The organism is Kutzneria viridogrisea DSM 43870, assembly GCF_000525635.1.
Classification (GTDB): Bacteria; Actinomycetota; Actinomycetes; order Mycobacteriales; family Pseudonocardiaceae; genus Kutzneria; species Kutzneria viridogrisea.
The window spans coordinates 4,529,138-4,586,167 of record NZ_CP007155.1 but is presented as its reverse complement, the minus strand read 5'-3'; the positions used below and the strand labels follow the sequence as shown (position 1 = coordinate 4,586,167).

At 69.7% G+C, this 57,030-nt stretch carries 54 protein-coding genes (2 of these 54 only partly in view); 30 read left to right on the top strand and 24 right to left on the bottom strand.

The window, feature by feature from the left end; genetic code table 11:
* The 3 genes from KALB_RS20090 to KALB_RS20080 form a co-directional block, all read left to right on the top strand.
* Positions 1–169, top strand: the 3' end of a protein-coding gene (locus tag KALB_RS20090; protein ID WP_025357508.1) for a YbhB/YbcL family Raf kinase inhibitor-like protein. 845 nt of this gene lie to the left of the window's left edge; the window shows 169 of its 1,014 coding nt (coding positions 846–1,014); its start codon lies off the left edge, out of view; the stop codon is at positions 167–169.
* Between the two features lie 81 nt (positions 170–250).
* Entirely contained in the window at positions 251–763 is a 513-nt protein-coding gene (locus tag KALB_RS20085; RefSeq protein ID WP_025357507.1) for a hypothetical protein, read from the top strand.
* Between the two features lie 149 nt (positions 764–912).
* Positions 913–1,857, top strand: coding sequence for an NAD(P)-dependent alcohol dehydrogenase (locus KALB_RS20080; RefSeq protein ID WP_025357506.1), 945 nt, complete (start codon positions 913–915; stop codon positions 1,855–1,857).
* Positions 1,858–1,915: 58 nt separating this feature from the next.
* Here the strand turns inward: KALB_RS20080 and KALB_RS20075 are convergent, their stop codons facing one another.
* On the bottom strand, positions 1,916–2,653 hold the full coding sequence (locus KALB_RS20075; protein WP_025357505.1) for an SDR family oxidoreductase: 738 nt from the start codon (positions 2,651–2,653) through the stop codon (positions 1,916–1,918).
* A 95-nt stretch (positions 2,654–2,748) separates the two neighbouring features.
* On the opposite strand from KALB_RS20075, the gene KALB_RS20070 reads away from it, so the two are divergent.
* Positions 2,749–3,597: a LysR family transcriptional regulator gene (locus KALB_RS20070; RefSeq protein ID WP_025357504.1), complete on the top strand. Its 849-nt coding sequence runs from the start codon at positions 2,749–2,751 to the stop codon at positions 3,595–3,597.
* Positions 3,598–3,632: 35 nt separating this feature from the next.
* Here KALB_RS20070 and KALB_RS20065 read toward each other — a convergent pair whose 3' ends face one another.
* Positions 3,633–4,430 (bottom strand): alpha/beta fold hydrolase, encoded by a 798-nt coding sequence (locus KALB_RS20065; protein ID WP_025357503.1) that lies wholly within the window; start codon positions 4,428–4,430, stop codon positions 3,633–3,635.
* Between the two features lie 37 nt (positions 4,431–4,467).
* On the opposite strand from KALB_RS20065, the gene KALB_RS20060 reads away from it, so the two are divergent.
* Complete coding sequence (locus KALB_RS20060; RefSeq protein ID WP_025357502.1) at positions 4,468–5,088, top strand: TetR/AcrR family transcriptional regulator; 621 nt, start codon at positions 4,468–4,470, stop codon at positions 5,086–5,088.
* Between the two features lie 16 nt (positions 5,089–5,104).
* Here the strand turns inward: KALB_RS20060 and KALB_RS20055 are convergent, their stop codons facing one another.
* The 5 genes from KALB_RS20055 to KALB_RS20035 all read right to left on the bottom strand — a co-directional run bounded on the left by KALB_RS20055 (position 5,105) and on the right by KALB_RS20035 (position 9,756).
* The gene (locus tag KALB_RS20055; protein WP_025357501.1) at positions 5,105–7,936 is read right to left on the bottom strand and encodes a M56 family metallopeptidase; all 2,832 of its coding nucleotides are present in this window, start codon (positions 7,934–7,936) and stop codon (positions 5,105–5,107) included.
* Positions 7,933–8,415 (bottom strand): hypothetical protein, encoded by a 483-nt coding sequence (locus KALB_RS20050; protein ID WP_042222300.1) that lies wholly within the window; start codon positions 8,413–8,415, stop codon positions 7,933–7,935. Before KALB_RS20050 ends, KALB_RS20055 begins: the two co-directional genes overlap by 4 nt.
* A gap of 143 nt (positions 8,416–8,558) precedes the next feature.
* Positions 8,559–8,852: an SHOCT domain-containing protein gene (locus KALB_RS20045; RefSeq protein WP_201771944.1), complete on the bottom strand. Its 294-nt coding sequence runs from the start codon at positions 8,850–8,852 to the stop codon at positions 8,559–8,561.
* A 98-nt stretch (positions 8,853–8,950) separates the two neighbouring features.
* On the bottom strand, positions 8,951–9,295 hold the full coding sequence (locus KALB_RS20040; RefSeq protein ID WP_025357498.1) for a VOC family protein: 345 nt from the start codon (positions 9,293–9,295) through the stop codon (positions 8,951–8,953).
* A 101-nt stretch (positions 9,296–9,396) separates the two neighbouring features.
* The gene (locus KALB_RS20035) at positions 9,397–9,756 is read right to left on the bottom strand and encodes a DUF488 domain-containing protein (RefSeq protein ID WP_025357497.1); all 360 of its coding nucleotides are present in this window, start codon (positions 9,754–9,756) and stop codon (positions 9,397–9,399) included.
* A gap of 254 nt (positions 9,757–10,010) precedes the next feature.
* Here KALB_RS20035 and hpnC point away from each other — a divergent pair, with 254 nt between their 5' ends.
* The 8 genes from hpnC (at position 10,011) to KALB_RS19995 (ending at position 18,728) form a co-directional block, all read left to right on the top strand.
* Positions 10,011–10,841 carry a squalene synthase HpnC gene (gene hpnC / locus KALB_RS20030; RefSeq protein ID WP_025357496.1) on the top strand — a complete coding sequence of 277 codons (831 nt, stop codon included), beginning with the start codon at positions 10,011–10,013 and terminating at the stop codon, positions 10,839–10,841.
* On the top strand, positions 10,838–11,695 hold the full coding sequence (locus KALB_RS20025; RefSeq protein ID WP_025357495.1) for a phytoene/squalene synthase family protein: 858 nt from the start codon (positions 10,838–10,840) through the stop codon (positions 11,693–11,695). The genes hpnC and KALB_RS20025 overlap by 4 nt, the downstream gene beginning before the upstream one ends.
* Entirely contained in the window at positions 11,692–13,020 is a 1,329-nt protein-coding gene (gene hpnE / locus KALB_RS20020; RefSeq protein WP_025357494.1) for a hydroxysqualene dehydroxylase HpnE, read from the top strand. Before KALB_RS20025 ends, hpnE begins: the two co-directional genes overlap by 4 nt.
* Positions 13,021–13,028: 8 nt before the next feature.
* A complete protein-coding gene (locus tag KALB_RS20015; RefSeq protein ID WP_236650295.1) occupies positions 13,029–14,021 on the top strand; it encodes a polyprenyl synthetase family protein in 993 nt (330 codons plus the stop codon).
* Positions 14,018–15,946, top strand: a complete 1,929-nt coding sequence (gene shc, locus KALB_RS20010; RefSeq protein WP_030111451.1) for a squalene--hopene cyclase — start codon at positions 14,018–14,020, stop codon at positions 15,944–15,946. The genes KALB_RS20015 and shc overlap by 4 nt, the downstream gene beginning before the upstream one ends.
* A complete protein-coding gene (locus KALB_RS44050) occupies positions 15,930–17,009 on the top strand; it encodes a hypothetical protein (RefSeq protein WP_025357491.1) in 1,080 nt (359 codons plus the stop codon). The genes shc and KALB_RS44050 overlap by 17 nt, the downstream gene beginning before the upstream one ends.
* Positions 17,006–18,016, top strand: a complete 1,011-nt coding sequence (hpnH, locus tag KALB_RS20000) for an adenosyl-hopene transferase HpnH (RefSeq protein ID WP_025357490.1) — start codon at positions 17,006–17,008, stop codon at positions 18,014–18,016. Before KALB_RS44050 ends, hpnH begins: the two co-directional genes overlap by 4 nt.
* Before the next feature lie 130 nt (positions 18,017–18,146).
* Positions 18,147–18,728: an inner membrane-spanning protein YciB gene (locus tag KALB_RS19995; protein WP_236650294.1), complete on the top strand. Its 582-nt coding sequence runs from the start codon at positions 18,147–18,149 to the stop codon at positions 18,726–18,728.
* Between the two features lie 9 nt (positions 18,729–18,737).
* On the opposite strand, the gene KALB_RS19990 is transcribed toward KALB_RS19995, so the two are convergent.
* Genes KALB_RS19990 through KALB_RS19980 form a run of 4 tightly spaced genes read right to left on the bottom strand, consistent with a single transcriptional unit; the run spans position 18,738 to position 22,666 of the window.
* On the bottom strand, positions 18,738–19,487 hold the full coding sequence (locus KALB_RS19990; protein WP_025357489.1) for an SDR family NAD(P)-dependent oxidoreductase: 750 nt from the start codon (positions 19,485–19,487) through the stop codon (positions 18,738–18,740).
* A complete protein-coding gene (locus KALB_RS49260) occupies positions 19,484–19,651 on the bottom strand; it encodes a hypothetical protein (RefSeq protein ID WP_236650293.1) in 168 nt (55 codons plus the stop codon). The genes KALB_RS19990 and KALB_RS49260 overlap by 4 nt, the downstream gene beginning before the upstream one ends.
* A gap of 5 nt (positions 19,652–19,656) precedes the next feature.
* Positions 19,657–20,352, bottom strand: a complete 696-nt coding sequence (locus KALB_RS19985; RefSeq protein ID WP_236650292.1) for a DMT family transporter — start codon at positions 20,350–20,352, stop codon at positions 19,657–19,659.
* The gene (locus KALB_RS19980) at positions 20,345–22,666 is read right to left on the bottom strand and encodes a WS/DGAT domain-containing protein (protein WP_158510776.1); all 2,322 of its coding nucleotides are present in this window, start codon (positions 22,664–22,666) and stop codon (positions 20,345–20,347) included. Before KALB_RS19980 ends, KALB_RS19985 begins: the two co-directional genes overlap by 8 nt.
* A gap of 154 nt (positions 22,667–22,820) precedes the next feature.
* On the opposite strand from KALB_RS19980, the gene KALB_RS19975 reads away from it, so the two are divergent.
* The 4 genes from KALB_RS19975 to KALB_RS19960 all read left to right on the top strand — a co-directional run bounded on the left by KALB_RS19975 (position 22,821) and on the right by KALB_RS19960 (position 26,607).
* Positions 22,821–24,656 (top strand): 1-deoxy-D-xylulose-5-phosphate synthase, encoded by a 1,836-nt coding sequence (locus tag KALB_RS19975; RefSeq protein ID WP_025357487.1) that lies wholly within the window; start codon positions 22,821–22,823, stop codon positions 24,654–24,656.
* Between the two features lie 132 nt (positions 24,657–24,788).
* Positions 24,789–25,094, top strand: a complete 306-nt coding sequence (locus KALB_RS19970) for a hypothetical protein (protein WP_025357486.1) — start codon at positions 24,789–24,791, stop codon at positions 25,092–25,094.
* A gap of 15 nt (positions 25,095–25,109) precedes the next feature.
* The gene (locus KALB_RS19965; protein WP_025357485.1) at positions 25,110–25,697 is read left to right on the top strand and encodes an HhH-GDP family DNA glycosylase; all 588 of its coding nucleotides are present in this window, start codon (positions 25,110–25,112) and stop codon (positions 25,695–25,697) included.
* 130 nt (positions 25,698–25,827) lie between these two features.
* Positions 25,828–26,607: a class I SAM-dependent DNA methyltransferase gene (locus tag KALB_RS19960; protein ID WP_025357484.1), complete on the top strand. Its 780-nt coding sequence runs from the start codon at positions 25,828–25,830 to the stop codon at positions 26,605–26,607.
* A 152-nt stretch (positions 26,608–26,759) separates the two neighbouring features.
* Here KALB_RS19960 and KALB_RS19955 read toward each other — a convergent pair whose 3' ends face one another.
* Complete coding sequence (locus tag KALB_RS19955) at positions 26,760–27,617, bottom strand: nucleotidyltransferase family protein (RefSeq protein WP_042220576.1); 858 nt, start codon at positions 27,615–27,617, stop codon at positions 26,760–26,762.
* Positions 27,618–27,994: 377 nt separating this feature from the next.
* Complete coding sequence (locus KALB_RS19950) at positions 27,995–29,503, bottom strand: MFS transporter (RefSeq protein WP_081789414.1); 1,509 nt, start codon at positions 29,501–29,503, stop codon at positions 27,995–27,997.
* A 326-nt stretch (positions 29,504–29,829) separates the two neighbouring features.
* Between KALB_RS19950 and KALB_RS19945 the strand changes: the two genes are divergently transcribed.
* Positions 29,830–30,210 carry a VOC family protein gene (locus KALB_RS19945; RefSeq protein WP_030111089.1) on the top strand — a complete coding sequence of 127 codons (381 nt, stop codon included), beginning with the start codon at positions 29,830–29,832 and terminating at the stop codon, positions 30,208–30,210.
* 3 nt (positions 30,211–30,213) lie between these two features.
* Here the strand turns inward: KALB_RS19945 and KALB_RS19940 are convergent, their stop codons facing one another.
* The 4 genes from KALB_RS19940 to KALB_RS19925 all read right to left on the bottom strand — a co-directional run bounded on the left by KALB_RS19940 (position 30,214) and on the right by KALB_RS19925 (position 32,946).
* Complete coding sequence (locus KALB_RS19940; protein ID WP_025357480.1) at positions 30,214–30,639, bottom strand: hypothetical protein; 426 nt, start codon at positions 30,637–30,639, stop codon at positions 30,214–30,216.
* On the bottom strand, positions 30,639–31,856 hold the full coding sequence (locus KALB_RS45435) for a pre-toxin TG domain-containing protein (RefSeq protein WP_158510775.1): 1,218 nt from the start codon (positions 31,854–31,856) through the stop codon (positions 30,639–30,641). Before KALB_RS45435 ends, KALB_RS19940 begins: the two co-directional genes overlap by 1 nt.
* A 257-nt stretch (positions 31,857–32,113) precedes the next feature.
* Entirely contained in the window at positions 32,114–32,530 is a 417-nt protein-coding gene (locus tag KALB_RS19930) for a VOC family protein (protein WP_025357478.1), read from the bottom strand.
* A gap of 56 nt (positions 32,531–32,586) precedes the next feature.
* Complete coding sequence (locus tag KALB_RS19925) at positions 32,587–32,946, bottom strand: helix-turn-helix domain-containing protein (protein ID WP_042222289.1); 360 nt, start codon at positions 32,944–32,946, stop codon at positions 32,587–32,589.
* Between the two features lie 471 nt (positions 32,947–33,417).
* On the opposite strand from KALB_RS19925, the gene KALB_RS19920 reads away from it, so the two are divergent.
* From KALB_RS19920 to KALB_RS46585, 10 genes are all read left to right on the top strand, one after another.
* Entirely contained in the window at positions 33,418–34,557 is a 1,140-nt protein-coding gene (locus KALB_RS19920) for a hypothetical protein (protein WP_025357476.1), read from the top strand.
* A gap of 10 nt (positions 34,558–34,567) precedes the next feature.
* Positions 34,568–35,419 carry an ACP S-malonyltransferase gene (locus tag KALB_RS19915; RefSeq protein WP_025357475.1) on the top strand — a complete coding sequence of 284 codons (852 nt, stop codon included), beginning with the start codon at positions 34,568–34,570 and terminating at the stop codon, positions 35,417–35,419.
* Positions 35,416–39,012 carry a type I polyketide synthase gene (locus KALB_RS19910; RefSeq protein ID WP_025357474.1) on the top strand — a complete coding sequence of 1,199 codons (3,597 nt, stop codon included), beginning with the start codon at positions 35,416–35,418 and terminating at the stop codon, positions 39,010–39,012. The genes KALB_RS19915 and KALB_RS19910 overlap by 4 nt, the downstream gene beginning before the upstream one ends.
* A 24-nt stretch (positions 39,013–39,036) precedes the next feature.
* Positions 39,037–40,374 (top strand): MATE family efflux transporter, encoded by a 1,338-nt coding sequence (locus KALB_RS19905; protein WP_081789412.1) that lies wholly within the window; start codon positions 39,037–39,039, stop codon positions 40,372–40,374.
* A gap of 31 nt (positions 40,375–40,405) precedes the next feature.
* Positions 40,406–41,839 carry a condensation domain-containing protein gene (locus KALB_RS19900; RefSeq protein WP_025357472.1) on the top strand — a complete coding sequence of 478 codons (1,434 nt, stop codon included), beginning with the start codon at positions 40,406–40,408 and terminating at the stop codon, positions 41,837–41,839.
* Between the two features lie 126 nt (positions 41,840–41,965).
* A complete protein-coding gene (locus KALB_RS19895) occupies positions 41,966–43,207 on the top strand; it encodes an amidase domain-containing protein (protein ID WP_025357471.1) in 1,242 nt (413 codons plus the stop codon).
* Positions 43,204–43,602, top strand: coding sequence for a hypothetical protein (locus KALB_RS19890; RefSeq protein WP_158510774.1), 399 nt, complete (start codon positions 43,204–43,206; stop codon positions 43,600–43,602). The genes KALB_RS19895 and KALB_RS19890 overlap by 4 nt, the downstream gene beginning before the upstream one ends.
* A complete protein-coding gene (locus tag KALB_RS19885) occupies positions 43,587–43,991 on the top strand; it encodes a hypothetical protein (RefSeq protein ID WP_025357469.1) in 405 nt (134 codons plus the stop codon). The genes KALB_RS19890 and KALB_RS19885 overlap by 16 nt, the downstream gene beginning before the upstream one ends.
* Before the next feature lie 17 nt (positions 43,992–44,008).
* Entirely contained in the window at positions 44,009–44,308 is a 300-nt protein-coding gene (locus KALB_RS19880) for a type VII secretion target (RefSeq protein ID WP_025357468.1), read from the top strand.
* A 389-nt stretch (positions 44,309–44,697) separates the two neighbouring features.
* Positions 44,698–45,051, top strand: a complete 354-nt coding sequence (locus KALB_RS46585; RefSeq protein ID WP_148309541.1) for an SH3 domain-containing protein — start codon at positions 44,698–44,700, stop codon at positions 45,049–45,051.
* A 65-nt stretch (positions 45,052–45,116) separates the two neighbouring features.
* On the opposite strand, the gene KALB_RS19870 is transcribed toward KALB_RS46585, so the two are convergent.
* Positions 45,117–46,556: an FAD-dependent monooxygenase gene (locus KALB_RS19870; protein WP_025357466.1), complete on the bottom strand. Its 1,440-nt coding sequence runs from the start codon at positions 46,554–46,556 to the stop codon at positions 45,117–45,119.
* A 115-nt stretch (positions 46,557–46,671) separates the two neighbouring features.
* On the opposite strand from KALB_RS19870, the gene KALB_RS19865 reads away from it, so the two are divergent.
* Positions 46,672–47,637, top strand: a complete 966-nt coding sequence (locus tag KALB_RS19865; RefSeq protein WP_025357465.1) for an Lrp/AsnC family transcriptional regulator — start codon at positions 46,672–46,674, stop codon at positions 47,635–47,637.
* A 79-nt stretch (positions 47,638–47,716) separates the two neighbouring features.
* Here the strand turns inward: KALB_RS19865 and KALB_RS19860 are convergent, their stop codons facing one another.
* Positions 47,717–48,880, bottom strand: coding sequence for an FAD-dependent oxidoreductase (locus tag KALB_RS19860; RefSeq protein WP_025357464.1), 1,164 nt, complete (start codon positions 48,878–48,880; stop codon positions 47,717–47,719).
* Positions 48,881–48,988: 108 nt separating this feature from the next.
* On the opposite strand from KALB_RS19860, the gene KALB_RS19855 reads away from it, so the two are divergent.
* Positions 48,989–49,606: a TetR/AcrR family transcriptional regulator gene (locus tag KALB_RS19855; RefSeq protein ID WP_025357463.1), complete on the top strand. Its 618-nt coding sequence runs from the start codon at positions 48,989–48,991 to the stop codon at positions 49,604–49,606.
* Here the strand turns inward: KALB_RS19855 and KALB_RS19850 are convergent.
* The 5 genes from KALB_RS19850 to KALB_RS19830 form a co-directional block, all read right to left on the bottom strand.
* Positions 49,584–50,729, bottom strand: coding sequence for an RNA polymerase sigma factor (locus KALB_RS19850; RefSeq protein ID WP_025357462.1), 1,146 nt, complete (start codon positions 50,727–50,729; stop codon positions 49,584–49,586). The two genes, KALB_RS19855 and KALB_RS19850, sit on opposite strands and share 23 nt — an antisense overlap.
* Before the next feature lie 8 nt (positions 50,730–50,737).
* Entirely contained in the window at positions 50,738–51,145 is a 408-nt protein-coding gene (locus KALB_RS19845; RefSeq protein WP_025357461.1) for a YciI family protein, read from the bottom strand.
* A gap of 238 nt (positions 51,146–51,383) precedes the next feature.
* A complete protein-coding gene (locus KALB_RS19840) occupies positions 51,384–52,841 on the bottom strand; it encodes a serine protease (RefSeq protein WP_025357460.1) in 1,458 nt (485 codons plus the stop codon).
* A gap of 40 nt (positions 52,842–52,881) precedes the next feature.
* Positions 52,882–54,444 (bottom strand): S8 family peptidase, encoded by a 1,563-nt coding sequence (locus tag KALB_RS19835; protein ID WP_025357459.1) that lies wholly within the window; start codon positions 54,442–54,444, stop codon positions 52,882–52,884.
* 109 nt (positions 54,445–54,553) lie between these two features.
* Positions 54,554–57,030, bottom strand: partial view of an ATP-binding protein gene (locus tag KALB_RS19830; RefSeq protein ID WP_030111109.1) — the 3' portion only. The gene runs 334 nt beyond the window's last position; only the last 2,477 of its 2,811 coding nucleotides appear in the window; the start codon falls outside the window, past its right edge — the gene reads right to left on this strand; the stop codon is at positions 54,554–54,556.

Below are 57,030 nucleotides of genomic sequence, written 5' to 3'. Positions count from 1 at the left end.
CCGGCTGGAGCCCGCCGAGGGCGGCACCCTCGTCACGTCCTACTACGACTGGTCGGAGATCGACGAGGAGTGGAAGGAGCGCATCGTCTTCCCGGTGGTTCCCGAGTCCGCTCTCAAGGCCACCCTCGGGATCCTCGAGCGCACCGTCCGCCGGAGGTCCGCCACCTGAGCTGCAAGGTCGTGGTGCGGTGGTTCGATGGAAAGCCAACGGGTGTAACGGTTTTGGCGCCCGGACAGACAACACCCCATCATGTGGACCACCGTGCTGCCCGCCCTGATCGCGGCTGTCGCCGCTCTTGGCGGCGTGACCACCGGCGCCCTCGTCGAACCGTTGAAGCTGCGCGCCGCCCGGCATGTCCGGATCCGTCAGGAACATGCCGAGCGGTGCGCGCGCCTGGTCGAGGCAGCGACCGCCGCGCGATGCGGCGTGATGCGGCTGAACATCGCCCATCGCCGCGCGGTACTGGGCGGCGAGCAGGTGAGCGAGGAGGAGGTGCTGGCACTGGAAACCGCCTATTGGACGGCGCGTACCGAGTTGCGCCAGCTTGCCGGTCTCATCGACCTGTTCGGCCCGGACGAGCTCGCGCAACAGGCCTATGCCGTTCGCGACGCCGACCGGCACTTCCGCGCCAAGCAGTGGATCACGGAGTCCTCGGGCACGCTGGATCGAAACGACCTGCCTCCGCCCGTTCGTCAGGCCGCCGACGACATGGAGACGCAGATCCGCAGATTCACCGCCCTGGCACGGGAGTCGACCTGCTGACGGACCTGCTGTCCCGCCGCTGATCGGAAATGAGGATCTTGGTCCGGTTGGCGGGTGCGTCCGTGCGCAAGTGAGGCGATGTTGTCGGCGCCTCTCTCACTTCAACGGAAGTGGACGACCCCGTCTGGTTCCGCCGCTAGAAATGGAGCATGGTTTCCACTTCGATGCGGCTTGCGGCCTACGACCGGTACGGACCTCCTGAGGTTCTGTCGGTGACCACCGGGCCCGTTCCGCGACCGCGCCCCGGCGAGGTCCTGGTCCGGGTCCGGGCGGTGTCGGTCAACGGCGGCGAGCTGGCGATGCGGACCGGGCGGCTGCGCCCGTTCAGCGGCAGGCGGTTCCCGAAGCGGGTGGGGATCGATCTGGTCGGCGAGGTCGTCGTTGGGACCGGCAGGTTCGCGGCCGGGGAGCTGGTCTGGGGCGGGACGGGGCGGCGGATGGGATCGGCCGCGGAGTACGTCGCGGTACGTGCCGAACACCTTGATCACGTCCCCGCCGGGCTCGACCCGGTGCGGGCCGCCGCGCTGCCCGCCGGAACCACCGCCATCACCGCGCTGCGTGACAAGGCCACGCTCGCACCCGGCGAGCGGCTGCTCGTTCGGGGAGCCACCGGCGGCGTCGGGTACGTTGCCGTACAGCTTGGCAAGGCGATGGGAGCGCACGTCACCGGGTTGGCGAGCGCGGCCAATCTGGACCTGGTGACCGAACTCGGTGCGGACGAGGCGATCGATTACCGCGCGCCTGGGGACCTGGGCCGCTTCGACGTCATCCTCGACACGGTCGGCACCGACCTGCCCGCCTTCCGCCGCTTGCTCGCCCCGCGCGGACGGATGGTCGCGATCGCGTTCGACCTCGAGCGTCCGGTCCGCTCGCTGGGTTACCTCGCGGCGCACGCGATGCACCGCACCCGGTGGATCCGCTTCTTCAGCGGCAACCCGACCGCGCCGCTGTTCGCCGAACTCGGCCGCTGGGTCGCGGCCGGGGTGATCCGCCCGCAGGTCGACCGGGTGTTTCCCCTGGCCGACATCGCCGCCGCGCATCGCGCGCTGGAACAGGGCGGTGTGCGGGGCAAGATAGTCGTTGAGCTGCCCTGAACGAGCGACAACGCGCGCCCCTACTGATCGCCGACAACTTTCATGGCCACAGAAGGCGTTACCAGGGGATGACACCGGCGTCCTCGAAGAACGAGCCGGTCGGGCCGCCGTCAGGCAGCGTGGCGAGCCGGATCGCGGTGGCAGCGCCCTGCTCGGGGGTGCGGGGCCCTTGGCGGCCGGTGAAGTCGGTCGCGACCAGGCCCGGGCAGGCGGCGTTGATCAGGATGTTCGTGCCGGCGAAGTGCCGGGAGTACTGGACGGTGACGGCGTTGAGGAACGTCTTCGTCGGCGCGTAGGCCGCCATGATCGGGCCGACATCGACGTTCGGATCCGCCTGCCGGGTAAGGGATCCGACGCTACTGGAGATGTTGACGATCCGGGGCGACGCCGAACGCCGCAGCAACGGCAGCAGCGCATTGGTCACCCGGACGACACCGATGACGTTGGTCTCCACGACCGTGCGGACGACGCCGAGGTCGAGCGTGGTCGGGTCCTGCAGCCACCCCGGCCCAAACTCTCCCGAGATGCCGGCGTTGTTGACCAGGGCGTCCAAGCGTCCGGCCTGCTGTTCGAGCAGTTCCGCAGCCGCACTGACGCTCTGGTCATCGGTCACGTCCAGCGGCACGCCGAACGCGTCCACCCCAGCGGCGCGCAACTTCTCCACGGCGGCCTCGCGCCGGGACTCGTCGCGGGCTCCCACCCCCACGCGGTAGCCGAGAGCGCCCAGTCCGGCCGCGATCCCGTACCCGATTCCCTTGTTCGCGCCGGTCACCAGCGCGATCTTCTGCTCACTCACGCCGTCGATCCTGTCCCGTCGGCGAGCGGGTTATCCAACACCGATACGGTGCGCTGTGATACTCACCAGGTATCACAGCGCATTACCCTGGAGCGGTGGACCTTCTGGAGACCCGCGAGCTGAGGTACTTCGTGACCGTCGCCGAGGAGCTGCACTTCGGCCGTGCCGCCGAGCGCCTCGGTATGGCCCAACCGCCGCTGTCGCGGGCGATCCAACAGCTCGAGCGGCGCCTCGGCGTCCCCCTGCTGGAACGCAACCGCCGCGGTGTCACCCTCACCCGTGCCGGGGAGGTGCTGCTGCACGAGGGCCGCGCGACCCTTGACGCGGCCACCGCCGCCGCCCGCCGCACCCGCCGCGCCGCGTCCCCCGGCAACCGCCTGGTGCTGGCGGTGAAAAGCGGCGCGGACCACGAACTGCTGCGGAAACTTCTCGACGCCCACGCCGCCGAACCCGATGCGGCCGAGGTCGAGGTGCTGCTGTGTGGGATCGGTGAGCAGGAACGGCTCCTGCGCGACGGCCGTGCCGACGCCGCGCTGGTGCACCTGCCCTTCGACTGCCTAGCCGGGTTCGACAGCGAGGAGTTGCTGATCGAGGAGCAGGTCGCCATCCTGCCCGCCGAGCATCCCCTCGCCGCGCGCACGTCCCTGTCCGTGGCCGAGGTCAGCGAGGTCCCCGATCTGCCGCTGGCCCGCTGGCCCCGCCACGACGGCACCTATCCACCCGGCCCAGGCCCCGAGATCCACGACCAGTCGCAACTGGCCCAGCTGATCGCCCTTGGGCGCACCATGGTCGTCATCCCAGCCTCCGGCCGCGCCTGGCTGTGGACCGACCACGTCGCCGTTCCCGTGACCGACGCGCCGCTGGTCACCACTCTCATCGCCTGGCCCCCGCACAGCCGCTCCCCCGCCCTCGCCAGGCTCATCCGCACGGCCGCGCGACTGTGAAAAGCCGGCAAGCCCTGCCGGACGCCGACCGCGTGTTACCCAGCGGCGAGGTCGTTGAGAAGGCGGCCAAGCTCTGCTGGCGCATGGATGTGGCCCAGGTGTCCCTGGTTGGGCAGTTCGTGGACTCTGGCGTGGGCAATGCGCTGCCGGACATCCTCAAACGAGGTGCCGTACGGCGCCGCGCCGCGGTTGTGCTGGCCGATGACCAGGTCGACCCGGTCCGCCTGTCGTGCCAACGCGTCCGGTACCGGCGCCGTGTTGATCACGGCCGTTTCGGCGTACAGCGGCTCACTCAGACGACACAAGGTCGCCCACCCGTCGTGGTCGGCCCGCAGCGCCTCGACGTGCGCCGCGGACAAGCCGACGATCTGTCGGTTCACGATCTCGACGCAGCGGCCCCAGTCCGCCTTCTCCGCGGCGACCTTCAAGTCCGGTAGCGCGTGGCCGCCGAACGGTCGCATCACCGGCTCGTAGGCGATCACCTGGCGCATCGGACGGTCGTTGGTGGCCAGCAACGCGATCAAGGCACCGTAGCTCCAGCCGAAGAGGGTCTTCACACTGCCGAGTTCGTCGAGGACCACGCCGAGGTCCTCAACCTCGCTCCGCATCGAGTACCTGTCGGTCAACGGCCCGGAGGGAGCGCGGCCCCTGCGGTTCACGACCGCCACCGACGGCCAGGCGTCGACAGCGCGCGCGACGTGGCGCCAGGCGTGCGCATCGCTCATCGCGCCAGGGACGACCACGAGGCCCGGAGCGTCCGGATCCCCGTACACGTCAACGGCGACCCAACTGTTCTCGCCGACCGACAGCTTCTTCTGGATCGATTGCTCCATAAATGAATTATGGAGCAAGTGCTCTACAATGTGCAACGTGCTCGAGCGACACCGTGGACGACCACGCGCTTTCGACCGCGACGACGCGGTCCTCGCGGCTGCCCGACTGTTCTGGCGACACGGGTACTCCGGCACGTCGACCCGAGCCCTGACCACGGCACTTGGCCTGTCCACGTCCAGCCTCTACGCCGCCTTCGGCAGCAAGGCCGGACTGTTCGAGGAAGCGGTGCGGACCTACACCGAGCGGTACCGGGAGATCTACCAGCGGGCCGTCGCCGAGAAGGACATCCCGTCCGTCGTCAAGCGCCTGCTCACCTGCTCCGTCCACGAGTTCACGCAACCGAGCGACACGCATCCCGGATGCCTCACCAGCAGCGCGGTGATGACCGACAGCACGAGCACGCTCGACATCAGCGCCTACTTCGCCGAACTCGAGGACTTCAACGAACAGGCCCTCCGCGCGCGCATCGAACGAGCGATCCAGGACGGGGAACTGGCCGCCGGGCCCAGTGCGGCGGTACTGGCCAAGCTCATCCAGTCCCTCTGGCACGGGCTGTCAGTCCAGGCCAACCTCGGCGCGGACCGCGAGGACCTCCTCGCGGCGGCGCACCTCGCGCACAAGTTGATCTGCCAACAGACCACATCACCAACGTCCTGACGGGAGGATCGTCGAATCAGCCGCCGCCACGTACCACCGTGTCGATCCGGTGGGCGGCGGTGGTGAGCATCTGCCCCGCCTGGGCGATCCCGCCGATCGCGGTCAGGACGGCGTCGCCGTTGCGCTGCTCGATGGAGTGCTGGCAGTCCTGGCTGGCCTTGCTCGCCTGCGCGACGAAGGTCTGCCAGAGCGACTGGGCCTGTGGCTCGGGGACCGGGAGGTAGCGGTTGGCGTCCCGGGTGAGCTGGTCGATGTCGGCGCAGGGCGGCTGGATGAGGTTCTCGTCGATCTGACGGCCGCCTGCCTTCCCCGCTTCCCGCAGCGCCGCACCGAGTCGGAGGATGTCGGCGTTGAAGCGGTTCATCAGCGCGAGCCCGCCGTTGCTCCGCCAGGCGTCCACCTGCTTCGCCATGGCCTCACGGGACACCGGGGACGGGGTGGTCGGTGCCGCCGGCTGCGTGGACGTGGGCTGACGCGCCTGCGGGCGGGTCCCCAGTGAGTGGATCTCCACGACCACGGTGATCCCCACGGCCGCGACGCACAACACGCCCGCACCGAGTCGGCGGGCGACCAGCGCGCCCCGCCCGGTCCCGGCAGTCCGCACGGGGGTCGGGCGACCCGCCCCGGGCCGCCACATCCTCCGCAACGCCGCCCCGGCCGCGGCCGCGACCACAGCGGCGATCGCGGTGAACACGACGGTCTCACCCAGGACGAACTGGAAGGCCGTCCAGATGATCACGGCGGGCATCCACTGACAGGTGGACTGGACCGTGTTCAGCGGCTCGACGCACCCGTCCGTCGAGGCGAGCACGAACAGCCCGGCGAAGCCCACCAGCACCGTGGCCTGGGCCGCGATGAGCGCCATGATCAGCCGAAGACGCCCGGCCAGCGCGCTGAGGACGAAGGCCGTCACCGCGGCGACCACCACGAGGGCCGTGCACACCGCCGACTGGTAGGTCAGCACGTAGAAGCCCACTCGCTGGCTGGGCGGCGGCTGCCGCGTGTGCAGAGCGGCCATCACGCCCGCGACGGCGAGCCAGCACCCGATCCCGCCGAACACCGCGGCCAGCAGCACCCGGCGTAGCGGGGGCAACGCCGCCCCGCGCGGCGCGAGCTCCCCGGTGGCCGGGCGGATCATCCAGGCCAGCAGCGGAACCACCCACAGCACCGCGACCGCGGGCAGGGTCAGCGGCTCGACGACCACGGAGCTCATCCCCGACCACGCCACGGTGAGCGTGGTCAGCAGCTCGGGTTGCTGCGCGAGCGCGCCGTGCCCGTACGACTGTTCCAGCATCTCGCGTGCCACGCCGTCAAAGGGCACCCCCAGGCTGAGGAACACGCCGATGTCCCCCCACCAGGAGAACCACGCGGACAGCCCCAGGCAGGCAGCCAGCAGACCGGCCAGCAGCACCGGACGGATCGTGCGGCCCCGCCACGAACCCAGCCACAGGTGGGCGCATTGGGTGACCCACCAGGCGAACGCCGCTCCCACAAGCACTTCCAGCACCAGCAACCCGGGCACGGAGGGCAACCACTGGAGCAGGACGACCCGATTCGTGACCAGCTCGCCCGCGGCCATCCCGGCGCCCAGCCACAACCCTGTCCGCACCCCGGAGGGCACCCGGCGCGAGCTGAGGACGGCGTGGGTCACCGCCCGCCACAGCGCGATCCCCACCACCCCGGTGACCAGCCCGGCCGCGGCCACCGCCAGGGACAGCCGCAACCACTGGTCGAACAGCTTGTACGTCGCCAGTACCTCGGACACCTGGGAGCTGATCAGCGTGGCGGCGGCCCCGGCCAGGAACATCGGCAGCGCCGACACGGTGAACAGCGCCTCGGGATCGGTCAGTGCCGCGCGGCGCAGGTCCCACCTCGGGTGGGTGCGCCACAACTCGACGAAGGAGTCGAGCGCCCGCCGCAGTGCGCCCCTGGCAGGCGGCGGCGCCGTTGTGACGGCCCAGCCGTGCGGGGCCGCGCCCCAGCGCGCCGCGGCCAGGTCGGCGTAGACCTCCCGGCTGCGCAACACATCCGAACGCGCGAGGTACACCAACCCGACGAGGACGACCATGAGCATGAGGTTGCGGATCACGGCCGGGGCGTTGCTGGACCAGAGCGGCCACAGAATCCCGTTGGCGAACCTGACGAGGTACCAGGCCAGGTAGGGCAGGAGCACCAGGGCGAGGAAGACCCGCCATGCGGCGACGGTGACATAGGTGATGGTGACGTCACCGTTGCGGATGTGGGCCAGTTCGTGCAGCAGCACCGCCTGGAAGCCCTCGGGATCGGTGTGCCTGCGGGCGAGCAGGCCACCGTGCAGGCACACCGTCGGCCGGCGGTTGCGGCCGAAGACCACCGCGCCGGTCGAGGCCGCCGCCGGGTCGACCACGACACGCGGCGCGCGGGAGAGTTCCGCTCTCCGCACCAGGTCAGCCAGTTCGGCCCGGATCTTGTCCTCGTGGTCGACCGCCGCCAGCGGGACGACCCGGCCGCGGCGCGCCCGCCAGGCGGGCAGGGCCGCGAACAGGACGCAGGTCGCGACCAACAGCAGGAGCAGCCAGGCGGCCAGCACCCACCACGGTGGCGGCGGCGCGATGCGGTCCACGCAGGCCTGAACCGCATCGGGGTAGGGGTTCGTCCTGAAAAGGGACGAGTCGCTGCCACTGTCGAAGTCGACTCCGGCGGCGAGGAAGCACCCCCGCACACTGGAGTTCGTGAGCCCGTTGACCAGGTCCAGCGTCATCGAGGCGGCGGTCGCCAGCATCAGCGCCACCAGCAGCACGAAGCGCACGGTCGTGCCCGCGCCCACCACCCGCTCGTCGAACCGGGGCTGGGCGGGCTCCGGGGTCACCCCGCCTCACCCTCGGGCCGGGGTGGCTCGGCGAGCACCAGCCTGGCCACCACCACGTCGGCGATCGTCTCCGCGCGCTCGGCCGGCAGGCCCCGTTGCGCGGCGGTCTCCAGGATCCGCTGCCGTACTTCGGCGAGCTGCTCACGAGTCAGCGCGGGCATGACAGCCGGTGCGGTTCGCCTGCGGAATACCTTGCGCAGCAGGGCTTTCGTCCCCTTGGTCGCGCCATCCACCGCCGAACCGGCCACCTTCTTGGCCGTCTGGTCCAGCACCAGCCAGACCACCGGGGTCACCAGCACCGCGACATCGCCCAAGCCGAAACCCAGGGGCTCCCGCCGCCCGCCGTGCCGACTCAGCCGCCGTATGACTGTGGCTTCGTCGAACCCGGCCAGCCCCGTCACGAGGGGCAGTTCCTCTCTGGCGACCTCGGCCACCACGTCGTGGACTGCGTCGTAGACCGTGGTCGCGTCAGAACCCATTTCGCCGGTGTACACCAGGCTGGGCCGGTGCGAGGCTGAACCGGTGAGCACCGCCCAGACGGCGCAACAGGGTGTGGTAGTGCTGCGGGGCCCGGTGGTAACGGCGTTACTCACCTGGGTGAACCGCAGGAGGGCTGTGCTGCCTAGGGGAAGGTGACCGGTGCCCGGTTGATGCCAGGACCCGACGGGGGAATCAGGTCGGTCGTCCTGTTCATCATCGGCAGGAAGACGGTGAACAGGAAGACCAGGAAGACGATCAGTCCGATGACGCCAACGATCATCTGAAAGCTGACGTAGCGGTTCGCGGCACGGCCGATCGTGTTGTCCTCGGCCGGGGCCCCTGGTTCCAGCACGCGTCGCTTCGCCGCTTCGAACTCGGCATTCGACAAGGCACCCGACTGGCGCAATCGCTCGAGCTTCCCCAGCTCGTCAGCCATGCTCATGGCTCCTGCCCCCCTCAGTCGCAGTGTGCCTGGATCGTAGCCACCCAGGGGCTTGGCGGGGTCAAGATCAGCAAGATCCGTAAGCCCGTGGTCTACCGAGCGGGCGCCTCGGCCAGCGACAGGCTGTTCCCGTCCGGGTCCAGCACGACGACGTGTCGCACGCCGTTGCTGTAGGTCTCCACCGGATCGTGGCCGATGCCGTGGGCGGCGAGGCGAGTCAGAATGTCGTCCAGGTCGGTCACGCCGAGCGTGATCATGGCGCCGCCCACCCGATCGGCCCGCACGTCGCGATCATCGACGACGACCCACGCGCTCTTGCCGACCTGCCACAGGTACTCCTCGCCAATGATCTCGTCCGCCGGGCGCCCGAAGAACGCGCCGAACCACTCCAGTGCCGTGGCCCGGTCACTCACCGGCACGATGCTGTACAAGTCCACGCGAACCACTCCTCGTTGTCGCTTCGGACGTGAGACCACTCCCGTAACCGAAACTCATCGATCGCGGTGAGCCGGTCGCCGCCTTGCCGGTGGCCGATCGATCAGCGCTGGAGCAGGTCGGCAAGCACGGCCGCGTGACTGTGCTCGACGTCCTTGGTCGCGGTCAACAGCACCAACACCCCGTCCCGGGCTTGGTCAAGCAACCTTTCCAGCGCCTGCCGTGCATTGGGCTCCCGCAATTCAGCGTGGTAGCGCCGACGGAATTCAGCGAACTTGCCCGGGTCGTGGCCGTACCACTTCCGCAGTCCGCTGGACGGGGCGACATCGGAGTTCCAGTCGTCCAGGTGCAGATCCTTCTTGCTGATGCCGCGGGGCCAGACGCGGTCCACCAGCACCCGGGCTCCCCCGTCCGCCCGCCGGGTGTCGTACACACGCTGGACCCTGACCTGTGTGCTGGTCATGGTGCTGGGTACCCGGGCGATGATCGGTCAACCACGTACCCACCACGCGGGCAGTTGTCAGGTTTTCCCGGCTTCTCGCCATGGCCTCCGGCGTGGCAGCGCCCCTGGTTCGCGCGAGGTCTGTGCGCGACACGAGGCCGTGACCAACAAGCGACGAAGGCACGGTTCTGCCAACGAGTCGTCAGGAACGCTGCGGTTACCACAGTTCTTGCTGGGTACGCGCAGACCGACCTGGGACCGACGAGGAGGCTGCGATGACCGAGGCCGCACTACGGGCGAGCGCGCGCAAGGAGAACTTTCCCGTGGCAATGGCAGTACTGGCACGTCGACATCGCCGCCACCTGACAGCGCTCTACCGGTTCGCCCGCACAGTTGACGAAATCGGTGACACTTCCTCCGGAGACCGATCGCGGGCATTGGCAGCGGTGGCAGCCGATCTGGACCGGCTCTACCGCGGCGAGCCCCCGCAGACCGCGGCGTGTCAGCACCTGACGGACACCATCGTCGAGTGCGCACTGCCCAAGACGCCGTTCGAGGACTTGGTCGCGGCCAACCTCCAGGACCAGCGCGTCCACCGCTACCGGACCTTCGCCGAGTTGCTCGACTACTGCCGCCTGTCGGCGAACCCCGTAGGTCACCTCGTGCTGCGCGTCTTCGGCTCGTACACCACGCAGCGGGCGAGGTGGTCGGACTCGATCTGCACGGCACTACAGGTGCTGGAACACTGCCAGGACGTCCGAGAGGACCTGGAGCGAGACCGCGTCTACCTGCCGGCCGAGGACCTCGCACGGTTCGGGGTGACCGAGTGCGAGCTGCGCGCACCGTCGGCCACCCGGGCGACACGAGCGTTGCTCGGCTTCCAGGTCCAGCGTGCGGTGCGCATGTTGGAGGACGGTCGCTCGCTGGTCGACCAGCTGCGGGGCGCCGCCCGCATCGCCGTCGCCGGGTACGTGGCTGGCGGGCTGGCAACCGCGGCGGCCCTGGCACGACGGCACTTCGACGTCCTCAACGCCGAGATCGCCCCCAGCGTCGTGGGCACAGTCGGCAACTGCGTGCACCTGCTCACCGGAGGAACCCGGCGATGAACCTGCAGGACGCCTACAACCAGTGCGAGCGGATCACCGAGCAGCAAGCCAGGAACTTCTCCTACGGCATCAAGCTCCTTCCGCGAGGGAAACGGCAAGCGCTGAGCGCGGTCTACGCGTTCGCCCGCCGAGTGGACGACATCGGCGACGGCCAACTGGCAGGCCGGGACAAGCTGGCCGAGTTGGCCGCTGTCCACGATCAACTGCACGACCTGCCGCACTATGCTGATGATCCGGTGCTGTTGGCGCTGGACGACGCCGTGCACCGCCATGGACTGCCCCTGTCGGCGTTCGACGACCTGATCGAGGGCTGCCGGGCCGATGTGCTCGGCGCCACCTACCGCACCTTCGACCAGTTGCGCCGGTACTGCGGCCTCGTCGCCGGTTCCATCGGCAGGCTCTGTCTGGCGGTGTTCTCCCCCGATCGGCAGCGGCGACACGAGGAACTGGCCGACGCCCTCGGCGTGGCCTTGCAGCTGACCAACATCCTGCGCGACCTCCTGGAAGACCGCCGCATGGGACGCATCTACCTGCCGACCGAGGACCTCGATCGCTTCGGATGCACGCTCGAACTCGACCAGGACAGGCAGTTCACCGATGGCGAGGACGCACTCGCCGCTCTCGTGGAGTACCAGGCGGCACGGGCCGAGGAGTGGTACGCGATCGGCCTCCGCCTGCTGCCGGAACTGGACGGTCGCAGCCGAGCCTGTTGTGCGGCGATGGCCGGCATCTATCACCGGCTGCTGCGTCGCATCGCCCTGCGCCCGTGGCAGGTGGTTCACGAACGCGTGCGTCTACCACCTGTCGAGAAGGCCACGGTAGCCGCGCTGGCACTGACCGGAGGAGACGCATGACCGGGCACGTCGCGGTCATCGGCGGCGGGCTGGCCGGTCTCACGGCCGCCTGCGACCTCGCCGACGAGGGGCTGCGCGTGACCGTGCTCGAGGCGCGCCGCCGTCTCGGCGGAGCCACCTTCACCTTCCACCTGGACGGCCTGGAGATCGACAACGGCCAGCACGTGGTGCTCCGCTGCTACACCCAGTACCTGAACCTGCTCCGCCGGTTGGGATCGGCACACGCCCTGGAGGTCCAGAGACAGTTCGACGTGCCCGTGCTCCGACCAGGCGTGGGGCGCACCCGGTTGCGCCGAGCCCGAGTGCCGGCCCCGCTGCACCTGCTCACCGCGCTGGCCCGGTACCGCGCCCTGTCAGTGCCGCAACGGCTGCGCGCGGTCCGCGCCGCCGCGGCGCTGCGAGGGCTGGATCCCGCCGAGCCCGCCCTCGACGAGATCAGCTTTGGGCGGTGGTTGGACGATCACGGACAGGGCGGTGCACCTCGTGCCGCTCTGTGGGACCTGATCTCGGTGGCGGCGCTGAACTGCCCTTCCGAGCACGCCTCACTCGGCCTGGCGGCGATGGTGTTCCGCACCGCACTGCTCGACCACGCCGCAGCCGCCGACATCGGCGTGCCCACCGTCCCGCTGGACCAGGTTCACGTCCTGCCCGCGGAACGGTACGTGACCGCCAGGGGTGGCGCGGTGCACACCAACTGCCCGGTGCGGGCGGTCCGGGTCGATCGCCGCGGCTTCCACCTGTTCCTCGACCAGCGACGCCTGCTCGTCGACGCGGTCGTGGTGGCCACGACGCCGATCGCCGCGGCGGCGGTCTGCCCGTCCGAGGCCAACCTGATCCCGGCCGACCTGCACCGACTCGGCTCGTCGCCCATCGTCAACGTGCACGTCGTGTTCAGCGAGCCGGTCACCGATCTGCGGTTCGCCGCGGCCGTGTCCTCACCGGTGCAGTGGCTGTTCGACCGCAGTGGACCAGCCGGTCTGGAGCACGGCCAGTACCTGGCTGTCTCGCTGTCGGCGGCCCAGCGGTGGATCAGCGCTCCGGTCAGCCGACTGCGTGAGGTGTTCCTGCCCGCACTGGGGACGCTGCTCCCCGCGGCAGCCAGGACCTCGGTCACCCGGTTCTTCGTCACCAGGCACCGACGCGCCACCTTTCAGCAGCGGCCGGGCACCGCACGGCTACGCCCCGAACCGGCCACCTCGGTGCCCGGACTGGTGCTGGCGGGCGCGTGGACCGCGACCGGGTGGCCGGACACGATGGAGGGCGCCGTACGCAGCGGGCACGAGGCGGCGGGGTTGGTCAGGCGACACCTGGGCGGCGACCGGTGACCGCGACGATGCCCCAACCGATCGCAGCGGCCAACCGACTCGTCACCCCCGCACTGCGTCAGGCGGTCGACGAACTGGACCCCGCGATCGGTGCCGTGATCGGCTACCACCTCGGCTGGAACGACGCCCAAGGCAGGCCGATCCAACCGCAGGGCGGCAAGGCAGTGCGGCCCAGTCTCGCCTTGCTCAGCGCGGAGGCGGTCGGCGCGCGGCCACAGGTCGCGCTGCCCGGCGCCGTGGCCGTCGAACTGGTGCACAACTTCTCGCTGCTGCACGACGACGTGATGGACGGCGACGAGCAGCGCCGGAACCGCCCTACGGTGTGGCGGCAGTTCGGAGTTCCTGCCGCGATCCTCGCCGGGGATGCCCTGCTCGTCCTCGCGATGGACGTGCTGGGCCGCGCTGGCGTGCCAGCCGCGTCCCGATGCCTGGCCGAGGCCGTGCAGTCGCTCATCTCCGGGCAGTGCCTGGACCTGGCGTTCCCGCGACGCCAGACGGTCGCCGTCGAGGAGTGCATGACAATGGCCGCGCGCAAGACCGGGGCACTGATCAGATGCGCCGCGCGTCTGGGCGGCCTGCTCGGGCACGCCCGACCGGCCCAGGTCGAGCTGCTCGGCAGGTACGGCGCGCACCTGGGACTGGCCTTCCAACTGGTCGATGACCTGTTGGGCATCAGGGGTGAGCCGGCGGTCACCGGCAAGCCGGTCATGGCGGATCTCCGTGAACGCAAGAAGTCGGTTCCGGTCACCGTGGCGCTCAACTCCGGCAAGGACGCAGGTCGCGCGTTGGCGCGCCTGTACGCGGAAGACGACGACTCCGAGGAGTGCCTGCGTGCCATGGCAGCACTGATCGACGTCACCGGGGCGCTCGCGTGGACCGAGCGGCAGGCGCGACACCACGTGCGCAGCGCCGAGCACTGTCTGGGGCGATTGGCCCCCGCGCCGCAGGCGCACGCGGCCCTCTACCAACTGGCGCACTTCGTGACAGGACGGAACCGATGAGCGAACTGGAGGAACTCGGCGACCCGGCCGCCGAGCCGTTGAGCAGGTCCACCCGCGTGCTCGAAGCGGTCCACCGAGCTCGGAACCGCCTGCTGTCGCTGCAAACGCCGCTGGGCTGGTGGAAGGGAGAACTGCAGACCAACGTCACCATGGATGCCGAGGACCTGTTGCTGCGCCAGTTCCTGGGCATCAGAGACGAGCAGGTCACCACGGAGTCGGCGCGCTGGATCCGTTCCCAGCAACGGGAGGATGGCACCTGGGCGACATTCCACGATGGTCCCGGCGACCTGTCCACCACTGCGGAGGCGTACACGGCTCTGAAGCTGGCCGGGGACCCCGCGGATGCCCGGCACATGCGCCAGGCCCGGCAGTTCGTGCTCGACAGTGGCGGCCTGGAGCGCAGCCGCGTGTTCACCCGCATCTGGTTGGCGTTGTTCGGCGAGTGGTCCTGGAACCGGCTGCCCGTGCTGCCGCCGGAGATGATACTGCTGCCGTCGTGGTGTCCGCTCAACATCCATGACTGGGGCTGCTGGGCGCGCCAGACCGCGGTCCCGTTGACCGTCGTCTCCGCCACCCGCCCGTGCCGTGACCTCGGCGTCAGCGTGCGGGAACTGCGCAGCGGTTCACCCGCACCGCAGGCCGAGCGGCTACCGAGCTGGGTTGGCGCGTTCCACCACCTCGATCGGGTACTGCACGCGTACGAACGGCTGCCCGCCAAACCGCTGCGGCGACTGTCCCTGCGCAAGGCCGAACAGTGGATCCTCGACCGCCAGGAGGCCGATGGCAGCTGGGGCGGGATCCAGCCGCCATGGGTCTACTCGGTGCTCGCGCTGCACCTGCTCGGCTACTCGCCGCACCACCAGGTCCTGCAACGCGCGCTGTCCGGCCTGGAGGGTTTCGTCATCCGGGAGCGCGGTGACCAGGGCTGGGTGCGTCGGCTGGAGGCCTGCCAGTCCCCGGTGTGGGACACCGCGTTGGCGCTCACGGCCCTGCTGGACACCGGTACTCCCCCGGACGCGCCGGAGGTACTTCGCGCGGTGGACTGGTTGCTGTCCCAGGAGGTCCGCAAGTCCGGAGACTGGACCGTACGGCGCCCCGGCCTACGCCCGTCGGGCTGGGCGTTCGAGTTCGCCAACGACACCTACCCGGACATCGACGACACCGCCGAGGTGGTGTTGGCGCTGCGTCGAGTACGGCATCCGGACCCCAGCGAGGTGGCGCAGGCGATCCACCGCGCGAGCCGCTGGGTCCAGGGCATGCAGTGCATCGACGGCGGCTGGGCCGCGTTCGACGCCGACAACACCAGGACACTGTGCGAGAAGCTGCCGTTCTGCGACTTCGGAGCCGTGATCGATCCGCCCTCCGCCGACGTCACCGCACACGTGCTGGAGATGCTGGCCATGCTCGGTGACACCGGCTCCGCCCAGGTCAGACAGGCAGTGCGCTGGCTGCTCGAGCACCAGGAGCCCGCCGGTTCGTGGTTTGGGCGATGGGGCGCCAACCACGTCTACGGAATCGGCGCGGTCGTCCCCGCCCTGGTGGCCGCCGGGCTACCGACCTCGCACGAAGCGCTGCGAGCCGCGGTGCGCTGGTTGGGCGAGCACCAGAACCCCGACGGCGGCTGGGGCGAGGACTTGCGCTCCTACCGCGATCCGGACTGGATCGGCCGAGGCGAGTCGACGGCCTCGCAGACAGCGTGGGCGCTGCTGGCACTGCTGGCCACCGGCGAGCGCGGGCAGCCGCTGCTGCGCGGAGTCGACTGGCTGGTGGCCACCCAGCGTGCGGACGGCAGCTGGGACGAACCGCAGTTCACCGGCACGGGATTCCCCGGCGACTTCTACATCAACTACCACCTGTACCGGCTGGTGTTCCCCATCAGCGCGCTGGCCCGATTCCTGGAGGCGAACGATGCCCAGCAGCCCTGAACCGCCGTTGCTGATCGCCGTGGCGCTGAGCATCGAGTCCTGCGCGATCGCGCGCACGCTGCGAGCTCGCCTGGTGCACGTGGGAATGCGGGCCCGACACGCTGACCGACTGGACGCGGCGCTGCTGGCCGAACCCGACAGCGCGGTCGCCGTCGCTGGCGTCGCTGGCGCGCTCAGCGACCGCCTTCGCCCCGGCCAGGTCGTGGTGGCCGACGAGGTGCGCTCGACCGAAGGAGTACGTCGCTGCCCCTCTGCGCCGCTCCTCGCGTCCGCGCTGCGCGACACGGGCCTCACAGTCCATGTGGGACCCGTACTCGAAGCAAGTCGAGCTATGCTCACCTCTCGTCGAACGGCGGTCGACGGCGCACTGGCGGTGGACCTGGAATCGGCCACCCTGCTCGCCCGTACCGAAGGTCACCCCACCGCCGTGGTCCGCGTCATCTCCGACACCCCACGTCACCAGTTGGTCCACCCGGGAACCCTGGCCACCGGCTTCACCGCCCTGCGCACGCTGAGCCGTGTCGGAGATCCGCTGCGCCGCTGGGCGGCGGCGACCGGTGACCGCACCCTCCTGCTCGCCTCGCCCCGCTCCCGCCGCACCAAGGCACGCCCCTGCACCCGGCGCGGCAAGCGCGGCGGCGCGCTCGCCCACGGTCAGGATCGGCCAGTACTGGTGAGCAGCGCCGAGGAGGCCGCCCGGCTGGTGGTACCCAAGGCGAGCGGGATCTCCGCCCGCACCCAGATGACGCTGGCCCTCGCCCAACGGGCCGACGTGGTGCTGGTTGCCGGGACTGCCGACTCCACGTACACCCGGTGCCTGGTCGAGCTCGCCCGCAGAACCGGCACACCGGTGCACCTGGTGACCGAGGTCAGTGACATCGACCTCGACTGGCTGACCGGAGCGTGGACGGTCGGCGTGTCCGCCGGGGCCGCGGCGCGGGCCGAACTGGTCGTGGAGATCGTCGATGCCCTGTGCGGGCTGGGACCGGTCGCCGTACGGGAGATCACCACGGCGCCAGCCGACGATCACCGCTTCGTGTGCGAGGAGGTCAACCCGACATGAGCATGCCACTGCACCAGAGCCTGCGCATGGCTCGCTACCTGCTGGGGCAGAAACTACGGGGGCGCCAGAAGTTCCCGCTGATCGTCGAGCTGGAACCACTGTTCGCCTGCAACCTGGCGTGCGGGGGGTGCGGCAAGATCCAGCAGCCCGCGCACGTGCTCAGGCAGCGCATGCCGGTGGACCAGGCCGTTGCCGCGGTCGAGGAGTGCGGGGCGCCGATGGTGTCCATCGCCGGCGGGGAACCGCTGATGCACCCGGAGATCGACCGGATGGTCGCCGAACTGGTCGCCCGCAGGAAGTACGTGTTCCTGTGCACCAACGCCGTGCTGCTGAGGTCCCGGTGGCAACGCTTCGACTTCACCCCGTCCAAGTACTTCGCCTTCGCCGTGCACGTGGACGGCCTTCGCGAACGGCACGACAGGTCCGTCGCCAAGGACGGAGTGTTCGACGAGGTCGTACAGGCAGTGGCGGAACTGCGCCAGAGGGGATTCCGCGTCACCACGAACACCACGGTCTTCAGCGACGACACCCCGCACAGCGTCATCGAGTTGCTCAACTTCCTCAACGACGACCTGGGGGTCGACCAGATGATGATCTCGCCCGCCTACGCCTACGACAGGGCACCCGACCAGGAGCACTTCCCGGGCGTCACGCAGACCAGGGAACTGTTCGGCAAGGCCTTCGGTGCGGGCAACCGCAGGCGCTGGCGGCTCAACCACTCCCCGTTGTTCCTGGACTTCCTGGAGGGCAAGGTCGACTTCGGCTGCACCGCCTGGGGCGTGCCGTCCTACTCGCTGCACGGCTGGCAGCGCCCCTGCTACCTGATGGCGGACGGCTATGCCAAGTCCTACCGAGAACTGGTCGAGACCACGGACTGGGACTCCTACGGGCGGGGTCGCGATCCCCGCTGTGCCAACTGCATGGCGCACTGTGGGTACGAGCCGACAGCCGTGCTGGCCACCATGGGATCACTGCGGGAGTCCCTGCGGGCAGTACGCGGCGGCTGACCGGCACGCGCGCCAGGTTATTCTCGCTGAGGGGCCCAGCTACCGAGCAAAGGGTGTCCACGAGGTGACCCACCACAGCACAGTCCATCTGCCCGCGCCGTGGCCGCTGCTGCGGCGAGCTGGCACACATGTGTTGGAAGCCGCAGTGGTACCGCTCGGGGTGTTCACCGCGGTGTTCGCCCTGGCTGGCTTGGACGGCGGCCTGCTGGCCGCACTGGGGTGGTCGCTCGCGGCGATCAGTGCGCGACTCGTGCGGCGTCGCCCGGTACCGGCAGTGCTCTGGCTGACCAGTGCACTGCTCGTGGTGCGAACCGCGGTCGGGCTGGCCACAGGTGACCTGGTCCTGTATTTCCTACAGCCGACGGCCCAGAACTTCGTCATCGCGACGGTCCTGCTGGTCTCCGCCTGGCTGCGACGGCCGATGCTCGGGAAGCTGGCGGCCGAGTTCTGCGGGCTGCCCGCTGTGCTCACCGGACGGCCCAGGGTCAGGCTGTTCTTCGGCCGGGCTTCGGTGCTCTGGGCGCTGATCTTCCTGACCAACGGCGCGGTGACACTGTGGGTGCTCGCGACGGCGCCGATCGGACAGTTCCTCGCTGTCAGCACGGCGGGCTCCTACAGCCTGGTGCTCGCAGGCGCCGCGTTCTCCCTGTTGTGGTTCCGCCGGGTGCTGCGCCGCGACGGCGTCCGGGTGCGGCTGGGCAGCGCGGATTAGCCCAGCGGATTAGCCCAGTCGCCGCTGGAGCACGTCGACGGCCCTGGGTACCGCGCCGCGCAGCCGGGCCGGCAGTCGCAGCCAGCGGGGCACGAACACCTCGGCCGTGTCGCGTTGCACGGCGTGCAGCACCTCGCGCGCCACCGCGTCTGCCGAGGCCATGCGCGGAAGTCGCCGCGAGTAGGGCTGGCCCCTGCGGCGGAAGAAGTTCGTGTCGACAGCTCCCGGAACGATCAGGCTCACCCCGATCCCCCGGTCGGCCGCCTCCAGGCGGAGGCTGTCGGCGAAAGCCCGGAGTCCGGCCTTGGTCGCCGCGTACACCGCCTCGCCAGCCACGCCCATGTAGCCCGCGATGGATGAGACCAGGACGAGGTGCCCGTCGCCGCGCGCCAGCATGCGGGGCAGTACCGCCCGGGTCAGCCGCAGCGGCGCCACCAGGTTGATCTCCACCAGGGAGCCCAGTTGGTCAGCGGGCATCGCCTCCAGCGGCCCTGCCCAGCCCACTCCCGCGTTGTTCACCAGGAGGTCGACCTGGCCGCCCGCCGCCCGCACCACCGTGTCGGCCGCGTCGGGGGAGGTCAGGTCCACCAGGCACTCCACCCCACCGGTCTGCCGGGCCGCTCGCCGCAGGGCTACCTGGTCACGCCCTACGAGCACCACTCGACAGCCGTGGTCGGCCAGCAGCCGCGAGGTCGCCAGGCCGATGCCCGAGGTGGCGCCGGTGACCACCGCGGTGGCGCCGTCGAGTCGGCGCCTCATCGCTGCTCCCGGGCGGCGTGCGGAGCCCGCACGCTGAGAACAGCCACCCCTACGACGAGTACCGCCAACGCGAGGACCTGCCCGATGATCGGCCAGGGACCGGTACGCAGCTGTTCGCCCAGCCACAACGCACCGATACCGATGCCGACCAGCGGATCGAGCACCACGATCACCGCCAGCGCGGGGCCAGGGCCACCCCGACCCGGAACGCGTTCTGGTTGAGCACGAACCCGACCAGCCCGCAGACCACGACCAGGTACAACGGCCAGTTCGTGAGCGCGGCCCAGAGCCCGCGCCGCAGGTCGTCGGTGGCCAGCTTGGCCAGTCCGGCCGTCACGCCGTACAACAGGCCGGTGGCGGTCGCCAGGGCCAGTGCCCTGGTCCGTCCCGGTCGGTGGAAGGCGACGGCCAGGCACAGCACCAGCAACACGCACAGTCCACCAGCCAGCGGCCACACCTCATCCGCGCTCATCCGGTCCTGGCCGGCCTGGGGACTGGCGATCAGCAGGAACCCGGCCAGCCCGGCCACGCACAGTCCAGCGCCCAGCAACACCACGCGGTCCGGCCGCTGTTTGCCGAGTGCGGCGCTGAACAGCACCGCGAACACCAGCCCGGTGACCAGCAACGGCTGCACCAGGATGAGTGGGCCGGTGGCCAGTGCCAGCCACTGCAAGGCGATGCCGAGCCCGTTGGCCACCAGCGAACCCAGCCAGACCGGCTGCCGCAGCAACTCCCCCACCAGGCCGATCCGGATCGTGCCCTGCTCACCGGTTCGACGCGCCGCCCGATGTTGCAGCGCGCCGGTGAGACCGAAGCAGGCCGCGGCGGCCACCGCCGCGGGTACCGAGATCAGCAGGTCACCCATACCGACCCACTGATTGGTCGATCAAGTCCTGAGCGGCGGTCCGCACCGCCTGTGCGAGCCGGGGCCCGTCCACACCGGGTGCGGTGGTGAAGCAGAAGTGCAGCTGATCTCCCCAGCACAGGGCGCCCCAGGACAGACCGCTGCCCGGGGCCAGCGGGAGCACGGGGTGGGCCTGGCCGATCCTGCTGCCATTGAGACGGATCTCGTGTCGCGGACCGGGCAGCACGGTACCGATGGCGTTGAACCAGGGCGGCCGGTACATCGCCCTGGCGAGGGCACGATGAGCCAGCGGCGGCAGCCAGCCCACCGCGTGCAGCACGGCACGAGCCACCTCGGCCAGGTCGGTGCTTTTGGCCTCGCGCAACGCCTCGGCCACCGCGTGCAGCCGGGTGGCCACGTCCATCGGCCCAATCGGAAGATCGACCGGGACGGCACCCGTCCAGTTGCCGGCGGCGCGCATTGACGTCGGTTGGCGCAGTGACACAGGCATCACCATGCGGATGGCCGAGGTGCCGTGCCCCGCGTCTGGCAGCGCGCGGTGCAGCGCCTCGGCGACCACGGTGTACACGGCATCGGCAAGTCCGCACCCGGCACTGCGAGCCGCGGCCCGCAGCCGGTCGCCCGGGATCGTCACGAACTCGTGGCGTCGCGGGGTCCCGGCGCGGTCGAGGGCACTGGCCGGGGCGCGTCCGCCAGCCGCCAGCCGGCGCAGGCCGCGAGCCAGCCGGGACAGCGAGGGCAGCGCGGCGGTGCCCATGCGGGCGGTCGGCGGCGCCGCCCAGGCGCGGGTCGCAGTGCCGGTCGCCGACAGCAGCGCCTGCAACACCATCACTCCGTCGCCCAGCGCGTGATGTGCCTTGATCAGTACGGCCATCCGGTCCGGGTCAGCTCGCGGCTCGACCAAAGCCGCCGCGACGGGCCGGTCTAGGTCCAGCGGCGCGCTGAAGAACTCGTCGGCGATCGTCCGCCAGTCACCCGCCCGGCGAACGACCAGGTCAGCTGGATCCACCGCGTGGTCCCGCACCCATCTGCCGCGACGCAGGGCGGTCGGCGGGACGAGCCGCCCGAACACACCGGGCACGGTCGACACCAAGCGGACCACCTCCTCCCAGGTGGGCCCTGTGTCCTCGAAGATCAGTACGGCGCCGACCTGCTGGGGCGCGTCCGCCGTCTGGGCGTGCAGGAACAGCGCATCAGCGGCGGGCAGGACCCGACCGACCGGGTAGCTCGGACCGGCGGCGACCAGGTGGCGCAGCCCGTCCTCGATCCTGTGGTCGGCCGTGTAGCGCAACGCCCGCTCCTCCTGCTCCCGCAGTCGATCCGGATCCGCGCGCACGGCGTGCAGCCACGCCGTCAGCTCACCGGGCTGGTCGCACACCGTCGCCAACCCGGCGTCGGCCATCAGCGCCGCGTTCGCGCGGCCGTGCCCGGCGATGGGCTCGTGCAGGACCACGGCACGACCGCAGGCCAGCGCTTCCAGACCAGTGGCGCCACCGGCGTTGGTCACCACCACGTCGGCGGCCACCATCAGCGAGGCCATGTCCGTTACCCAGCCGAGCACCACCACCCTGTTGTCGGCGAACCGCGCGGTGAGTTCCCGCCGCAGTTGGTCGTTGCGGCCGGCCACGACGAGCACGACACCCTGGCTGTCACCCGCCAACAGTTCGGTCACCGTACGGCCGGTGCTGCCGAATCCCAGCGATCCACAGGACACCAGCGCCACGAACCGGTCGGTGGGCAGACCGAGCCGCCTCCGTGCCCGCTCGCGGTCTCCTGGGACGAACCGCTCAGCCACCGGCGGCGCGGACACCTCGACCACCGCGCCTGGTTCGTCTCGCGTGGCCACCTCGGCGGCCACGGGGTGCATCACCAGGTTCAGATCGACTCCGGTGTGCACCCAGGACGGATGCGGAGCGAAGTCGGACACCCAGGCGCCGACCGGCGTGGTCAGCCCACGATGGTGCCGAAGCCACTCCAGCCCGGTGCTGGCCATCGGGTAGGTCGACAGCACCAGGTCCGGGCCGATCCGGTCCAGCACCGACGCCAGCTTCCGTCCCGCCCACGCGCCGATGACCCGCTTGGCGGATCTGGCGAACCAGCGGTGACGCCACACCGCGCCGTAGAACACCTCGTAGAGCCACGGCAGGCGCTGCACGCTGGTGCGGTACACGCGCCGGAAGAATGGCCCGACCCCAGCGCCCATCTCGGTGAGCACGTCCGACCAGTGCACCTGGGCGTGCGGCCACAACCGGTTGACGGCCGCGTGCAGGGCACGTCCGGTCGCGTTGTGCCCCTCCCCCATGTCCGCGGACACGATGAGTACTCGCTTTGGCGGGTTCGAGGCCATGCCCTCCTGTACCCACCATCGCGCACGGAAACCCTGTTCCGCAGAAAGGGGCACAGCACAGCGTTTCACGCGTCGGTTGTCGGCAACCCCGCAGGAACGCCCCGGACGCAGTGGAGTCTTCATGGCCTTGCTCGACCAGATCACCGGACCGGCCGACGTACGTGACCTGCCTGCCGACCAACTTCCCGCACTCGCCAACGAGATCCGGCAGTTCCTGGTGCTCACGGTGCGGGCGACGGGAGGCCATCTGGGGCCGAATCTCGGGGTCGTGGAACTGACCATCGCACTGCACCGGGTCTTCGACTCGCCGCACGACCCGATCATCTGGGACACCGGCCACCAGGCGTACGTGCACAAGCTGCTCACCGGCCGGGGGAAGGACTTCCCCACGCTGCGCCAGCGCAACGGACTGTCAGGCTATCCGTGTCGCGCCGAGTCCCCACACGACCTGGTGGAGAACTCGCATGCCTCCACCGCGCTGTCCCACGCCGACGGACTGTCCAAGGCGGCGGCCTTGACCTGCCGCCAAGCGAACACAGTGGTGGCCGTGGTTGGCGACGGAGCGATGACGGGCGGGATGTGCTGGGAGGCCCTGCAGAACCTGGGCGCGCGGCGGAACGCTCCTGTCGTGATCGTCCTCAACGACAACGGCCGCTCCTACTCCCCCACCTGTGGCGGATTCGCTCGTCACCTGGCCCGCCTGCGTGCGGGCGAGTCTCCCGGCGAGTCGCTGTTCGAACTGCTGGGGCTGGACTACCTCGGTCCGGTGGACGGCCACGACGTGGAGGCGGTGCAGACAGCACTGGAGAAGGCACGCCGCTGCCGGTCACCGGTGGTCGTGCACTGCGTGACCGACAAGGGACACGGCTACCCGCCCGCGGAGCAGGACGAGGCCGACCACCTGCACGCCATCGCACCCGCGGCCCCGCCGAGCCATTCGGGCCAGCCGACCCCACCGAGCTGGACGTCGATCTTCGGGCGGCAACTCTGCCAACTGGCCGCACGACGACCGGACCTGGTCGCGGTGACCGCGGCGATGCCCGGGCCCACCGGTCTGGCAGCACTGTCCCAGCGATACCCGGACCGGGTCTTCGACGTCGGCATCGCAGAACAGCACGCGGTGACCTCGGCGGCGGGCCTGGCGCTGGGCGGCATGCACCCCGTTGTAGCGGTGTACTCGACCTTCCTGTGTCGCGCGTTCGACCAGGCACTCATGGACGTCGCGCTGCACCGGCTTCCGGTGACCTTCGTGCTCGACCGGGCGGGTGTCACCGGTCCCGACGGATCCAGCCACCACGGCGTGTGGGACCTCGCGCTGCTGCGCGTCGTGCCGGGCATCAGGATCGCCGCCCCGCGCGACGGCACAACCCTGGTGGACACGCTCACCACCGCAGTCGAGACCGACACGGGCCCGACGGTGGTCCGGTTCCCCAAGGGGACGCCGGGGACGGACCTGGTCCCGGCATGTCGGCGGCCAGGGTTCGACCTGCTGCGAGAAGGCGAGGACGTGCTGATCGTGTCCGTGGGCCCAATGGCACGGCGTGCCCTCGCCGCGGCTGAGGAACTCCAGGCCCACCAGCTCGCCGTGGCGGTCGTAGACCCGGTGTGGGTGCTACCGGTGTGCCGTGAGGTCCTCGCCCTGGCACGGCGCTATCCACTGGTCGTGGTGGTGGAGGACGGGAATCGGGCCAGCGGGGTTGGTAGCGCACTGGCCGAGGCACTCGGCGTCGGCACAGGGGTGAGAGTCCTGTTACTCGGTGTCCCTGGCGAGTTCGCGCCAGCTGGCGCTCGCGAGCAGGTGCTGGACGGGTTCGGGCTGTCCCCGCACAGCATCGCCACCACGGTACTGGCCTCGTTGGCGTCGATCGGATCGTCTGGGCCCTGCCTTAACACCGCCAGGGCCGGACGAACTGGTGCAGCGTCTGCCTGGCAACTGGGGCGAGGATCTGTTCGTTGACGGGGCCGCAGCGGAAGTCCCCACCCACGCCCTGGATGCACTGCAAACCGATGTGGGCACGTCACAGCCACACCTCCCGTGTTTTCCCTCGTGTCATGGGTAACCAAGTGGTCCGCACGAGAGGAGAACCTCATGTTGCTCATCACCCCGGACGCCGGGCTGGCCATCCAGGCGCTGACCGAACAGGCCGGTGTCGCCGTGGATGGCGGCCTGCGCATCGACACGCTGTCGGCCAACGGCAGCGTTCCGAATTTCGCGCTGTCGATCGCGGCCCTGCCCGACGAGGCCGACCAGGTCGTCACCGAGGAGACCACCGGCTCACGGGTACTGCTCGACTCACTGACCGCGAGCTACCTGGCGGACCAGGAACTGGACGTGAGCAGCGACGCGGAAGGAGCCTTCCGGTTCCGCTTCACCCCCACCGCGCAAGCGGACTGACTCCGCGGAGGCAGGATGTCCGTCGAGGAACTGCTTGACCAGTACGGCACGACCTACGCCGAGCAAGCCGGTATCCGGTTGCGGGACAAGCCTGCCCCGCTCTACCAACTGCTCGTGCTGAGCACCCTGCTCTCCGCGCCGATCCGCGCGGAGACCGCCACCAAGGCCGCCCGGGAACTGTTCCACGCCGGGTACCGGACTCCCGCGCACATGAAGGACGCCACCTGGCAGCAGCGCGTCGACGCCCTCGGTCGCGGCGGCTACGTCCGGTACGACGAGACCACCGCGACCCGACTCGGTGACGGCGCCGAACTGCTGCTCACGCGGTGGAGCGGGGACCTGCGCCGGATCCGCGACAACAAGAGTCGCGTGCGCGCCCACCTACAGGAGTTCCCCGGCATCGGCGAGGTGGGTGCCGACATCTTCTGCCGCGAGGCCCAGGCCGTGTGGCCGGAGCTGCGCCCCTGCTTCGACAAGCGGGCACTCGACAGCGCCCGCCAGCGAGGTTTGCCCCACAACGCAGACGAACTCGCCGGGCTCGTGCGCGACGACCGCGTCGCAGTGCTCGCCGCCGCACTGATCCGCGCCGATCTGGACGAGTAGACCAGGTGCCAGGGCAACGAAGTCGGGCACATTCCACCGACCTGCGGTAGCACGAGAACGTTGTGGACATCGGCATCCACCACGAAAATGGGGTGAGGAGCGGACGGTCGCGGGCGTAGCGTCGGCGGCCGTGATCGGTGAGACGAAAGCGGGGGATGACCCGGCGGACGGCTGGTTCCCCGAGAGCGTGGCCGCGGGCTACGACGCCCCGGGCGGCGCGAACTTGCCCGAGGTGGTCACGCCCGCGGTGGACGTCCTCGAAGACCTGGCGGACGGCCCGGTACTCGAGTTCGCCGTCGGGACCGGGCGGATCGCCGTGCCGCTGGCCGCTCGCGGCGTGCCGGTGAGCGGCATCGAGCTGAGCCGGGCGATGGCGGCGCGGATCGCGAGCAAGCCAGGCGGCGACGCGGTCGAAGTCACGATCGGCGATATGACGAGGACGCGGGTGGTCGGTCAGTTCTCGATGGTCTATCTGGTGTTCAACACGATCAGCAACGTGACCACACAGGACGGGCAGGTCGACGTCTTCCGCAATGCGGCCGCGCACCTGCGGCCGGGCGGGTTGTTCCTCGTCGAGGTGGGCCTGCCGGGCCTGCGTCGCCTACCACCCGGGCAGGACATCGTCCCGTTCGCGGTAGCGCCCGGCGCCAACGGCGGCGGCTATGTCGGATTCGACCAGTACGACGTCGTCACGCAGAAGTTCACGTCGAACCACGTCACCGTGTCACCGGACGGGACGGGGCAGTTCCGCCGTATTCCCTTCCGGTATGCCTGGCCGGCCGAGATGGACCTCATGGCGCGCATCGCCGGGATGCGCCTGAAGTACCGCTGGGCGGACTGGGACCGCTCGGAGTTCACTGCTGAGAGCACCAAACACGTGTCGATCTGGGAGAGGGACCCGAGCACGTGATGCTGCGCCACAGCCAACCTGGCCCGACCTCTGGATGCGGTTGTTGGGCCGGTGGCTGGGAGTCGACCTCCTGATCGGGGGCGAGGACGCGCGACCGGAGGCAGCTGAGCACGTTCGCCTGCCCATGCAGACTGGTCCGGGGCGTCCTGCGGTCAGGATGCGGCCGGCAGCGCGAGCGCGGCATCGATCGTGGTGTCCAGGAAGGCGAGGGTGTCGCGGCGACGGGCCAGCGGGTTGCGGTAACCCCGGCGGCCTTCGGCGCCCTCGGTGCGCAGGCTCAGGCTTTCTGCGATGATGCGCTGCCAGCGCGGGTCGAACTCTTTCTGGGCGTACCGGCCGGCACCGCATTTGGAGGTCATCGTTCCGGTGGCGAGCAGGTGGTGCAGCCGGCTCACACCGAGAACTGCCCACACGGGGAACCACGCACTGAGCCCGATGGCGAGGGACAGAGCACTGCGCTGTCGTTTCTGCTGCCACCACGGCCGCCAGTAGGTGCGGAGGTTGTCGACGGTGAACGCGCGCAAGGCATCCTGGTCGGCCCACAGGTCCACCTCGGCCGGGTGCGGCCCGCGCACCGCGATCCCGTGCCAGGCCAGCTCGCAGAACATCACAGGGTTGACGCCGGACCGTCCGGCCTGTGTGAACCGGCTCTCCTGCGCACAGGGAACGTCGGGACAACCATCCGGCCCGGCGGCAAGGTCGCTCCAGGTAAGCACAGCACCATCAAAGTGTGGCCGGGGGAAGCGGGCCACGGTGTGGGCGTGCGCCTTGGCCAACGCTGCCATCTCTGGAGACTCGGGCTCCAGGCGGTGGTCGGTCACCGCGACGAAGTCGATGTCGCTGGCTGTGCTGAGCCGACCGCGACCAGCGCCGCGGGGATGAAAATCGCCCAAGGCTACCGATCCAACCAGGTAGAAGCCGGTGACCAAACCCGGCGCCACCCTGTCCATGGCCGTCAGGAAGAGGTCCACACTCCGACCGACCTCGCCCGGAAGATCGTTGCTAGGCATGCCAGGCAACCTAGCGGCTCACCTCGGAACCTTGACCGTGCCTCGCCGGCGACCACCGGGTCACGCCCGCCGGCGCGGGCCGTGTCATGAAAGTGCCGTTCAGGACATCCGGTGTCCCAAACGGCACTTTCATGACACCGCAGCCTCGGCCCGGACCGGATACCAGGTCAACGATGCGCGACGCGCCACTAATAGCGGATCGCGTCGATCACTACCCGGCGGCGGTGCTTCTCCGGCCGCCCGCCCCGCCCCGCGCGGCCACCACACCAGTCCGCACGACGCTGCGACACCCACGACAGGCACGCTGACCGGCAAGGAACACTGGACCCGGGCTCCTGCTGCGAGAGAACTGGCTTCAGCAACCGCAACTGTTGCGTCTATGCGGCTGTCGCATCGGGCGTGGACGGTGCGGGTGTGTCGTTCTTGGGATGAGGGCCGCGGACAATGCCCCATCCCACAAGGGTCGCGGACAACAGGGTGAGGGCGAGGCCGGCGTAGGTGATGGCCTCTCGGAACTCGGCGGTCTGCTGCGCACTCCAGGTGGCTGTCGTCAGCGCGTTGGGCAAGAGCGTCGCCAGGATGGTGCCGCTGAGGGCGATGCCGATCCCGGTGGTGACTTCGCTGGCGGTATCGATGAGCGCGGCCCCGATGGTGGTGCGGTTGTCTGGCAGGCCGCGCATCACGTTGTTGCCGGCCACGACACCGACCACGCGCATGCCCGTCGCGACGAGGACGAGAGCAAGGGCGATCCAGACGTAGCCGAATCCGCCGAGTGCGGTGTAGACGGCGAGTCCGCACACGACTGTGCTGGCGCTGAGCCGGGCGGCCGTGGTGAGGCCGACACGTGTGATCAGCGGGCTGATGAGAGCACCGCCGGCGATCAGGACGATGACCTGGGGCAGCATCCCGATGGCCGCTTGGGCGGGTGTCCATCCCAGATCGAGCTGGAGTTGCAGTGTCACGAGGTAGCTGAGCCCGGCGGTTGCCAGTCCTGTCGCGGCTTTGAGCGCCAGGCCGCTGGACACGAGGGGGCGGGCGATGAGTGTCAGGTCGAGCAGTGGGTGCCGGGCGGTCTTCTCGCGGATGACGAAGCAGGTTCCGAGGATGAGGGCTGCCGCGGTGGCGACCCAGGGCAGAGCCGAGGCGGTGCCTGCTTCGATGAACAGCGTGGGGGCGAGAAGCGCGAGGACGATCGTCGTGGTTCCCAGGACAGCGCCCGCGAGGTCGATCGGATCGTGGTGCAGGTCGGCGGGGTCATCGGCGGGGATGCCGGCTCGGATGCCGATGAACGCGAGCGCGGCGACCGGCACGTTCACCAGCAGCAGTGCCTGCCACGGCGCGAAGGTGAGCACGAGCCCTCCGACGGTGGGGCCGATGGCGAGGCCGACCAAGCCCACTGTCGAGATCAGCGTGGTCGCGCGCACACGCAGCCCGTCGTTGGTGAACAGACGGAACGTGAGGGCGAGCGACCCCGGTGTCGTCATCGCAGCCGCGACACCCATGACAGCCCGGACGGCGATGAGCTGCCACGCGACAGTGACGAACATCGTGGCCAAGCTCGCCACGCCGAGCAGCACGAGCCCGAGGAGCATGATCTTGCGTCGACCAGCACGGTCGGCCAACGCCCCGAGCGCCAGCATCAGCCCGCCGAACACGACGGAATACGCCCCAGTCACCCATTGCAGGGTGGTCGTCGAGGCGGAGAGCTCGCGGCCGATGGTCGGCAACGCGACAGTGAGGATCGAGTTGTCGAGCATCTCGAACAGGAACACGGCCGAGAGCCCGGCCAGAGCCGGCCACACCTCAACCAGCGACCGAGGGGGCTGGGACGGACTGGGCCTCGTGCGAGGACTCGCGCCAGATCGGCTGTGAACGCGGGCAGGCATTGCAGACTCCTTCGAGGTGAAGGAGTGACGGATCGTCCGATACCGCGTACACGCGCGCTCCCGTCCTGACTGAACGCAGAGCACGTTTCTACCCCGATACCTCGACTTTACAACTTCTCGGCGTTCATTGCTACTTCAGGTTCAGGAGCAACCTCTGACACAGGGCCAACGGCCTTGCCCGGCTGCCTGGACAGGGTCGGCCCTGAATTCGTTTCGCCCGTGCTCGCCTCGTCCGGTACGGTCGCGGGACTGTTTTCACTGCTGGCAGCCCACGAGGTTCGCGTGTGGCCTCCCCAGCAGTTCCCAGGCTGAGAGCAGGTTTCGTCATGGCATGTCGTATCGGTGAGCTCGTGCTCGGTTGCCGCGAGCCTGAGGTGCTGGCGCGGTTCTGGTGCGAGGTCCTGGACTTCGTCGTGCTCGGTCGTGAGGAGGACGGCTCGATGGAGATCGGGCCGCGCGAAGGGTTCGGCGGCCCGCAGCCGACGCTCTTCCTCAGTCGCCGGGATGAGCCGGAGAAGGGGAAATCCCGGCTGCACATCGACGTCAACGCCACCGACCGCGATCAGGACGCCGAGCTCGAACGCCTTCTCAAGCTCGGTGCGCGCCCGGCCGACATCGGCCAGACAGGGCAGGAGCAGTGGCATGTCCTGGCGGACCCCGAAGGCAATGAGTTCTGCCTGCTCAAGGCCCGCCTCAACCCACTCTGATGCTCATCGGTCACGCCTGGGACGGGATCGGGTTACTGGTTGCCGGGTCGTCCTGGCGACCTGTTCGCGGAACAGCTGCTGGTCCGCGTCGCGTTCCTCGTTGAGGCCCTGGTGGTGCTGTTCGTCCTCGGCCAGCGCGGGATAGCCCATGACGGCCTCCCAGCCGTGCGGGCCGTCGCCGCGCAGGGCGAACTTCCAGTCCGCGGCCAGGCTGCCGTCGACTACCTCGAAGAAGTCCATCGAGCACCACAACGGTTCCGCGTCGTCATCGGCGACAAGGGCGACCACACCGCCGTTGAAGTACCCGACGCCCTGGGCCGGGTAGTCCCTGCCTGGCGTGAGCTGGAAGACGGTGTGCTCGGAGTAGTGGAGCCCCCGGTAGTCCTCGGGCAGGGTGCTGCCCCGATTCGTGCGGCAACGCAGGATCATCAGCCTTGCTCATCCTTGAACTTGAAGTCGTCGACCTCGCCGGTCCGGGTGTTGCGCACGTAGTGCACATCGACCTTGCGGCCCGACGCGCCCTTGAGCTGCTGGCTCATCTTGACCCAGCCGTCCTCGGCGGGCCACCGGGCGTCGTTCATCTTGATTGGCAGAACCTTACCCGCCTCCGGGTGGGCCAGAGCCTGGTCCATGGCAAGCTGCTCGTGCAGGTTGTCAGCCCTGGTCCGGCCGGTCGAGCCCCGGCCAAGCGGGGTCGCCTTCGCCGTCTTGGCTGCCTCCTCAGCGCCGGTGACCAGCTTCTTCAGCGGGCCGCCGACCACGGGGACGGCGGCCAGGCCACGCAGGGACCGGTCGAACCCATCCAGCTCGCCCTGGGTGAACACGTCCTTGCCGATCACCGCCTCGACCAGGTTCTTCGCCGTGCCGACCCCCGGCACGAAGTCGGTCAGTACCGACAGTGACTTGGCCAGGTCGGGGTCCATCGTGTTGGGGTTGGTGGAGATCGGCTGGCCGAACGCGCGGTCGAAGTCGAAGTGGATGCCCTTGAGGCTCAGGTCACCGACGCGGAACCACGGCGAGTTCTGGAACACGCGCATCGACTCCCGCAACTCGGCCAGGGAGCCGTTCATCGCGGCCATGGTCGCCGGAACCTGGTCCAGGCTGGCGTTCATCCGCGCGAAGGAAGCGTTGGCCTGCTCGAACGCTTCGTCCATGCCCGCGAAGGACACCGACAGCCTGCCCAGTGACGCGGCCATCTCGCGGTTGTTGGCCTCCAACGCGGCGACGTCGACGTGGATGTCCAGGTCGGGAATTGCCTTCACCTGGTCCACGAACCGCTTAACGCTGTCGGTCACCACGGGCAGTGCCCCGCGGAGTACATCGACCACGATCTTGAGCTTGTCGAGCGTGTCCGCAGCGTGCTTGAGGCGCTCGACGAGCTGGGCGACCCGCGCGGCATCCTGCGCGGCTGGCGTGGTCCGCACCAGCTCGGCGATCTCGGCCGCGTCCCGCAACTCGGCGTCCACGACGGCGAGCACGCCCTCGCGCAGGTGGGCGGAAACCAATCCGCTCAGCAGTGCGCGAGCTCCCATGCGCGCCCGTTGCAGGGCGGCCACTGGGTCCTCTTTGACCTTGTCGACGACCTTGCACAACTCCAGTTCGGGGTGCCGGTCGCACAACAGCGCCTGTGCCGCCGGAGCGGGCACCACCAGAAGAGTCGCGACAATCGCGGCGACGAAACCCGCCACGCCCAGCCGTCTTACTGCTCGAAGTCGAGCAAACATCACTTTATCCCCCTCTTCGGGCACACAACCTAACCGAGAGGGAAGGACAAAGAAGAACTGCCAGATCCAGATGCGGCATACATCACAGAGCGTAACCATCGAGTGTGGACTGCTCGGTGACGCGCTGCTGGGTCGCCGCGAACGGCGGGTGGCGCCCGGTGTGGGCGCCACCCTGGCCGTCAGGCGCCGGACAGCGGCTGGCTGAACCGGATGCTGTTGCCGAAGGGGTCACGCAGGCCGCAGTCGATTCCGTACGGGCGTTCGGTGGGCTCGTCGGTGAACTCGACCCCCTTGGCCAGCAGCGTCTCGTATGTCTTGCGGCAGTCGTCCGTGGTGAGGAACAGCGAGCCGCCCATCGCGCCCTTGGTCAGCAGGTCCCGGACCTGCTCCGCCGTTGCCTCGTCCATCCTGGGCGGCCCCGGCTTCTCCAGCAGGATCTCGCGGTCGGCCTGACCGGGCACGTTGATCGTCAGCCACCGCATGAAGCCGAGGTCGGCGTCGGTGTTGACCTCCAGGCCGAGCTTGCCGACGTAGAAGTCGAGCGCCTCGTCCTGGTCGAGCACGAAGATCTGGGAAATCTTGATGGCGTTGAACACGTGACCGACGATAGTGCCGGCCCCACCGCGACGCTTATCCAAAACTGCTGTGCTGATCAGCCGCGGGGGCGCATCCAGGCCATCGCGAAGCAGGTCGGCACGTCGGCCAGCGGCCCACGCCGCCGGTACGCCGACGGCGACTCGCCGACGATGTCCCGGAACGTCCGGCTGAAGGTCCCGAGGCTGGTGAAGCCGACCTCCATGCAGATGTCGGTGACGTCCCGGTCGCACGAGCGCAGCAGGAACATGGCCCGCTCCACCCGACGGCGTTGCAGGTAGCGGTGCGGTGTCTCACCGAAGGTGGCGCGGAAGGTCCGACTGAAGTGCGCCGGCGAGACGTGCGCGACCCGGGCCAGCGTGGGCACGTCCAACGGCTTGGCGTAGTCCCGGTCCATGGTGTCGCGGGCCCGCAACATGCGGCGGTTGATCTCCTCCACGACACGGCTCACGTCCAGATGACATCACACGATGCGAAGGGCCGCGGCCACCACCGTGCCACCGGCCACTCCCCCTGCCGAGCACCCGGCGACTCGGGGCGCTGGGTGCGCGGACAGGCACAGTCGGTGACAACACGGCATTTCGACCGTCATCCCACACCGAAATCATTCCGTCTTTCGCAGCAACGAACGGGCCAAACCTTCAACTGTCAACTGTGAACTAATTTTTTTGACGACCCCCGCCGCTAGTCTGAAAATTGTTCGCACAGACACTTTTGACCGACTCTCACACAAGGGGCGCCCTGCGATGGGGGATTTTCGCATGCGGTCGATCGACGACCTATCGGCTCCGGCCACACGACTGTGCCCCTCCTGACCTTGACAACCACCTACCCCAGGTGAGCGCTATACCGATGACCCGGCGCAGCGGCGCGCCAGGCGCAGGTCACCGTGAACAACCATGGAAAGTTCTTCGAGGTCTTGATGCGCACCCTTTTACTTTTCGACGGTCTTGGCGGGAGCAACGACACCGTGGTCGCCGCACTCCGCACGCTTTACGCGAGACCTGAGAACCACGCCTACTTCGAGCGCGTTTTCGCCGTTGTCGACGAGGTCCTGACTTATATCGGCACCGAGGCCCGCAATGCCCTGCTGCCCGCCGGGCTCGCAATGAAGCGATGGCTGGAGCCGTCCGCTGATTCACCGCCGGGCCCGCTGGACAACTCGATCGTGGCCGGTGTGTGCGTCCACGCGTACCAGGTCTGCCACCTCCAGCCGACCGGGAACAGTGCGGACGGTGCGGTGGCGGCTCTCGGGCACAGCATCGGCTTGCAAGCGGCGGTCGTCGCCGGGATGCGACTGCGCCGGATGGACGAGTTCCTCGCGCTGGCAGCCAGTTCGCTCAAGCTGGTCGCCGTGAGCCTGGTCCGCGCCCAGCAACTGGCCGCAGGCAACGGCGCCGACCCCGACCTGGTGCGGCGCTACCTGGCGCTGGGCCGCCGGAACCGGCCGCCCAGCCCAATGGCCTCGCTGTCCGGGATGTCCCGCCACGAACTGCACGGCGCCGTACACCGCTACAACCAGGACGGTGGACGAACGCTGTCGCTGGGCCTGGTCAACTCCCCCACCACCCAGGTGCTCAGCGGATCCACCGAGGACCTGCTCGGCTTCTACTTCGCCAACGAGTCCCGCTTCGTGCAGTCCCAGGCGAGCTGGGCGTTCCTGCCCGGCACCATCCCGTTCCACAGTGCCCAGCTCGCACCGGCGGCGCAGCGGGTCCGCGAGGACCTCGGGTTCATCGGGCCGCTGCCCCGTGCCGACCAGCTGGAGCTCCCGGTGTACGCCACCGACGGGCCCCGCAACCTCCAGCGGGCGACCGACCTGGTGGACGAGTTCCTGAACCAGGTGCTGGTGCGGCCGATCGAGTGGGAGCTCGCGGCCGGGCACGCGGTCAGCGACGCACGGGTCGAACGCGTGGTGGACTGCGGCCCCGGCCCCGGCGCGCGCCGGTTCACCCGCGAATGCCTCGGTGCTGGCGCCCAGGCCGTGCGCTTCGAGTCGGTCCATCAATCCCCGCGCCGAGCTCGGTAGGAGAACAGCCATGCATTGTTTACTTTTCCCTGGTCAAGGTGTGCAGCGCAGAGGGATGGGCGCGGAACTGTTCGGCCGCTTCCCCGAGGCCACGGCACTGGCCGACGAGGTCCTCGGCTACTCGATCGAGCAGCTGTGCACCCGCGACCCGGACCGGCGCCTGCGCGACACCCGGCACGCCCAACCGGCCGTGTTCTTCGTCAACGCGCTGCTGGGCCAGCAACAGCTCACCGAGCACCCCGGCCGCTACCGGTACTTCGCCGGGCACAGCCTCGGTGAGTACAACGCGCTGGTCGCCGGTGGCGTGCTCGACCTGGCCACGGGGCTGCGGCTGGTCAAGCGGCGCGCGGAGCTGATGGCCGAGATCACCGGCGGCGGCATGTCGGCCGTGCAGGGCGTGCCCGCGGCCTTCGTCCGGCGCGCGCTGGCCGAGACGGGGCTGGGCAAGGTGTTCGTGGCCAACCTCAACGCCGACACCCAGACCACCATCGCCGGTGACCGCGCGGAGATCGCCGTGGCCGCCAAGGCGATCGGCGCCCTGCCCGGCGCCCGGGTGACCCCGATCAACGTCAGCGGCCCGTTCCACACCCCGCTGATGGACCCGGCCGCGCAGCGGTTCCGGGCCGTGCTGGCCGAGTACCGGTTCGCGGAGCCCCACACGCCGGTGGTCTCCAGCATCACCGGTGAGCTGTTCGACCCCGCCAGCGGCCCGGACCTGCTGGCACGCCAACTGTCCGCGCCCGTGGAGTGGACGCGCGCCGTCTTGGCACTGCGCGCCGCGGGCGTCACCGATTTCGACGAGGTCAACGGCCAGACCTTGAGTTCGCTCGTACGCGGGATCACTGGGAGATGGGTTAGATGAGCAAGGACATCGCGATCGTCGGTCTGTCTGTGGACGTCCCCGGGGCCCGCGACCTGGACGCTTTCTGGCAGATCATCAGCACGGGCACCAGCGTGCACCGGCCGTTCCCGCAGGACCGTCGGCACAAGCTCGACGAGTACATCCGCTACCTGCGCGCCACCAGCGTCGAGCCGGTGCCCGACCCCGACATCGACTACCACAACGGCTGCTTCCTCGACACCGTCGACACCTTCGACTACGCCGCCTTCGGGATGAACCCGCGGCAGGCCACGCTGACGGACCCGCACCACCGGATGGTCCTGCGCGCCATGGTGCTGGCCTTCGAGGACGCGGGCTACTCCGCCGACCGCTTGCGCGGCAGCAGGACCGGCGTGTTCGTCGGCTTCGCGGTCAACCCGGGGTCGACCTACCTGGACTACCTCTGCCGGATCGACCCGACCATCAGCCAGCAGGCGATCACCGGGAACATCCCGACGATGCTGGCCAACCGGATCTCGCACCTGATGGACCTGCGCGGCCCGAGCCTGGTCGTGGACTCGGCCTGCTCGGCGACCCTGGTCGCGGTGCACCAGGCCAAGAACGCCCTGCTGGCAGGCGACTGCGAGATGGCCGTGGTGGGTGGTGCCCGCATCGTGTTCGCCCCGGTCAAGCACCCGCACTCCGCCATCGGCATCGAGTCCTCCGACGGGGTCACCCGGACCTTCGACGAGGCCGCCGACGGCACCGGATTCGGCGAGGGCTCCGGCGCGGTCGTGCTCAAGCGGCTGGAGCGGGCGGTGGCCGACGGCGACCAGGTCTACGCGGTGATCAAGGGCAGTGCGGTCAACCACGACGGCAACACCGAGGGCATCACCACCCCGGACTCCGACTCGCAGTCCGAGCTGCTGCTGTCGGCCTGGCGCAACGCGGACATCGACCCCCGCACCCTCGGCTACCTGGAGGCGCACGGCACGGCGACCCGGGTGGGCGACCCGATCGAGCACGAGGGCATCAAGCGCGCCTTCGCCCAGCACACCTCGGACAAGGGCTTCTGCGCCGTGGGCACGGTCAAGGCCAACGTCGGGCACCTGTTCGAGGGCTCCGGGGTGATCGGGCTGATCAAGGCGGTCGCGGTGCTGCGCAACCGGATGATCCCGCCGCAGGCGAACTTCACCAACCCCAACCCGAAGCTCGACTTCGCCTCGGGACCGTTGTACGTCTCCACCAGCCTGAGCCCGTGGGACTCGCCTGAGGGCCCCCGCCGCTGCGGTGTGAGCGCGTTCGGCCTCGGCGGCACGAACGCGCACGTCGTGGTGGAGGAGTACACCGACACGACGGTGCGCCCCCGCGCACCGCAGGGCGAGTTCCTGTTCACCCTGAGCGCGGCCACCCCGCGCTCGCTGACGTGGCTGGTCGAGCGGTACATCCGCTTCATCGACGGCGCCGGCCTGGAGGGTGCCGACATCGCCGACGTCTGCTACACCAGCCAGGTCTCGCGCAGTTCGCACCGGCACCGGATCGCCTTGGTGGTCACCGACGTGGCCGACCTGCGCGGGCAGTTGGCCGACCTCCTGACGACCGAGCCCGCGCCACTCGGTGACGGTCCGCTGGCGGTCGAGGCCAAGTCCTACCTGCGCGGCTCCCCCGTGGACTGGGAGCGGCTGGCGGGCGATCACCGGCCCCGCGTGGTCCGGCTGCCCGGCTACGCCTTCGACGAGACGCTCGCGTGGATGCAGTTCCCCGAGACCTGGCGGTCGCAGATGTCCCTAACGACCGTCGACGAGCGCCACCCGGTGACCCACGACGTCGAGTTCCAGCCCACCGCGGCGCTCCCCGAAACCGAGATTCCCGTTGGTGCGAGCGTGGTGGCCCTGGTCGACCCGGACACCGAGGCCGAGGCGTTCCTGGCGGCCGCCGAACTGGGCGAGGTGCGGGTCCTGCGCCTGGGCGAGCCGATCGAGCCCGGCGGTGACCCCTTCACCGCCGACAGCACCGCTTCGTTCGAGCACATCGCCCGGTTGGCCGGTGAGGGCGGCGTCACGCACATCGTGCACGCCCTCGCCTTCGAGCAGGCCCCGGCCACCGATGTCGACGAGGTCGAGCGGCGGACGGGCAAGAACCTGCACAGCCTGTTCCTGTTGTCCAAGGCCCTCATGGCGGCCGGGGCCAAGGTGGACCTGACGGTGCTGACCCGCACCGCGCTCAGCGTCGAGGAGGGGGACGGCACCGTCGTCACCGAGAACTCCGCACTGGTCGGCTTCGGCAAGGTGATCGGCCGGGAGTACCCGTACATCAAGGTCAAGCACGTGGACGTGGACCTGGCGGCGGCGTCGGCCCTGCGGGCGGAGGTCTTCTCCGACCAGCACGGGCTGTTCCTGCTGCGGGGTGAGCAGCGGATGCGCGAGGTGTTCGTGGAGGTCACCGAGGTCGCCGCCGACGGCCCGCAGACCTACCTCAAGCCCGGTGGGACCTACCTGATCACCGGCGGCACCGGAGCGCTCGGCCTGGCGGTGGCCAAGTCGTTCGCCACCAAACAACCCGACATCACCCTGGTGCTGCTCAGCCGCTCCGGTGTGCCGCCGCGCGAGCAGTGGGACGAACTGCTCGCCACACCAACGGATTCGGCCGCGGCCGTCCGGATCCGGGCGGTCAGGGAGCTGGAGGAGCTGGGCGCCGCGGTCGTGGTCAGCAAGGCCGATGCCGGGGACCCGGCCTCGCTCACCGAGGCGGTCACCGCAATCCAGCGCGAGCACGGGCGGATCGACGGCATCGTGCACGCCGCGGGCCTGCCCGGTGGCAGCACGGTGATGTTCCGCGAACTGGACGAGTTCGACGCGGTGGTCCGGGTGAAGCTGCACGCGGCGTTCCTGCTCGACCAGCTCACCGCGGCCGACCGGCCCGACTTCCTCGTGCACTTCTCCTCGGTGGCCTCGGTCTTCCCGGCCCCCGGCCAGGCCGACTACGCGGCGGGCAACTACTACCTGGACAACCTCGCCCGGTCCCAGGCGGGCGGCCCGTGCCACGTGATCGCGCTGGACTGGGTCGCCTGGAAGGAGATCGGGATGGCCGTGGACCACGGGACCAACGGGGACACCATGTTCAAGGCACTGCCGACGGCGGCGGCACTGGACGTGCTGGATGCGGGCCTGCGGTCGCGGCGGTCCCGGTTGTTCGCCGGTGAGCTGCACTACCGCGGCGAGCTGATCCACCTGCTGCGCTCCTACGACGTCACCCTCTCGCCCGAGATCGGGACCAAGGTCGAGCACGAGATGCAGGCGCTGGAGGCCCGGCTGCTCAAGGAGCAGGAGAAGACCAAGGTCACCATCGCCGCGGTGCAGGTCGAGTTGACGGGCCGCGCGGACGGTGAGTACAGCGAGGTCGAGCGGTCGGTCGCGCAGTGCCTGGCGCTGGCCTTCGGCTACCCCGCACTGGACGTGGAGGCCGACTTCTTCGACCTGGGTGGCGACTCGATCATGGCCGCCTCGGTGGCCGGCAACATCGCGGTCTACCACGACGTGCAGTACGACGTCGCGGACCTGCTCGCCGACCGGACGATCGCCGAGATCGCCTACCACGTCGAGGACCTGGCCGAGTTCGCGGCGGACGCCGCCTGAGCCGCGAACGGATCGGGAAACGGCATGACGGACATGACCACCGGGCCCGCGCTGCGCCGCATCGTGGGTTTCGCACTGCCCCTCACCGCGGCCAACCTGCTCCAGCAGGGCTACCTGCTGGTCGACAGCGTCGTCGTCGGGCACTACCTCGGCGTGGAGGGGCTGGCCGTGGTGGGGACCTGCGGGCCGCTGTTCTACCTGTTGAACTCGATGTTCATCGGGCTGGGCACGGCGTTCACCATCCGGCTGGCCCACCTGCGGGGCGCCGGGCAGGAAGGGCAGCGGCGCGGCGTGGTGCTCTCGCTGGCCCTGCTGGCGGCCGTCTGGTCGGCGGGCTGCGTTCTGCTGGCCACCACGCTGGCTGGTCCCGCCTTCGCCCTGATGGGGATCCACGGTCCGCTTGCGGTCTCCTGCGCCCAGTTCTTCGCGACGTTGTCGATCGGCTTCCCGGGCATGTTCGGCACGGCCGCCGTCAGCGCCTACCTGCGCGGCCTGGGCAACTCACGGTCGGCGATGTGGGTGCAGGCGGTGGGCAGCGTGGCCAACATCGCTCTGGTCTGGCTGTTCGTGGCGGTGCTGGACGGAGGGGTCCGCGGTGCGGCGCTGGCCACGGTGGTGTCCAGCACCGCGGCGCTGGTCGTGGGCTTGGTCTACTCGGCCAAGGTCTACCCAGTGCCGCGGACCGGGTCCGCACCGGCAGTGCGGCGTGAGCTCGTCGACGCCATACGACTGGGATTCCCCCTGGCCAGTCAGCACATCATCCTCTCGGTGGGGATCATGGTGCTGGTCTGGATCATCCAGTCCTACGGCGCGGTGGTGCTCGCCGCCTTCACGGTCGCCTCCCGGCTGGAACTGTTCACCTGCATGCTGTTCCTGGACTTCTCCGGTGGCGTGACCACGTTCGCGGCCCAGAACCTGGGCACCGGGGACAGTGCGCGGGCCAGGCGGGGCCTGCTGCACACGATCGCGCTGACCATCGGGTTGTCGGCACTGGTCGCCGGGGTGGTGCTGCTGGCGCGCTCACCCATCGCCGGGCTGTTCACCGACGACCTGGCCACGCAGGCGCTCACCGAGCACTACATCCTGATCGTCTACCCGTTCCTGGTGCTCTACACCGTGATGGTGGTCGCCCACGGCTACCTCAACGGTGCGCGCCGCACCACCGCGCCGTTGATCTGCACGATCATCGCCTTCGTGCTGGTGCAGATCCCGTTCGCCTACCTGCTGCACGGGCCCGTTGGCGTCGACGCCGTCATGTGGGCGGTGGTCGCGGGCTGGTCGGCGGGGCTGACCTACAGCCTGTTCTGCCTGCGCCGCGTGCTGTTCGCGCGCCCGGAACCGGTGCTGAGCACAGCGCCGTGACCGGCGAGTTACTGGACATGAAGGGTTCATCGTGATCACCAAGAGCACAGCCACGGCCGAGTTCCACGGCGGGCGGTCCCGGGTCGCCGCCCTGGCCTGGGGGCAGCAGGCCACCTGGGACGTCATGCGGGGCTGGCCGCACGAGGACCGGTCGTTCTTCACCCTCACCCGGTGGCTGCCGGTTCCGCTGCTGCTCGGGCTGGGCGAGGTACTGGAGCAGATCAGCGAGCTGGTGCGGCGCCACGAGTCGCTGCGCACCCTGTACCACCCGACCCACCGGGGTGAGGCGACCCAGGAGGTGCTGGCCTCGGGCGCGGTCACCGTCGAGGTCTTCGACAGGCCCGCCGAGGACCCGGTGGACTTTGCCACCATCGTCAACGACTGCATCGCGCGCATGAAGGCAACGGGGTTCGACCACGACAAGGAGCTCCCCGTCCGGTTCTCCGTCGCCACCCACGAGGGGATCCCCGTACTGCTGATGTTCGGGGTCTCCCACCTGTCCGCCGACCACATGAGCACGGACCTGCTCTCGGCCGAGCTCACCGCTCTCCTGAAGGCCCGCGCGGACGGCACGGCCGCACCGGCGGCCAGGCAGGCCCTGCAACCGGTGGACCTGGCCACGATGGAACACTCGCCGGAGGGACAGCTGTGCAACGTCGAGGCGATGCGCTACCTGCGGCAGCAACTGGATCGGCTGGCGCCCGGCCTGGTGCCCGTGCGGGCGGTCCCCTCCTCGCCGCGCTTCTTCCGAGCCGAACTCGAATCCGACGCCATCCCGGTGGCCGTGCGCGCGGCGGCCCGCCGGTACCGCAGCACCACCTCCGTCGTGCTGCTGTCGATCACCACCGCACTGGTCCGCTGCTTCTGCCCGGGACCGGTGTACCCGCTGGACATCATGCAGAGCAACCGGGTCGCGCCCGAGCTGTTCGCCACCGTGTCGAGCTTGAACCAGGCCGTTCGCACGGCGGTGGACCTGGCCGCGGGGTCCTTCGGCGAGGTGCTGTGCCAGTCCGAGTCGGTGATGGCCGCGGCCCGACGCCACTCCAGGTACGACGGCCGCGCCGCGAAGGAGGTGGTCCGCACCGTCGCCAGCTCGCGCGGCACCGAATTCGAACCCGGTTTCCAGTTCAACGACATGTGGTCGACAGTGGCGAAGTCGGCGGCCGGGCCCGCCGGGGGCTTGGCCGAACTGGACCGGCTGACCGAGACCACGACCTTCGACTGGCCGCAGAAGACGGACTCCGAGGGCATGGCGATCTTCCTGGACACCCGTGGCACGCCCGAGCGGATCAACCTGTCACTGATGGCCGACACCGCGTTGCTGCCACCCGAGGACATCCGCGCGTTCCTCTTCGCGTTCGAGCGGATCGCGATCGTGCTGGCCACCAGCGACATCACGTTCACCCAGATCGAGGAGTTGTTCGCCGAACACCGGACCCACGCGGGGAACCGCAGCGGGAGTTGACGGCCCGAGGTTCACCGCCCCGGTCATATCACCCGAACGCGACATTACTTTCCGCGATTTTCGGTATACGGTAAGTCAACATGGTGGTTAGGTTCGGCTCTCGACTGCGGCGAGCCGAGGACAGCCATGGTGACGATGGCGCAACTGCGGGACGTCAACCTTACATCGTGGCGCGACGCCGCCCGAGGATGGCTCACCTTGTCCCAGCACACGAGACAGGCCGCACTCGACATCCGCGACCAGGGAGCCGGGCCGGTCTCCGACGCATGGCGCGACGAGGTCGGCCAAACCGCCTACGAGGTGCTGAACAAACTCGCCATCGAGTACGACATGGCCGCTGACGTCGTCAAGGGCGCCCAACTCGTCCTCGACGGCCTGGCCGACGCCGTCGAGATCGCCCAGAGGGAACTGACCTCCGCGCTCTCGCTGGTCGCGCGGCCGATCTCCGTGACCGAGGACGGCACCGTGCACGTCGACCTCGCCATGACGCTCGCCCCCGCGGAAGTCGAGCAGGTCACCAAGCGAGCCGCCACGATCGAGAAGATGATCTGTGACGCCGTCGAAGCCGCCAGCCAAGCCGACCAGACCGCCGCCCAGGCTCTGGACAAACTGCGACATGGCACCGAGCTAGCGATCACCGGAGACCGCGACCACGACATCGACCAAGCCCTGGCACTGCAAGAAGACGCCTCCCTGGCCCAGGTCAACGCCCTGCACTTCACGCTGCCCCACGGGCAGGGCCCCGACGTGGTCGCCGCGTGGTGGAACGGCCTGACCGAGCGCGAACGCCAGGAACTCCAGCTCGCGCTGCCCACCGAACTGTGCGACCTGGACGGCATCCCCGACACGGTGAAAGCCGACCTGCGCGGTCACGACGGCTACGACCGCATGGCCGTGGTGAAGTACGCCCTCGACCACGTCGAGGACACCAGCATCGACAAGTGGCCGTCCAACTGCACCCAGTTCGTCTCCACCGCCCTGTCCGCCGGAGGCATTCCCGCAGCCGGGCCCTATCCCCTGCTCGGACCGCAGTGGCACGACGGCGGCGACTGGCCGTTCACCAACCCCTCCCGCGCCTGGGTCAACTCCCAGGCCTCCCACGACTTCATGCTCGACCACGGCGGCACCGAAGTCCCCCGCGGTGAGGCGAAACCCGGGGACGTCATCTACTTCCGCAACGGCAAGGGCGAGGTCTACCACGCCGCGATGGTCACCGCGGTCACCCCCGACGGCGACATCAAGTACACCCAACACACACCCGGCCGCACCGACAGCACCCTCGACGGCCGAGCCAGCTCCATCCGCGACGACCAAGGCTCCAACGACATCGCCATCGTCCGCGTCAAACCAGATTGGGCGGCATCGTGAGCCGAACGCGAGGATGGATCCTGGCCGTCGTGGCCGTGACCGCGTTGGCGTCGGTGGCCATGGCGGTGATCACCGACATCCGGGCGCTGCACGCCGACATCGACTTCCTCGGCCCCCAGGGCCCCAGCTGCACGACGATCCGCGCCACGAACTGCCTGCCCTGCGAGCTGTCCACCCAGGCCACCGTCTGGGCGGTCGCCGCACTGGTACTCACCTGCGTCACCGTGGCGCTGGCCTGGCCGCGTCGCCGCACCCGCGCCGCGATCGCTGTGCTGGTGGCTCCCGTGCTGCTGCTCGGGCCGCTCGCGGTCACCGCGACCGCGACCGCCGCCGCCGATCTGTCCGCCTACACCACGCAGATCACCGACCTGGGGGCCCTGTGCCAGCACCGGTAGACACCCAGCCCGCGCTGCGCCACCCGACGACCTGGCCCGCATCGCGGCTGCTCGCCGCGGCGCTCATCGGCGACGCCATCACGATCGGCCTGGTCCAGGCAGCCATGCCCGCCTACCAGCAGTGGGTACACCAGATCGCCACCAACTGCGCCCGCTGGGCGTTCGCGACCGTGCCGACCGAGGTGTACCTCGCCTACTGGATCGCCCTGCTGGTCGCCGGCGGGACGGCGTGGTTGACCTGGCTCGCCCTCACCACGCCCGGCCACCCAGCCGTCCGGATCTGCGCGGTCGTCCAGGCGGTCCTCGTCGTCCTGCTGCTCAGCCAAGTCGCGCTGCTGGCCTACGACCTGCACACGGGGTCGCTGCCGCTGTACAAGCACTGCAACTGACCCGTGGGAAGGGAACCGTGGCCATCGACATGCAACCCGGTGAGGTCAAGCGCATCGCCGGCACGCTTCACAATGCCACCGACCAGGCCGACCGTGGCGTCACCACCTCACTCGCCCCCAGCCTCACCACGGCCACCGCCACCGCCCCCTGGCAGAGCGCGTCGGCACTGCGCGACTGTGCCACCGCCTGGCAGAACCACCTGAGCGAGCTCATCGGCCGCACCCACCAAGCCGCCGACCGGCTGCGCACCACCAGCGACCACTACGCGCAGGTCGACCAGCGCCTCACCAAGGTCTTCACCGACCTGCACCCCTGACCCCGAGCCTCCTGTGCCGCCCCGATCCGTTGGCCAGCAACGATTTCAGGAACTCCGAACACCACAGCGTGCCCTGACGAGACCGATCAACGACCATCGCTCGTCGGAGCACAGCCGAAACCGCGCGATGCTGCGGCCCGCGCTGGGGTGCTGGTATTGCTGTCGCGTGCCGACCCGTTGTTCAGGTCGCGTTGTTCAGTTCGGCTCGATCGACACTGAACAAGCCTGTGCGGTGTAAGCCAGTACCTGGGCGGTGATCGCGAGCCTGACCACGTCGCAGACGGCCAACCGAGGTCGACATCGCCCACCACGAGCCATCGACGCAACCGCACATCGGTACAGCCGCGAACAGACACAGCGTACCGAGGCAGTGAACAGGGGGAATCGCTATGCGCGCAACGATCGCCACCGCCGTCGTTCTGGCGGCCACAGCGCTGACAGTGGCGGGCGGCCAAGCGCTCGCCGCCGCCAAGCCCACGGCCGTCGCCAGTCCAGCCAACTGCGGATGGCAGCCTGCGAACAACGACAACAACACCTCTGGCCGATTCGCCGATGATGGCGTGAACATCCGCAGCGGCGACTCGACCTCTTGTGCCGTTCTGGGGCTCGGGTACAAGAGCCACACGATTACCCTGCGCTGCTTCTGGAATGGGTTTGTCTACCTCACCGATAACACCACTGGCGTGACGGGCTGGAGCGCTGTCGACTACGTGAACTGGCCTGGTGGCCTCAACGACTGCTGACTCGGTGACGGGTGTCGCTGGCCGACTGGTGGTGCCGCGGCCAGCGGTACGGCCCGTACCCGCTATCAGCGGGGCTCACCGAGCCAGCGGCCGAGCGCAGGTTCCAGGTCATCCGCGCTGCCGGCCCAGCACACGTAGCCGTCCGGCCGGATGAGCATCGGCTCGGTGTCGGCGCCCTGACCCGCGCGGTCCACCCTGTCCGACCAGAGGTCGGCGACCTTGGCGAACGTGTCGGCCGGGTCGAGCAGGACACTTCGCCCGGACCGCAGCAGTTCGTGCACCCGGACCGCGCCAAGGTCCAGATCCGGCGAAGGACGGCCGACGAGCGGATGGGCCTCGGCACCCGGCATCGGGTAGCGGATGGCCATCCCGGACAACATGTCGGCGAGATGGTGCTGGACCTCCGGCAGCTGCGTCATGGCCGTGAAGATCTCCCTGGTAGCCGCCACGTCCGGGTTGCGGGTGCCCTCCCAGTCCATCAGCAGGCTCTGCGCCTGGACGTTGCGCAGCACGGCGGCCCCGACCGGGTGGCGTTCCGTGTGATACGTGTCGAGCAGGTTCTCCGGTGCCCAGCCGTGCACGGCGGCGCCAAGCTTCCACCCGAGATTGAGCGCGTCCTGCATCCCGGTGTTCATGCCCTGCGCGCCGAGCGGAAGGTGCACGTGGGCGGCATCGCCAGCCAGGAACACCCGCCCGTGCCGGTACCGCGTGACCTGCCGGGCCGCGTTGGTGATGCGGCGGGCGTAGCGCAGTTCGAGCAGTCGCACCCGCGCTCCGAACACGGTGCGCAGGCCGTCGCGGATCTCGTCCTCGGTGACCGGGACCTCCCTGGGCAGCGACCGGTCCGGCCCGCCCAGGACGAGCCTGCGCAGCTCCCTGCCCTGCGGATCGGTGCCGAGCGGGAACAGTGCGGCGAAGTGCCCGTCGTCGTTCCAGGTGTGCGACATCAACTGATCAATGCCGCTCAACCGCACGTCGGAGGCGATCATGGTCGAGGTGCCCGGCCGACCGGGGAACTCGGCCCGCAGCAACGAACGCACCATGCTGTGGGCACCGTCGGCGGCGACGAGGTACCGGGAACGGACGGTGACCCCGTTGGCGAAGGTCGCGGTGACCCGATCCCCGTCCTGGACGAGGCCGACCAGTTCGTGGTCGCGCCGAATGTGAATGCCTTGTGCGGCAAGGTGTTGCTCGAAGAACCCCTCGATCACCACCTGGGGCACGAACCGCCACGGCAGGCGGTGCCGAACGAGGTTGGGCGGCAGCGCGATACCGGCGAAGTGGCCGGTGCCGATCGGGTGGTTTCCGGTGGCCAGCAACGGTTCCAGCAAGCCGCGCTGGTCGAGTGCCTCCAGCGTGCGGGACTGCACGCCGCCTGCCTTGGACAGGTCGCTGCGCTGGGACAGCTTGTCGACCACCACGGTCGACACCCCCGCCACCAGCAGTTCGTTGGCCAGTGTCATACCGGTCGGGCCCGCGCCGACGATGAGCACCTCGGTGTCCATGGATTCTCCCCTGGTTGTGTCGATCAGGACAGGGGCAACGCTCCGCCCGCCAGCACGCCTGGGCCAGAAACCGGCTTGATTGCGTTGGTATCCGTCGCTGATTACCCTCAGATCGGTGGAATCCGACTACGATGAGCTGGATCGTCGGCTCGTGCACGCCCTGCAGATCGACGGTCGGGCCGCGTTCAGCACTATCGCCGAGGTTCTTGGCGTGTCGGATCGCACCATCGCCCGCCGCTACGCCAGATTGCGGTCGGCCGGAGCGGTGCGAGTGGTCGGCGGAGTCGACCCGACCGCGTTGGGCGCGGTGCTGTGGTTCCTGCGGGTGCGATGCGCGCCCGCCGTATCGGTCCCGGTCGCCGAGGCGCTGGCCAGACGCCCGGACACGTCCTGGGTGAGCCTCACCTCCGGCGGCACCGAGATCACCTGCACGGTCCGCACCGAGAGTGAGGCCGACAGCGAGACGCTGCTGCTGGCCAAGCTCCCCCGCACCCAACGCGTGGAGGGGGTGACCGCGCACTCCGTGCTGCACGCCTTCTACGGCGGCCCGGACAACCTGATCGCCAAGCTCGGCTCACTGGACGACAAGGCGATCGAGCGACTGCGCCCACCCCCGGTGCCGCACCGACCGGGACCGGTGCGGCTCGATGACAGCGACCGGAAGCTACTCGCCACGCTCGCCACCGACGGTCGGACCGGGTTGGAGCAGTTGGCCGCGGTGACCGGCTGGTCACCGACGACGGTCCGGCGCCGGATGCGGGAACTGCGCGAACGCGGGGTGCTGTACCTGGACATCGACGTCGACCCGCGCCTGTTCGCCCTCGGTACCCGAACCCTGCTCTGGCTCTCGGTCGCACCCACGTATCTGGCGGAGGCCGGTGCGGCGCTGGCCGAGCATCCCGAGGTCGCGTTCGCCGCCGCCACGACCGGGCCGACGAACCTGTGCGCGAGCGTGGTGTGCGCGGACCAGCGCGAGCTGTACCGGTACCTGACCACCCGGGTGGCCGCGCTGCCAGCCATCACGCACGTCGAGACGGCACCAGTGATCAGGACCGTCAAGCGGGCCGCGAACGAACCGTGACGACCGGGCAACCTGTGGATGCAGTGGTCATCTTCGGGCGTGCGGTGAACAGCCCTGCTCCGCCCCCCAGCGAGGCGGATCAGGCAGTCCCCGGGTTGAGCAGACGTTCGTTGAGGAACTGCCGCGCGGTGCTGACGTTGTGGACCGGGTCCTCGTCCATCAGCGCGGACACCTCAGAGTCGGCGTGGGCGGCGGCGGTCGAGCGCGGCAGCATGACGTTCTCGTAGGCGCGGGCGGCCTCATCAAGATCGGCGTGGGTGGCGACGGCCGTGGCCAGATCGCTGCCGTCGATCAGGGCGAGGTTGGCGCCAATGCCGTGGGGCGGCAGGAGGTGGGCGGCGTCGCCGAGCAGCGTGACGCCGGGGACGTGGTCCCAGGTGTGGCCCACCGGCAGCACGTGGATGGGGCGGTTGACGAATCCGCCGTCGCTGCGGCGGATGAGGTCGAGCAGGCTGTCGTGCCAACCGTCGAACCGGGCCAGGAGGTGTTCGCGCACGGCCTCGGTGTCGGCGAGGTCGATGCCAGCGGTCACATGCCAGTCGATGGGGATGTCCTCGAAGGAGGCGTACACGCGGACGTGCCCGCCGCTGTTGCGCTGGGCGCCCAGCATCGAGGGACCCGCTCCTGCGACCATGCTGCCGGAGCCGATCAGGTTCGCGAGCGCGGGGTGGCGGGTGTCGACGTCATCGAGGAACGTTTCCACCAGAGTGTTGCCCGTGTAGGTAGGAGTGGCGGCGGACACGGCCGGGCGGGTGCGCGACCAAGCGCCGTCAGCGCCGACCACGAGATCGAAGACTTCCGTTGTGCCGTCACCGAAATGCACGCGGGCGGTGCCGTCGTCCTGTGCGGTGACCCCGTCAACCGAGTGTCCCCAGTGGACAGTTCCGGGGGTGAGGGAATCCAGTAGCAGCTCGCGTAGTTGGCCGCGATCGACCTCGGGTGCGAAGTACTCGTCCTCGGCGGGTTGCTCGTGGTGCACCATCGCGGCGGTGACCGGGTCCAGCATGCGCAGTTCCTGCGCTTCGGGGCGGGCCACCACGCGGAACTGCTCGGACAGGCCGACGGCGCGCAGCGCGGCCTGACCGGTCGGGGCGTGCAGGTCGAGCATGCCGCCCTGCCAGCGGACGGCCGCGGAGGCCTCCCGCTCGAACACGGTCACCGGGTGGCCGTGGACTTGAAGGCCGCGAGCGCAGGCCAGGCCGCCGACACCAGCGCCGATGACCGCGATGCGGGGCGAGCTCATGGATGGGTCCTTCCAGATCGAGGTTCCCCGCCAGAAAAGCACAGCAACTACAAACGTGCAACGACTTAACTATTTGAGTACTACACCTTTGTTGGGTACCGTGCCGAGGTGGACGAACAGCTCGGGCGCCGTGAGCGCAAGAAGGCACAGACCCGCAAGGCGCTGGCCGATGCCGCGCTGGACCTGTTCCTCGCCCGCGGCTACGACCAGGTGGGGGTCAAGGAGGTGGCCGACGCGGCGGACGTGTCGGTGACCACGTTGTTCAAGTACTTCCCCAGCAAGGAAACCCTGGTCTTCGACCTCGACGAGGACGTCGAGACGGCGCTGGTGGCCGCGGTGCGCGACCGTGCCGCCGGCCAGTCCATCCCGCAGGCCCTCCGCGAGCACCTCGCGACGCGGCTGGCCGACCGCCCCGACTACCCGCACATCGAGGCGTTCCGACGCTTGGTCGAGCAGACCCCGGCACTGCGCGACTACGCCAGCCGTATGTGGCTACGCCACGAAACCGCGCTGGCACAGGCAATTGCCGCAGAGGTCGGCGTTCAGGAGGACGACGTCAAGTGCGCCGCCCTCGCCCGGTTCGCCCTCGAAGCGGTCCAGCTGGCGCGCAGGTACGCCGATGCACCCCAGATGATCGACCCGATCTTCGATCTGCTCGAACGCGGCTGGTCGGCCACCCACAAGTGCCGCGTGGCTCGAATCGTCAGCGACACCGCCGGGCGTTGAGCCGGGCGGCCTGGCGGGTCAGGTGGTCGCGCTCGGCGAGGTTGGGGGCCTTGTGGGCCGCCTCGGCGTACAGCCGCGCCGCCGTCGCCAGGTCCCCGTCGCGCTCGTGGAGGTACGCCGCCACCGCGGTATGGCGGGGCAGTGAGTCGTCCAGCGCCGCGAGTGCCGCCAGACCGGCGCGCGGTCCATCGGCCTCGCCGACCGCCACCGCGCGGTTGAGCCGGACGACCGGGCTGTCGGTCAGGCGCGCGAGCTCGTCGTACCACTCGACGATCTGCACCCAGTCGGTCTCCTCGGCGGTGGGCGCGTCAGCGTGCAGTGCCGCGATGGCGGCCTGGGCCTGGAACTCGCCCAGCCGGTCGCGGGCGAGGGCCGCCTGCAGGATCTGGACGCCCTCGGCGATCGACTCGGTGTCCCACCGGCCGCGGTCCTGCTCGGCGAGCGGCACCAGGCTGCCGTCGGGCGCGGTCCGGGCGGCGCGCCGGGCGTGGTGGAGCAGCATGAGGGCGAGCAGCCCCGCCACCTCGGGGTGGTCGATCGCGGCCGCGAGCTGCCGGGTGAGCCGGATGGCCTCGGCGGCGAGGTCGAGGTCACCGGAGTAGCCCTCGTTGAAGACCAGGTAGAGGACGCGCAGCACGGTTGCGACCTCGCCGGGCTGGTCGAACCGCACGCCGGAGACGGTGCGCTTGGCCCGGCTGATGCGCTGCGCCATGGTCGCCTCGGGCACCAAATAGGCCTGGGCGATCTGGCGGGTGGTCAGCCCGCCGACGGCGCGCAGCGTGAGCGCGACCGCGGAGGACGGCGTCAGCGACGGGTGGGCGCACAGGAAGTACAGCTGGAGCGTGTCGTCCACCGCGGGCGCGGGCCCGGGCACCGGCTCCTCCTCGACGAGGTCCTCACGCCGACGGCGGGCGGCGTCGGCCCGTGCCGAGTCGAGGAACCGGCGCCAGGCCACGGTGACCAGCCAGCCCTTCGGGTCCCGCGGCGGGTCCGCCGGCCAGACGCGGATCGCCTCGACCAGCGCGTCCTGCACGGCGTCCTCGGCCGCCGCGAAGTGAGCTCCGCGGCGGACGAGGACGGCGAGCACACTCGGGGTGAGGCTGCGGAGCAGGGCCTCGTTCATCTGGGAGGTCACTCCGTGGTGGTGTGCTGCGAGCCCAGGAACGGGCGCAGCTCGAGCCACTCGTGGATCGGCTCCCCGCCCGCCCCAGGGGCGGCCGACAGTTCCCCGGCCAGCTCGACGGCGCGCTCGTAGCTGTCGACGTCGATCACCATCCAGCCGGCGATGAGGTCCTTGGTCTCGGCGAACGGGCCGTCGGTGACCGGCGGGCGCCCCGCACCGTCGGAGCGGACGAACCTGCCCTCGGGGGCGAGCGCCTGGCTGTCGACGAACTCGCCGGTCCCCTCCAGCCGGTCCGCGAAGTCGCGCATGTACTGCATGTGGGCCGAGATCTCCTCCGGGGTCCACTGGTCCATCGGCACGTTGTTGACCGAAGCCGGAGCGCCGCGGTAGTGCTTGAGCAGCAGGTACTTGGCCATCGGGTGTCTCCTCGGTACTGGTGCGACCCGTTCTGGTCGCGTTCACCCCTGGGACGGAGCCAGCCACGGGTTCTCGACATCGCCGTCCGAAAATTTTTTTGGCTCTCGCGGATGAACCGGATGAGCCGTCTCGGGGTGTCCGGGTCCAGCTGGCCACACCCTACACACAGTGACCCCTTACGACTGAAGGTGTGCCATGAGGACACCCCTGCCCCACGGGGTGCCCTCATGGCGGCGGTCAAGCCACGGTGAGCACGTACTCGGCAGTGCCGGACTTGCCAGCGCTGTCGGTGCCCGTGACTGTGATCTTGTAGGTGCCCGCCTGGAACGGCGCCGAGACGTGCATCGTGGAGCTGCCTGACCCCGACACGGTCGGCGGGCTGAAGTACGGCGCGAACGGCAGACCGGAACCGGTGGCCGACAACTTGACCGTCCCACTGCCACCGCTCACACCGACGGTGGCCTGGGCGAACCCGCCGGGACGGGTGCTGCCCGAACCCGGTGACACGGTCAGCTTCAGATCACCCGGCTGCGGACCGCCGTCGCCGACGGTGAGCGTGAGGGTGGCCGTCTTGGTGCCCGAGGTTCCCTTGCCCGTCACGGTGATCTTGTAGTCACCGTCCGGTGTGGACGATCCCGTGGAGATCGTGAGCTTGGCGTTGTCCCCGGAGTTGACCGTGGTCGGCTGGAACGTCGCGGTCGCCCCGGCGGGCAGCCCCGAGGCGGACAGCTCGACCTTCTCCGTGCCCTGGTCACCGGCCGTGCTGGTGACGGTGGTGGACACCGAGGAGCCTGCCTTGACCTTCGCCGCCGACGGGCTCACCCCGATGGCGAACTTGCCATCGGTCGGCGGCGGGCCGTCGTCCACCTGCTGATGGGCCCAGTCGCCCATCTCGTTGGTGAGCCTGCCGTAGATGCTGAACCGCTCGCACTGACCGGCGCCCCAGGAGGTCACGCCGACGACGATCCCGTCGACCAGCAGCGGGCCGCCGCTGTCCCCTGAGCAGGTGCCGGTGTGGCCGTCGTTGTACCCGGCGCACACCATCAGGTCCGGGTTGACCCTGATGTTGAAGACCTGGCAGACCTTGTCGGCGTCGTTGATCGGCAGCTTCGTCGTCTTCAGCACACCGGAGGCCGACCCGGTGCCGGTGCTCTTGCCGTATCCGACCGCGGTGCCCTCCTTGCCGGGCGCGGTCAGTGCGCTGTCCTTGGAGGAGGCGAACTTGGCCCACTTGTCCTGCGGCACCGGCAGGTCGTCGGCGACGGTCACCACGGCCACGTCGTAGCCGGTCTGCCAGCCGCCCTCGCCAGCGTACTTGGGATGGACCTTGTAGTCGGTGACCTTGGTACGGAACTTCTCGCTGCCCACGACGTTCAGGTCGTCGCTGCCGTACCAGTAGCTCTTGGCGCCCTTGGCGTCGATCATGCAGTGCGCGGCGGTCAGGATCTTGCGCTTGCCGACGACGGAGGCGGTGCAGGACTGCCCCTGCGGGCCGCCGCCACCCTCACGCATGCCCGCGATGACGAACGGGAACGCGTTCACGGTGGTCTTCTCACCGCCGATGATGTTGGGCTGGGCCGCCTGCTCGGGCAGGGCCGCGGCGGCGGAGGGCTCGGCGTGGGCGAGCCCGCCGAGTGAGAGCGAGGACGCCGCCAACGCCAGCAGGAGCGCCACCACCGAACGTGGTGTCTTCATGGTCGTGTTTCCTTTCCGGAGTGCAGGGATCCGGGAACGGTCAGAAGGTCAGGGTCCACGCCGTGAGCGTGCCGGTGTCGAACTTGTAGACGTCCTGGACCGCGAGCTTCCAGGTGCCGTTGGCGTTCTCGGCGGCGGCGTTGACGGTGTAGCTGGTGTGCACACCGGCGGCCGAACCGATGTCACCGGACTTCTTGAGCACGTAGCTGGTTCCGCTGGGACCGATCAGACTGATGGCGAGGTCGCCGGTGTAGGTGTGGTCGATGTCGACCTTCACCGACAGGGTGGCCGGCGCCCTGCCCTCGCAGCCGGACTGCTGCACCTCGTTGCTCACCACGGCACCGGCGTCGGGGATGTCCAGCCTGGTGGAGTTGGTCTTCGGACCACACTTCGTCGGCTGGCCGCCGCCGATGAAACCGGTGTACAGCAGCTTGTTCGGGGATCCGCTGCCCGGGTTCTTGACCGCGCCGTCGGTGGCGTTGTTCACCAGTGCGTCCCGGACCTGCTGCGGGGTGGCGCCCTTGTTCGCCGACAGGTAGAGCGCCGCCGAGCCCGTCACGTGCGGGGTCGCCATCGAGGTGCCGGACATGTTCGAGGTGCTGCCGTTGGACAGCCCGAGCGAGGTGACGTTGACCCCAGGGGCGAAGATGTCCACACAGGACCCGTAGTTGGAGAACGACGCCCTGGTGTCACCGCTGTCGGTGGCACCGGCGGTGATCGCCTCGGGCACCCGGGCCGGGCTGGTGTTGCAGGCGTCCGCGCCGCTGTTGCCCGCGGCGACCGCGTAGGTGAATCCGGCGGCCACGGACTTCTTCAGCGCCTCGTCGCCGACTCCGACCTGGTCCATGCCCAGGCTCATGTTGGCCACCGCGGGCTTCACGCCGTTGCCGGTCACCCAGTCCATCGCGTCGACCGCGGCCGAGTCCGGGCCGTTGCCAGTGCAGTCGTTGCCCAGCACCTTCAACGCGACGATCTTGACCTTCTTGGCAACGCCGTAGGTCGTGCTGCCGATGGTGCCCGCGGTGTGCGTGCCGTGCCCGTTGCAGTCCACGCCCTGGCCGCCGACGAAGTCCTTGCCGATGCTGGCGCGGCCCCCGTACTCGGGGTTGTCGGTCTTGATGCCGGTGTCCAGGTCGTAGGCGGTGACGCCCTCCCCGGCGTTGTTGTAGGTGTACTTCTTGTCCAGCGGCAGGTTCTTCTGGTCGATCCGGTCCAGCCCCCAGGTCGGGTCGTCCTGGGTTTCGCTCGCCTTCGCGGTGCCGTCCTGGTACACCGTGCGCACGGTCGGGTCCCCGGCGAGACGGCGGGCCTGCTGCTCGCTCATCGCCCTGACCGAGAAGCCGTGGATGGTGTTGACGTAGGTCGAGCGGACCTCACCGCCGTACCGCTGGGTGAGCGAGGTCGCCGCCTGGCCGACGGCACTCGCGGCCAGCTGCGTGTCCTCCTTCAACACCACGATGTACTGGTCGCCCCAGTGCTGCTTCGCCTGCACCACAACGCCTTCCGGCTGCGCTGCGGAGGCCGGGACCGCTCCGGCGAGTCCGACCGCGGTGGCCACCGCGACACCGATCGCGAGGCCGATCGTTCGTATCCTGTTGTGCATGGTCGTCTACCTCCAAGGAGTGGGATGAAAAGGACAGCCACTCGTTGGTCTACCTTGGGGCAGCCATACGGACCGAACAATCGAGGCGGTGGTCCGTAAGTGTACGCATCTATTGCAGTTCCCGGCGTGAGCGCAGGCCGAGTTTGCGCAGCACCTTGGCCACGTGCTGCTCGACGGTTCGCCGGGACAGGAACAGCACCTCGGCGATCTCACGATTGGTGTGCCCCCGCGCGAGCAGACCGGCCACGGCCTGCTCCCGTGGCGAGAGATCGTTGCCGTAGCCTCGTCTTCCCCGTTTCGAGGGGCAGCGCGTGCCAAGGCCGCGCAGCACGTGTCGGCACCGCGCGGCGTCCCTGGACGCACCCAACTCGTCCAGGGTCTGCGCGAGTTCCACCAGGGTGTCGGCCGCGTCCTCCTCATGCAGTCGCAGGCGGCACAACGCGATCCGCTCGGTGAGCAGATGAGCTGGGTAGATCAGCCCAAGCTGGTCGTAACGCTGACGGGAGCGGATGAAGGCATCCCTCGCGACGAGGTGGTCTCCGTTGTGCTCGGCGACCAGGCCCACGGCGACACCGATCGCCGCGGTGGCCAGCGGGGTGTCCAGTCCCTCGACCGCCACGCGGAGCTCGTCGATCGCCCGCTCGGCATCGGCCACTCGCCCGCCGGCGCAGTACGCGGCAACGGCGGCCGGAACCAGTTCACCGCCCCACGACCAGACCCCCTTACGCCGCAACATGGCGAGGCCGGTGTCCACGGCAGCGCACGCCGGGCTGATCTCGTTGCGTGCCAGCAACATCGAGACCATCGCCGCCTGCGCGGCGATCACCACTGGCGTGAACGCGTTTTCCGGGGCGGCCAGCCCCGTCCTGGCCAGGTGCTCCTCGGCGCTGCTCCACTCTCCCCTGGCCACTGCGAGCCAACCGAGCACCAGCGCGAGTTCGGTGGTCACCGGGAAGAGTTCCCGGTTGGCGTGCAGCAACTCCGCCGCGCGTTCGTCGAGGCCCGCCCACTTCCCGGTGTACCAGTCCAGCCTGACCTGGGTGGCCTGGCCCGAGCTGACGATGAACGTCGCGCCGGTGTCCGCGGCCAGCCGGTACCCCTTCCACAGGTGGGTGAGCGCCTTGTCGTAGTGGCCGGTCCACGAGCAGGCGTCCGCCACGTTCAAGTGCGTCCTGGCCAGCTCGCGGCGCTCCTCGATGCTGTCGGACGTGCCGGGCAGCAGCGCGATGCGGGCCCACACCTCCGGGTCGCCGGTGTGCACCGTGGCACCGAGGTGGTTGGCCAGCAGCGTCGTCCGCAGGATCTTGTCCTGTGTGTGGTCGATGGCCTGGTCCACCCTGCGCATCCACCGGACGTGCTCGCTCAGCGGCACCGTGCCGTTCAGCGGCGTGGCCAGCACGGACATGCCCTTCGCCGCCAGCCTCGGCCGCTCGTGCAGTTCGGCGACGGCCTGTTCCAGTTCGGTGCGCGCGGCCTCTATCCCGTCGGCCTGCCGCAGCAGAAACAGTCCCAGGGTCAGCCGGATCTCACCCCGCACCGGGTCGGACAGCCTGCCGTCGCCCAGCAGCCGTTGCAGCAGCGCGGTCACATCCAGTTGCGCGTGCCCCACCACCGCGATGCGGCTGAACTTGGTGGCCAGCCGGTCCACATCGGCCGCGGGAAGCCCTGGTGCGGCGAGCAGTTCCTGGAGCAGCCCGATCGCGGCCGAGGAGTCGGCGGACTCGATCGCCCTGTCCACGGCTGCCTCACCGTAACGCAGCCAGTCCCCGAACAGCCCCGCCTTCCTGCTGTGCCGAGCAATCCGTGACAACGGTATCGGCTCGATCTCGCGCAACGCGTGCACCGCGCGCACGTGGAACTCGGTTCGCTCGGGGCCCGGTAGCGTGTCGTGCACCGCGCGCCGCGCGAACACGTGCCTGAAGCCATAGCGATTCTCCGCCACCTCGACCAGCACGTTGCCAACGAGCGCCTCGACGACAGCGGCACGGTCCACCGCGGCCACCTCGCCCAGCAGCTCCACCGAGGCCGCCACCTCCAGCACCGCCGCTGCCTGGGCGATGCGCCTGCCTTCGTCGGAAAGCGCACTGAGCCGTTCCACGGTGGATTCACGCACTGGCACCGGCACGTCGGAGCCCTCGGTCCGCAGCACCTCCTCCACCACGAACGGGATTCCCGCCGTGTCCTGGTGCAACTGCTCCGCCAGGCCAAGGGACACCTGCCCGCCGGTCAGATCGGTCGCGAGCTCCCGGACCTCGGACACGTCGAGTGCGGTCAGCCGGATCCGCACGGTGGAGATCGCGGCCGAGGGCCGCCAGGCACCCCCCAGCGGCCCGGCCCGGTCCCCCAGGTCCTCCTGCCGGTAGGTCAGCACCAGCCCCAGCCCGGCGGGCGGTTCGGACAGCAGGAAACGCAGCAACTGCGCGGTGTCCTCGTCGACCCAGTGCAGGTCCTCGATCACCAGCACCACCGGCCCGATCGCCGACAGCACCGCGCGCACCGCACGGAAGATCCGATGCCGCTCGAGGTTCGGGTCAGCCGATGCCGGTGGCGGTGGCGGTGGCGGCAACACGGCCGCGAGCTCGGGCA

Bases quoted from the DNA above. Each gene is read 5' to 3' on its own strand.
- KALB_RS20085 (WP_025357507.1), top strand. From the start codon at position 251: ATGTGGACCACCGTGCTGCCCGCCCTGATCGCGGCTGTCGCCGCTCTT.
- KALB_RS20080 (WP_025357506.1), top strand. From the start codon at position 913: ATGGTTTCCACTTCGATGCGGCTTGCGGCCTACGACCGGTACGGACCT.
- KALB_RS20065 (WP_025357503.1), bottom strand. From the start codon at position 4,430: ATGGAGCAATCGATCCAGAAGAAGCTGTCGGTCGGCGAGAACAGTTGG.
- KALB_RS20050 (WP_042222300.1), bottom strand. From the start codon at position 8,415: ATGGGTTCTGACGCGACCACGGTCTACGACGCAGTCCACGACGTGGTG.
- KALB_RS20045 (WP_201771944.1), bottom strand. From the start codon at position 8,852: ATGGCTGACGAGCTGGGGAAGCTCGAGCGATTGCGCCAGTCGGGTGCC.
- KALB_RS20035 (WP_025357497.1), bottom strand. From the start codon at position 9,756: ATGACCAGCACACAGGTCAGGGTCCAGCGTGTGTACGACACCCGGCGG.
- hpnC (WP_025357496.1), top strand. From the start codon at position 10,011: ATGACCGAGGCCGCACTACGGGCGAGCGCGCGCAAGGAGAACTTTCCC.
- KALB_RS20025 (WP_025357495.1), top strand. From the start codon at position 10,838: ATGAACCTGCAGGACGCCTACAACCAGTGCGAGCGGATCACCGAGCAG.
- hpnE (WP_025357494.1), top strand. From the start codon at position 11,692: ATGACCGGGCACGTCGCGGTCATCGGCGGCGGGCTGGCCGGTCTCACG.
- KALB_RS20015 (WP_236650295.1), top strand. From the start codon at position 13,029: ATGCCCCAACCGATCGCAGCGGCCAACCGACTCGTCACCCCCGCACTG.
- shc (WP_030111451.1), top strand. From the start codon at position 14,018: ATGAGCGAACTGGAGGAACTCGGCGACCCGGCCGCCGAGCCGTTGAGC.
- KALB_RS44050 (WP_025357491.1), top strand. From the start codon at position 15,930: ATGCCCAGCAGCCCTGAACCGCCGTTGCTGATCGCCGTGGCGCTGAGC.
- hpnH (WP_025357490.1), top strand. From the start codon at position 17,006: ATGAGCATGCCACTGCACCAGAGCCTGCGCATGGCTCGCTACCTGCTG.
- KALB_RS19990 (WP_025357489.1), bottom strand. From the start codon at position 19,487: ATGAGGCGCCGACTCGACGGCGCCACCGCGGTGGTCACCGGCGCCACC.
- KALB_RS19985 (WP_236650292.1), bottom strand. From the start codon at position 20,352: ATGGGTGACCTGCTGATCTCGGTACCCGCGGCGGTGGCCGCCGCGGCC.
- KALB_RS19975 (WP_025357487.1), top strand. From the start codon at position 22,821: ATGGCCTTGCTCGACCAGATCACCGGACCGGCCGACGTACGTGACCTG.
- KALB_RS19970 (WP_025357486.1), top strand. From the start codon at position 24,789: ATGTTGCTCATCACCCCGGACGCCGGGCTGGCCATCCAGGCGCTGACC.
- KALB_RS19965 (WP_025357485.1), top strand. From the start codon at position 25,110: ATGTCCGTCGAGGAACTGCTTGACCAGTACGGCACGACCTACGCCGAG.
- KALB_RS19955 (WP_042220576.1), bottom strand. From the start codon at position 27,617: ATGCCTAGCAACGATCTTCCGGGCGAGGTCGGTCGGAGTGTGGACCTC.
- KALB_RS19950 (WP_081789414.1), bottom strand. From the start codon at position 29,503: ATGCCTGCCCGCGTTCACAGCCGATCTGGCGCGAGTCCTCGCACGAGG.
- KALB_RS19945 (WP_030111089.1), top strand. From the start codon at position 29,830: ATGGCATGTCGTATCGGTGAGCTCGTGCTCGGTTGCCGCGAGCCTGAG.
- KALB_RS19940 (WP_025357480.1), bottom strand. From the start codon at position 30,639: ATGATCCTGCGTTGCCGCACGAATCGGGGCAGCACCCTGCCCGAGGAC.
- KALB_RS19925 (WP_042222289.1), bottom strand. From the start codon at position 32,946: ATGTTGCGGGCCCGCGACACCATGGACCGGGACTACGCCAAGCCGTTG.
- KALB_RS19915 (WP_025357475.1), top strand. From the start codon at position 34,568: ATGCATTGTTTACTTTTCCCTGGTCAAGGTGTGCAGCGCAGAGGGATG.
- KALB_RS19910 (WP_025357474.1), top strand. From the start codon at position 35,416: ATGAGCAAGGACATCGCGATCGTCGGTCTGTCTGTGGACGTCCCCGGG.
- KALB_RS19905 (WP_081789412.1), top strand. From the start codon at position 39,037: ATGACGGACATGACCACCGGGCCCGCGCTGCGCCGCATCGTGGGTTTC.
- KALB_RS19895 (WP_025357471.1), top strand. From the start codon at position 41,966: ATGGTGACGATGGCGCAACTGCGGGACGTCAACCTTACATCGTGGCGC.
- KALB_RS46585 (WP_148309541.1), top strand. From the start codon at position 44,698: ATGCGCGCAACGATCGCCACCGCCGTCGTTCTGGCGGCCACAGCGCTG.
- KALB_RS19870 (WP_025357466.1), bottom strand. From the start codon at position 46,556: ATGGACACCGAGGTGCTCATCGTCGGCGCGGGCCCGACCGGTATGACA.
- KALB_RS19860 (WP_025357464.1), bottom strand. From the start codon at position 48,880: ATGAGCTCGCCCCGCATCGCGGTCATCGGCGCTGGTGTCGGCGGCCTG.
- KALB_RS19850 (WP_025357462.1), bottom strand. From the start codon at position 50,729: ATGAACGAGGCCCTGCTCCGCAGCCTCACCCCGAGTGTGCTCGCCGTC.
- KALB_RS19845 (WP_025357461.1), bottom strand. From the start codon at position 51,145: ATGGCCAAGTACCTGCTGCTCAAGCACTACCGCGGCGCTCCGGCTTCG.
- KALB_RS19840 (WP_025357460.1), bottom strand. From the start codon at position 52,841: ATGAAGACACCACGTTCGGTGGTGGCGCTCCTGCTGGCGTTGGCGGCG.
- KALB_RS19835 (WP_025357459.1), bottom strand. From the start codon at position 54,444: ATGCACAACAGGATACGAACGATCGGCCTCGCGATCGGTGTCGCGGTG.